The sequence below is a fragment of the Pseudomonas sp. 43mfcvi1.1 genome (assembly GCF_900115935.1).
Classification (GTDB): Bacteria; Pseudomonadota; Gammaproteobacteria; order Pseudomonadales; family Pseudomonadaceae; genus Aquipseudomonas; species Aquipseudomonas bijieensis.
The window spans coordinates 115344-173014 of record NZ_UETT01000001.1 but is presented as its reverse complement, the minus strand read 5'-3'; the positions used below and the strand labels follow the sequence as shown (position 1 = coordinate 173014).

The 57671-nt window shown below is 56.1% G+C and carries 51 protein-coding genes; 10 read left to right on the top strand and 41 right to left on the bottom strand.

Translation table 11 applies throughout. The features are described 5' to 3' along the window. Positions 1-2: 2 nt before the first annotated feature. Positions 3-92 carry a K(+)-transporting ATPase subunit F gene (kdpF, locus tag DTP52_RS00780; protein ID WP_033033323.1) on the bottom strand — a complete coding sequence of 30 codons (90 nt, stop codon included), beginning with the start codon at positions 90-92 and terminating at the stop codon, positions 3-5. 418 nt (positions 93-510) lie between these two features. Here kdpF and eat point away from each other — a divergent pair, with 418 nt between their 5' ends. Both eat and DTP52_RS00770 read left to right on the top strand, forming a co-directional pair. Then, positions 511-1875: an ethanolamine permease gene (eat, locus tag DTP52_RS00775; RefSeq protein WP_109751420.1), complete on the top strand. Its 1365-nt coding sequence runs from the start codon at positions 511-513 to the stop codon at positions 1873-1875. 120 nt (positions 1876-1995) lie between these two features. Continuing rightward, positions 1996-2163 carry a DUF2897 family protein gene (locus DTP52_RS00770; RefSeq protein WP_109751419.1) on the top strand — a complete coding sequence of 56 codons (168 nt, stop codon included), beginning with the start codon at positions 1996-1998 and terminating at the stop codon, positions 2161-2163. 182 nt (positions 2164-2345) lie between these two features. Here the strand turns inward: DTP52_RS00770 and DTP52_RS00760 are convergent, their stop codons facing one another. From DTP52_RS00760 to DTP52_RS00750, 3 genes are all read right to left on the bottom strand, one after another. Beyond that, complete coding sequence (locus DTP52_RS00760) at positions 2346-3197, bottom strand: DUF1989 domain-containing protein (RefSeq protein WP_109751417.1); 852 nt, start codon at positions 3195-3197, stop codon at positions 2346-2348. Positions 3198-3212: 15 nt separating this feature from the next. After that, positions 3213-3866 carry a GntR family transcriptional regulator gene (locus DTP52_RS00755; protein WP_109751416.1) on the bottom strand — a complete coding sequence of 218 codons (654 nt, stop codon included), beginning with the start codon at positions 3864-3866 and terminating at the stop codon, positions 3213-3215. Between the two features lie 151 nt (positions 3867-4017). Further along, a complete protein-coding gene (locus DTP52_RS00750) occupies positions 4018-4353 on the bottom strand; it encodes a helix-hairpin-helix domain-containing protein (RefSeq protein ID WP_109751415.1) in 336 nt (111 codons plus the stop codon). Positions 4354-4620: 267 nt separating this feature from the next. On the opposite strand from DTP52_RS00750, the gene DTP52_RS00745 reads away from it, so the two are divergent. Continuing rightward, positions 4621-5703: an acyltransferase gene (locus tag DTP52_RS00745; protein WP_158285160.1), complete on the top strand. Its 1083-nt coding sequence runs from the start codon at positions 4621-4623 to the stop codon at positions 5701-5703. A 52-nt stretch (positions 5704-5755) separates the two neighbouring features. Here the strand turns inward: DTP52_RS00745 and DTP52_RS00740 are convergent, their stop codons facing one another. The 28 genes from DTP52_RS00740 to mtnA form a co-directional block, all read right to left on the bottom strand. Continuing rightward, entirely contained in the window at positions 5756-7750 is a 1995-nt protein-coding gene (locus DTP52_RS00740; protein ID WP_109751413.1) for a nucleoside-diphosphate sugar epimerase/dehydratase, read from the bottom strand. A gap of 113 nt (positions 7751-7863) precedes the next feature. Then, positions 7864-8880, bottom strand: a complete 1017-nt coding sequence (locus DTP52_RS00735) for a glycosyltransferase family 4 protein (RefSeq protein WP_109751412.1) — start codon at positions 8878-8880, stop codon at positions 7864-7866. A gap of 4 nt (positions 8881-8884) precedes the next feature. Further along, positions 8885-9841: an NAD-dependent epimerase/dehydratase family protein gene (locus DTP52_RS00730; RefSeq protein ID WP_109751411.1), complete on the bottom strand. Its 957-nt coding sequence runs from the start codon at positions 9839-9841 to the stop codon at positions 8885-8887. 14 nt (positions 9842-9855) lie between these two features. Then, positions 9856-11076: a glycosyltransferase family 4 protein gene (locus DTP52_RS00725; protein ID WP_158285159.1), complete on the bottom strand. Its 1221-nt coding sequence runs from the start codon at positions 11074-11076 to the stop codon at positions 9856-9858. 46 nt (positions 11077-11122) lie between these two features. After that, a complete protein-coding gene (gene wecB / locus DTP52_RS00720; protein ID WP_109751409.1) occupies positions 11123-12187 on the bottom strand; it encodes a non-hydrolyzing UDP-N-acetylglucosamine 2-epimerase in 1065 nt (354 codons plus the stop codon). Between the two features lie 4 nt (positions 12188-12191). Beyond that, on the bottom strand, positions 12192-13292 hold the full coding sequence (locus DTP52_RS00715; RefSeq protein WP_371925582.1) for a glycosyltransferase family 4 protein: 1101 nt from the start codon (positions 13290-13292) through the stop codon (positions 12192-12194). Between the two features lie 31 nt (positions 13293-13323). After that, positions 13324-14457: an N-acetyl sugar amidotransferase gene (locus DTP52_RS00710; RefSeq protein ID WP_109751407.1), complete on the bottom strand. Its 1134-nt coding sequence runs from the start codon at positions 14455-14457 to the stop codon at positions 13324-13326. A 101-nt stretch (positions 14458-14558) separates the two neighbouring features. Further along, complete coding sequence (locus DTP52_RS00705) at positions 14559-15320, bottom strand: AglZ/HisF2 family acetamidino modification protein (protein WP_109751406.1); 762 nt, start codon at positions 15318-15320, stop codon at positions 14559-14561. Continuing rightward, the gene (gene hisH / locus DTP52_RS00700; RefSeq protein WP_025569771.1) at positions 15320-15928 is read right to left on the bottom strand and encodes an imidazole glycerol phosphate synthase subunit HisH; all 609 of its coding nucleotides are present in this window, start codon (positions 15926-15928) and stop codon (positions 15320-15322) included. The genes DTP52_RS00705 and hisH overlap by 1 nt, the downstream gene beginning before the upstream one ends. After that, positions 15925-17160: an oligosaccharide flippase family protein gene (locus DTP52_RS00695; protein WP_218278346.1), complete on the bottom strand. Its 1236-nt coding sequence runs from the start codon at positions 17158-17160 to the stop codon at positions 15925-15927. The genes hisH and DTP52_RS00695 overlap by 4 nt, the downstream gene beginning before the upstream one ends. Further along, positions 17157-18473 (bottom strand): polymerase, encoded by a 1317-nt coding sequence (locus DTP52_RS00690; protein ID WP_109751405.1) that lies wholly within the window; start codon positions 18471-18473, stop codon positions 17157-17159. The genes DTP52_RS00695 and DTP52_RS00690 overlap by 4 nt, the downstream gene beginning before the upstream one ends. 3 nt (positions 18474-18476) lie before the next feature. Next, on the bottom strand, positions 18477-19559 hold the full coding sequence (locus DTP52_RS00685; protein WP_109751404.1) for a DegT/DnrJ/EryC1/StrS aminotransferase family protein: 1083 nt from the start codon (positions 19557-19559) through the stop codon (positions 18477-18479). Between the two features lie 2 nt (positions 19560-19561). Continuing rightward, positions 19562-20137 carry a UDP-2-acetamido-3-amino-2,3-dideoxy-D-glucuronate N-acetyltransferase gene (gene wbpD, locus DTP52_RS00680; RefSeq protein ID WP_025569685.1) on the bottom strand — a complete coding sequence of 192 codons (576 nt, stop codon included), beginning with the start codon at positions 20135-20137 and terminating at the stop codon, positions 19562-19564. After that, positions 20134-21981, bottom strand: coding sequence for an acyltransferase family protein (locus DTP52_RS00675; protein WP_109751833.1), 1848 nt, complete (start codon positions 21979-21981; stop codon positions 20134-20136). The genes wbpD and DTP52_RS00675 overlap by 4 nt, the downstream gene beginning before the upstream one ends. Positions 21982-22090: 109 nt before the next feature. Beyond that, a complete protein-coding gene (gene wbpB / locus DTP52_RS00670) occupies positions 22091-23041 on the bottom strand; it encodes a UDP-N-acetyl-2-amino-2-deoxy-D-glucuronate oxidase (protein WP_025569682.1) in 951 nt (316 codons plus the stop codon). Between the two features lie 17 nt (positions 23042-23058). Beyond that, positions 23059-24372 (bottom strand): UDP-N-acetyl-D-glucosamine 6-dehydrogenase, encoded by a 1314-nt coding sequence (gene wbpA / locus DTP52_RS00665; RefSeq protein ID WP_109751403.1) that lies wholly within the window; start codon positions 24370-24372, stop codon positions 23059-23061. Between the two features lie 663 nt (positions 24373-25035). Next, positions 25036-26091 (bottom strand): LPS O-antigen chain length determinant protein WzzB, encoded by a 1056-nt coding sequence (locus DTP52_RS00660; protein ID WP_109751402.1) that lies wholly within the window; start codon positions 26089-26091, stop codon positions 25036-25038. 176 nt (positions 26092-26267) lie between these two features. Further along, positions 26268-26492, bottom strand: a complete 225-nt coding sequence (locus tag DTP52_RS00655; RefSeq protein WP_025569829.1) for a lipopolysaccharide assembly protein LapA domain-containing protein — start codon at positions 26490-26492, stop codon at positions 26268-26270. A 26-nt stretch (positions 26493-26518) separates the two neighbouring features. Then, positions 26519-26815 carry an integration host factor subunit beta gene (gene ihfB / locus DTP52_RS00650; protein WP_003199243.1) on the bottom strand — a complete coding sequence of 99 codons (297 nt, stop codon included), beginning with the start codon at positions 26813-26815 and terminating at the stop codon, positions 26519-26521. A 144-nt stretch (positions 26816-26959) separates the two neighbouring features. Beyond that, entirely contained in the window at positions 26960-27238 is a 279-nt protein-coding gene (locus DTP52_RS00645; protein ID WP_109751401.1) for a hypothetical protein, read from the bottom strand. A gap of 233 nt (positions 27239-27471) precedes the next feature. Beyond that, positions 27472-29163: a 30S ribosomal protein S1 gene (gene rpsA / locus DTP52_RS00640; RefSeq protein WP_053120388.1), complete on the bottom strand. Its 1692-nt coding sequence runs from the start codon at positions 29161-29163 to the stop codon at positions 27472-27474. Between the two features lie 120 nt (positions 29164-29283). Beyond that, a complete protein-coding gene (gene cmk / locus DTP52_RS00635; RefSeq protein ID WP_109751400.1) occupies positions 29284-29973 on the bottom strand; it encodes a (d)CMP kinase in 690 nt (229 codons plus the stop codon). Continuing rightward, a complete protein-coding gene (locus DTP52_RS00630) occupies positions 29970-32177 on the bottom strand; it encodes a bifunctional prephenate dehydrogenase/3-phosphoshikimate 1-carboxyvinyltransferase (protein WP_249411859.1) in 2208 nt (735 codons plus the stop codon). The genes cmk and DTP52_RS00630 overlap by 4 nt, the downstream gene beginning before the upstream one ends. Positions 32178-32205: 28 nt before the next feature. After that, entirely contained in the window at positions 32206-33318 is a 1113-nt protein-coding gene (gene hisC, locus DTP52_RS00625; RefSeq protein WP_109751398.1) for a histidinol-phosphate transaminase, read from the bottom strand. 13 nt (positions 33319-33331) lie between these two features. Continuing rightward, positions 33332-34426, bottom strand: a complete 1095-nt coding sequence (gene pheA, locus DTP52_RS00620) for a prephenate dehydratase (RefSeq protein ID WP_003199233.1) — start codon at positions 34424-34426, stop codon at positions 33332-33334. Next, on the bottom strand, positions 34426-35511 hold the full coding sequence (serC, locus tag DTP52_RS00615; protein ID WP_109751397.1) for a 3-phosphoserine/phosphohydroxythreonine transaminase: 1086 nt from the start codon (positions 35509-35511) through the stop codon (positions 34426-34428). The genes pheA and serC overlap by 1 nt, the downstream gene beginning before the upstream one ends. A gap of 289 nt (positions 35512-35800) precedes the next feature. Further along, the gene (gene gyrA, locus DTP52_RS00610; RefSeq protein ID WP_109751396.1) at positions 35801-38464 is read right to left on the bottom strand and encodes a DNA gyrase subunit A; all 2664 of its coding nucleotides are present in this window, start codon (positions 38462-38464) and stop codon (positions 35801-35803) included. 446 nt (positions 38465-38910) lie between these two features. Next, positions 38911-39987, bottom strand: a complete 1077-nt coding sequence (gene mtnA / locus DTP52_RS00605; RefSeq protein ID WP_109751395.1) for an S-methyl-5-thioribose-1-phosphate isomerase — start codon at positions 39985-39987, stop codon at positions 38911-38913. A gap of 106 nt (positions 39988-40093) precedes the next feature. On the opposite strand from mtnA, the gene DTP52_RS00600 reads away from it, so the two are divergent. The 5 genes from DTP52_RS00600 to DTP52_RS00580 all read left to right on the top strand — a co-directional run bounded on the left by DTP52_RS00600 (position 40094) and on the right by DTP52_RS00580 (position 45083). Continuing rightward, on the top strand, positions 40094-41425 hold the full coding sequence (locus DTP52_RS00600) for a TRZ/ATZ family hydrolase (RefSeq protein ID WP_109751394.1): 1332 nt from the start codon (positions 40094-40096) through the stop codon (positions 41423-41425). Positions 41426-41486: 61 nt separating this feature from the next. Beyond that, positions 41487-42185: a bifunctional 2-polyprenyl-6-hydroxyphenol methylase/3-demethylubiquinol 3-O-methyltransferase UbiG gene (gene ubiG / locus DTP52_RS00595; RefSeq protein WP_109751393.1), complete on the top strand. Its 699-nt coding sequence runs from the start codon at positions 41487-41489 to the stop codon at positions 42183-42185. 4 nt (positions 42186-42189) lie between these two features. Then, positions 42190-42861 (top strand): N-acetylmuramic acid 6-phosphate phosphatase MupP, encoded by a 672-nt coding sequence (gene mupP / locus DTP52_RS00590; RefSeq protein ID WP_109751392.1) that lies wholly within the window; start codon positions 42190-42192, stop codon positions 42859-42861. A gap of 191 nt (positions 42862-43052) precedes the next feature. After that, positions 43053-43793, top strand: a complete 741-nt coding sequence (locus tag DTP52_RS00585) for a YciK family oxidoreductase (RefSeq protein ID WP_109751391.1) — start codon at positions 43053-43055, stop codon at positions 43791-43793. A gap of 363 nt (positions 43794-44156) precedes the next feature. Next, the gene (locus DTP52_RS00580; RefSeq protein ID WP_109751390.1) at positions 44157-45083 is read left to right on the top strand and encodes a GGDEF domain-containing protein; all 927 of its coding nucleotides are present in this window, start codon (positions 44157-44159) and stop codon (positions 45081-45083) included. 124 nt (positions 45084-45207) lie between these two features. On the opposite strand, the gene DTP52_RS00575 is transcribed toward DTP52_RS00580, so the two are convergent. The 7 genes from DTP52_RS00575 to DTP52_RS00545 form a co-directional block, all read right to left on the bottom strand. Then, positions 45208-45978 (bottom strand): iron-containing redox enzyme family protein, encoded by a 771-nt coding sequence (locus DTP52_RS00575; protein ID WP_269154684.1) that lies wholly within the window; start codon positions 45976-45978, stop codon positions 45208-45210. Between the two features lie 77 nt (positions 45979-46055). Beyond that, a complete protein-coding gene (locus tag DTP52_RS00570; protein WP_109751388.1) occupies positions 46056-48515 on the bottom strand; it encodes an EAL domain-containing protein in 2460 nt (819 codons plus the stop codon). 189 nt (positions 48516-48704) lie between these two features. Next, positions 48705-50531, bottom strand: coding sequence for an ABC transporter ATP-binding protein (locus DTP52_RS00565; protein WP_109751387.1), 1827 nt, complete (start codon positions 50529-50531; stop codon positions 48705-48707). After that, positions 50524-51126, bottom strand: coding sequence for a DsbA family protein (locus DTP52_RS00560; RefSeq protein WP_178082452.1), 603 nt, complete (start codon positions 51124-51126; stop codon positions 50524-50526). The genes DTP52_RS00565 and DTP52_RS00560 overlap by 8 nt, the downstream gene beginning before the upstream one ends. A gap of 36 nt (positions 51127-51162) precedes the next feature. Continuing rightward, positions 51163-52104 (bottom strand): rhodanese-related sulfurtransferase, encoded by a 942-nt coding sequence (locus DTP52_RS00555; RefSeq protein WP_109751385.1) that lies wholly within the window; start codon positions 52102-52104, stop codon positions 51163-51165. 260 nt (positions 52105-52364) lie between these two features. After that, positions 52365-52664 carry a BolA family transcriptional regulator gene (locus tag DTP52_RS00550; RefSeq protein WP_014337210.1) on the bottom strand — a complete coding sequence of 100 codons (300 nt, stop codon included), beginning with the start codon at positions 52662-52664 and terminating at the stop codon, positions 52365-52367. 12 nt (positions 52665-52676) lie between these two features. Next, positions 52677-53198, bottom strand: coding sequence for a DUF2059 domain-containing protein (locus tag DTP52_RS00545; protein ID WP_042732949.1), 522 nt, complete (start codon positions 53196-53198; stop codon positions 52677-52679). Between the two features lie 202 nt (positions 53199-53400). Here DTP52_RS00545 and DTP52_RS00540 point away from each other — a divergent pair, with 202 nt between their 5' ends. Then, entirely contained in the window at positions 53401-54795 is a 1395-nt protein-coding gene (locus DTP52_RS00540) for a class II fumarate hydratase (protein ID WP_109751384.1), read from the top strand. Positions 54796-54922: 127 nt separating this feature from the next. Here the strand turns inward: DTP52_RS00540 and DTP52_RS00535 are convergent, their stop codons facing one another. Then, positions 54923-55885: a DMT family transporter gene (locus DTP52_RS00535; protein ID WP_109751832.1), complete on the bottom strand. Its 963-nt coding sequence runs from the start codon at positions 55883-55885 to the stop codon at positions 54923-54925. A 189-nt stretch (positions 55886-56074) separates the two neighbouring features. Between DTP52_RS00535 and DTP52_RS00530 the strand changes: the two genes are divergently transcribed. Then, positions 56075-56272 (top strand): DUF6316 family protein, encoded by a 198-nt coding sequence (locus tag DTP52_RS00530; protein ID WP_109751383.1) that lies wholly within the window; start codon positions 56075-56077, stop codon positions 56270-56272. Between the two features lie 154 nt (positions 56273-56426). Here DTP52_RS00530 and DTP52_RS00525 read toward each other — a convergent pair whose 3' ends face one another. Further along, positions 56427-57611 (bottom strand): thiolase family protein, encoded by a 1185-nt coding sequence (locus tag DTP52_RS00525; protein WP_109751382.1) that lies wholly within the window; start codon positions 57609-57611, stop codon positions 56427-56429. Between the last annotated feature and the right edge of the window lie 60 nt (positions 57612-57671).

The window sequence follows — 57671 nt, the reverse complement described above, 5'->3', positions numbered from 1 at the left end:
TCCTAGTTCCGATCTGCGCGCAACAGCGCAACCAGCAGATAAATGAACAGCGCCACTGCCAGCAGCAGCGACACCCCGTCCAGAACATTCATGGGATTTCTCCGTGGTACAGCGTCGTGCCGTGTGTGGAGTGATTGTCGGCAGGGAGGCTGTAAAGGAACGAGATCGAGAGAGGGGGTGGGGGATAAAGAATCTGTAAAAAATGAACTTATGGCGTTGTTATGGCGGCGATCGGAAGGGCCTCTTCGCGAGCAAGCCCGCTCCCACACTGGACTTGCGGTGAGCAGTCGATTTCATCCACACCACAAATCCAGTGTGGGAGCGGGCTTGCTCGCGAAGGCGGCATCATCAGCGCCAACGCCCTCAACTGGCGCACAACAGGGGCACATCAAGCAAGGAACATCCCCGATACGACACGATTTCACCCATTACGACCGCCCTCGCCACACTGGCACGCCCACTGCACTGCCCTCTTCCAGCGCTTTTGCTATGGATCGAGGGGAGCCACCGATGAACACACAACTCAAACCCACCCTGGGCACCCTGCATTTATGGGGCATTGCCGTCGGCCTGGTGATTTCCGGCGAATATTTCGGCTGGAGCTACGGCTGGGGCGTGGCCGGGACACTGGGGTTCCTGGTGACGTCCTTCATGGTGGCGGCCATGTACACCTGCTTCATCTTCAGCTTCACCGAACTGACCACCGCCATTCCCCATGCTGGGGGACCGTTTGCCTACAGCCGACGGGCCTTTGGTGAAAAAGGCGGGTTGATCGCCGGGCTGGCGACGCTGATCGAATTCGTCTTCGCGCCGCCGGCCATTGCCCTGGCCATCGGCGCCTACCTGAACGTGCAGTTCCCGGCCCTGGACCCGAAACACGCGGCGGTCGGAGCCTATATCGTGTTCATGGGCCTGAACATCCTCGGGGTCAAGCTGGCGGCGACGTTCGAGCTGATTGTCTGCGTACTGGCGGTGGCCGAGCTGCTGGTGTTCATGGGCGTCGTGGCCCCGGCGTTCAGCTTCAGCAGCTTCGCCCTGAACGGCTGGGCCGGTTCCGATACGTTCGGCGCGCCGGCCATCGCCGGAATGTTCGCCGCGATCCCCTTCGCGATCTGGTTCTTCCTGGCCATCGAAGGCGCGGCCATGGCCGCCGAAGAAGCCAAGGACCCGAAACGCACGATTCCCAAGGCCTACATCAGCGGCATCCTGACCCTGGTGGTCCTGGCCATGGGCGTGATGTTCTTCGCTGGCGGCGTTGGCGACTGGCGCACCCTGTCGAACATCAACGATCCGCTGCCCCAAGCCATGAAAACCGTAGTCGGCGAAAGCTCCGGCTGGTTGCACATGCTGGTGTGGATCGGCCTGTTCGGCCTGGTGGCGAGTTTCCACGGCATTATTCTTGGCTACTCGCGGCAATTCTTCGCCCTGGCCCGCGCTGGCTACCTGCCCGCCTCCCTCGCCAAACTGTCCCGTTTCCAGACCCCACACCGAGCCATCATCGCCGGTGGACTGATTGGCATCGCAGCGATCTACAGCGACGGCCTGATCAACCTCGGCGGCATGACCCTGACCGCGGCGATGATCACCATGGCCGTGTTCGGCGCCATCGTCATGTACATCATGAGCATGCTCAGCCTGTTCAAGTTACGTAAAACCGAACCCAACCTGGAACGCACTTTCCGGGCGCCGGGTTATCCGCTTGTACCCGGCGTCGCCCTGGTATTGGCCGTGGTTTGCCTGGTGGCGATGGCCTGGTTCAACGCCTTGATCGGGCTGATCTTCCTCGGCTTCATGGTGGTGGGTTTCGTCTACTTCATCCTCACCGCACAACTGCGTGCAGACGCTCCCGCCGACGCGATGCTGACCGGGCTTTGAGGTGAAGCCGGCCGAACGGGCGTAGTATTGAACCACTGCGAACAACCTTCGCTCATAAGTGGTAGGTGCGATGGATCGGCGAAATGTTCGTCCGTCCATCGCCCCCTCAAGGAGAGCCCTATGCCCTGGTATGCCTGGTTGATTCTGATTGTTGCAATCGGCTCGATCGTTGGTGGTCTGATGATGTTGCGCGACACCGCCACCAAGGTCGAACTGACGGATGAACAGCGCAAGCGTGTTGCCGAGCGCAACGCGGAAATGGATGCGAAGGAGGCCAAGGATCGTTGAGCTATTACCTGTCCCGGCTACATAGTGCTTTTGTGGCGAGGGAGCTTGCTCCCGCTGGGGCGCGAAGCGGCCCTAAACCTGCTGGCGCGGAGTGTCAGGCTAATCGGGTTTTAGCCGTTGGGGCTGCTACGCAGCCCAGCGGGAGCAAGCTCCCTCGCCACAAAAAGCCCGCGCCTTCGGCTTCACTTTTCCCAATCCGCCTTGGCGATATGCAAGCCATGCAACCCCTTGTACGCCGCCCGCTCAGGCTGGCTCCAGCCTTGCAGCAATGATTCCTCCAGCCGATAGATCTCCACTCCCAGCGGACGACAGACGCTGAGTGGATCCTGTGCATCCGGCCCCCACATCGCCAACGACAGGTCACCACCCGGGCAGGTGGACAGGGCACACAACAGATCAATCTCGGCAAAGAATTCCAGGTAATCACCCTTCTGCGCCGGACAGGCCTTCATGAAGTACATGTCGTCATGATTGAGGCCCGTGCACTGGAAAATATTCAGTACGTCATGCACATCGAACTCCGTCAGGCCGTGGGGCAGCACCGCGCGGGTCAGGTTCGAGTGGCAATGATGGTGAAAGTCCTCCCCGGTGAGCATCCGGTTCACATACGGATCACAGCGCGTGCCCAGCAGATCGTGCAATCGTCCGCCATGCTCATCGATGCCGTAGCCGGCCAGACTGTCATCGGTGATGGTCACTAATGGCCGCAGGAATGGCAGGTTCGACCACAACCGATCATGGGTGCTGACATGGGCACCCTGAAGTTGGCGCGTACGCGCCGCCCACAGGCGTTCCCGCGGATCATGAGCGTTCCAGACGTTGAAGTCTCCCACCTGCGGGCCCACCGGTGTGGTGACGCGGAATACATGCCCGGCGGGTACGTGCCAGGCGCGGCCGGTACGGATCGGCACTTCGAACTGCTCAATCAGCGTGCGCTTGTCCTGCTGGGTGCGGATGCGGTCGTAGAAGGGTTTGTCCACCTGCAGGGCTGAGCCTTTGCTGACCTGGTAGGCGGCTGGGTAGTCTTTGTACATGGCGCGGATCCTTGATCAGTGGTGAGGGGTGGGCGTCAGCAACTGCAAAAGCAGTCGCTCGGAATCGTCGAGGTAAAGGCTCATGGCTTCGTGAGCCGCAAGCTTGTCGCCTTCGGCCAGCCAATCATGGATACGTCGATCACGGGCCAGCCACGGTGCCTGGAAACGCGCCTCATCAGGCGCGGAGCTAAATACCAGACGCAGTTGCGCGACCACATTGGTGAAAAACTCATCCAGCAGCGGACTGCGCATCAATCCAACGATGTGCTGATGAAAGGCCAGGCCATGGGTACCGACCGAACGCCAGTCCTCACGCTCGCGAGCCAAATCCGCAGCCTCGAGGGCTTCGAGCATCCGGTCGGATTGATACTCACGCAATGGTTGGCTGCCCAGGATGGCTTGCAGTTCCAGGGTGCGACGGACCTTGAACAGATCTCGCACGTCATCGACACCTAACCTGCGGACCATCACTCCTTTGTTGCGCACGTAACGGGTCAACCCTTCCTGGCCCAGACGGTGTAACGCTTCGCGGATCGTGTTGCGTGAGGCGTTATAGGCCGAGACCAGGTTGTTCTCCACCAATGCCATGCCTGGCAGCAGGCGACCGCTGATGATGTCGGCGCGCAGCTCCAAGGTAATGTGGTCAGCGAGGGAGAGTGTGTTGATCATGAAAGGGAACCTCAGATTGTTGAACAATCGATTGGCTGTAGATAATCATTATTTGTGCCAAAGGGAGACGCTCGCAGAATTCGTCCAGGATTTGCATCCACCAGAAAGCAAAAAGGCCAGTCAATTCGACCGGCCTCCTTCAATCACAAACTCAATTCACTTCCAGCTTGTCACGGTTCCTGTCGAGAATCGCCTTGCCGATTCCCTTGACCTCCAATAATTCTTCTACCGAGGAGAACGGCCCATTACTCTCCCGATACGCAACAATCGCTTCGGCCTTGCCCTTGCCTATCCCTGACAGCTCGCGCTGCAGAGTTGCAGCATCCGCCCCGTTCAAATCCACCTTGGTACTCTGCGTTTTGGCTGGCTGCTCCAACACCTGCGGCGTAGCGACCGACTCGGATTTGGCCGCCGGGGCAGCGATAGCAGCAATCGAGGCGCTGGTCAGAAGGGCAAAAATCAGAGAGTAGAAATAGCCTGTACGCATAAATGACGCTCCATGACATCGTTAAGAGAGAAGCAGCTTTTCCGAAGCTGCCTCTCAAAATTAGGCGATGAAGAGAGCTTGTCAAAAATCAGAATGTTACAGAAAGCGTAAGAAAGAGCGTGATCCACCGAAATGAATGCGTGGTTGGCAGGCACCCTTAGGACTCTGAATATCGGGCTACAGGAAGCAGGTAGGAAGCGGCCTTGGCGGTTGCACGCATCGTGACCATACGGCAAACTTGCCGCGCTTTTATTTTTGGGGAAAATGATGAGTTTAAAGATAAAAGGACTTGACGGTCTGCGTGGCATTTCTGTGCTACTTGTTATTATGTCCCACGCGGTCATTTGGCCTGTAATAGGGGTCACCAATCCCGCCTTGCTGTCAGTTTTGAGCCCTCATGTCGGTGTCAGCACCTTTTTTATTCTATCTGGCTTCCTCATAACTTTTTTGCTCATTAAAGAGAAAGAGGCTACTGGAAAGATCGACATCTTTTCCTTCATAAAACGACGTGCTCTACGTATCTTCCCACTTTATTATCTGGCTATTTTCTTCCTGATAATCATGGATGTAACAGGAAAAGCCGGGATAACTAATTGCATCTACCCCTATGCATTGACATACACCATAAACTTCGCCCCCAAGGCGTGCGCGTTTTCTGCAATGTCACACTTCTGGTCTTTGTCCGTTGAAGAACACTTTTATTTGTTCTGGCCAATCATCTTTGCTTTTGGCAAACGAATCGCCATCACAACGATTTCGCTGCTGGTCCTCGGCTGCCTTTATTTCGGAACCAGTCTTTATGAACCTACAACGCTCTATTATTTGAGCCGGTGGACCTTTCCGGCAATGTTGCCGATTCTGGTCGGCTGCCTGGTTGCCTTTGTTTGCAACATTGAAAAGGTCAAGAGCATCTTCACAAATACTGCTACCTCGGGAATATTACTCATCTCGATATTGGCTGGACTCACTGCACCGGCCTTCATAAAAACGGAAGCTGCCTGGCTTGTCGCGGTAGGTGCCTTAGTCCTATATATTTATCACAATCAGAATTCGCTGCTGGTCAAGTTACTTGAACTAAAACCTTTAGTAGCCATTGGAATCATCAGTTACGGCTTGTACGTATGGCAAGGCATCTTTACAGGTAACGGCCCTTATCGAACAGAACATGTTTTTCCGCCCAGCATAGACGTCGGCTTATGGCTGACTTTTGTAGTAGCCCCATTAAGCTACCTATTCTTTGAAAAGCCGCTATTGAAGCTAAAGAAAAAATATTCTTGGCAAGAGAGGAAATCACAAGACAATCCAGCCTTCAGCATGGAAAAACTAACCGTCGCAAGAAAGCTGGATTAACAGTTTACCTAACGATGTCCAAGGCCTGATATCGGGCCTTGGACACACTTCGTCACGGCTCAAGACGCCGCTGTTGATAGATCCAGTCGACAATTTCACCATCAGGGGCGTACCCACTGACAGTGTCCCGCAGCAACTGACGGACTCTCGCGTAGTCATCATGCTCGATGGCGGCCAGCAATTCAGCCAATCTTGCTTTAAGCACATCCCATGGCAGATGATCTTCGTTGGCACTCATGATCATCGGATGGGGAGTTGCGACAACGTTGTCGCCAATCAGCAACTCCTCGTAAAGCTTCTCGCCAGGACGCAACCCTGTGAACTCGATTGAAATATCGCCTTGAGGGTTCTTCTCCGAACGCACACTCAAGCCCGACAAGTGAATCATTTTTTCCGCCAGTTCGACAATCTTCACTGGCTCGCCCATATCCAGCACAAATACATCCCCGCCCAGCCCCATGGAGCCTGCCTGAATGACCAGTTGAGCGGCCTCGGGGATCGTCATGAAATAACGTGTGATCTTCGGATGGGTGACAGTTAATGGTCCACCTGATTTGATCTGTTTATGAAACAGTGGAATAACTGACCCAGATGACCCCAGTACGTTACCGAAACGGACCATCGTAAAACGGGTTTTATTGACGCGTGATACATTGGCATTGTCGCCAAACAGCACTGGCGCCAACTCACGGCTAAGGGCTTGCAAAGTCAGTTCGGCAAGGCGCTTGGTACTGCCCATCACATTGGTTGGACGTACGGCCTTATCCGTCGAAATCAATACAAAATTCGATACACCTGCCTGAAGCGCGGCTTGCGCAGTGTTCAGCGTACCGATCACATTATTCAAAACGCCTTCGGCAATATTATGCTCCACCATCGGCACATGTTTATAAGCGGCTGCGTGATAGACCGTGTCGACGTTCCATGTCTTCATCACGTCCAGCAACTTGTCCTGATCCCGCACCGACCCTAGGATAGGTAATAATCGAACCGACAGCGACTCACGAGCAATTCGAGGCTCCAGTTCGGACAAAATGCTATAGAGATTGAATTCACTATGTTCGAATAACAGCAGCGTAGTTGGCTTGAGCGCAAGGATTTGCCGACAAAGTTCGGAGCCGATCGATCCCCCTGCTCCTGTCACTAAAACCGATTGTCCCGCGACGCAATGCTCAAGCAAATCAGCCTGCGCAGGTACCGGATCACGCCCAAGAAGATCCGCGATATCGACTTCCTGAATGTCGTCGACTTTCACCCGCCCGCTGGCCAGGTCCATGAAGCCGGGCACGCTACGCACATGCAGCGGAAACCCTTCAAGCAACGTCAATATCTCCCGGCGGCGACCGCGAGACGAAGACGGAACGGCAAGCAAAATCTCTTGCGCCCCAGTGGCATCAATCATTTTTTGAATGTGTTTAGGTTGATAGACCTGCAACCCCGCAATGACTCTATCAGCGATGCTGCTGTCATCGTCGATGAACGCGACCGGCCGCATCACTCGCCCCATACGCAACGCAGCAACGAGTTGGTTACCCGCGGCCCCGGCACCGTAAATAGCGACCTTGGGGAGGCCATCGTCACGACTGGTAAACGGCACATGCTGGGCTGCGGTAAACCAATCCCCCAGAAAATACTGCCGCATCACCAAGCGCAATCCGCCAATCATGATCAGGCTCAGCCACCAGTAATTAAAAATGATAGAGCGTGGCACTACCGTCTTGTGATTACTGTACCAATACACCACAAGAGCCAGCAGCAAGGCCGAAAGGCTGACAGCCTTGCAAATCGTGATCAGCGCATCGTTACCGAAATAACGCATAACGGCGCGATACATGCCAAAGCGGATGAAAATCGGGATGGCAATCAGCGGAGCTGAGGCAAAAAGCCAAAGATGAGTTTCGATCGGGCTGGCCAAAGCCTCGACGCCCAGCCGTACGACGAACGCCAGCCATAAGGCGACCCAGACCAGAACGACATCAGTGGCCACCTGAATAGCGCGCTTGTGACGTCTCGGCAGCCCCAGCAGGACTGTTCTTAATTTGTCCATAAACCCTTCATGCACCTCGGCCAGCTCCTAAATCCAATCCATTTTAGATACACGCAGTTACATCTCGTCCGTTGGACAATTGATAAACAAAAAACGCGAACCCTACAGCGAAATCAGGCCTTCTCAAGCTCGCCGGCATGAAATCTGACTGCCAGCACGAGCAGTGGTACGTATGCCAATATTAAAGCCAATGCTCCATCCATGTTCCACAACACGACACAAGCTGCCAAAGGCAGTAGCCAGAACAGATTGATGGCCATCACCACCAACGTAACCGGCAGGTGACGACCATAGTGACGGGAAGCGAACTGATAGGCATGACTGCGATGAGCCTCGTAGACCTTATCGCCGCGTAGCAGGCGCCGTAACAGTGTCAGGGTTGCATCGACAATGAAGACCCCCAGCAAAATCAGCCAGACCCAAAGCAGCTTGGGTGAACTCCAAGCCGCCTGCAGCGATAGCACCCCGAGGATAATGCCAAGAAACCCACTGCCCGCGTCGCCCATGAAGATACGGGCGGGAGGAAAATTCCAATACAGGAACCCCGCCACAGCCATCGCTAATACCAATGGGGCCAAGATCAGACTTTCAAAACCACCCAACCAATAGAGCAGGCAGGCTCCAAGACAAGCGCAAATCGCCTCGACACTGGCGATCCCGTCAATGCCGTCCATGAAGTTATAAAGATTGAGCATCCAAACCAGATAAATCGCCGCGAGCACATGCCCTAACCAGCCCAAATCCAATACAAAACCAAACAACTCCAATGCAGGCAAGCCACCCAGCCAAAACAGAGCCCAAACAGCACCGAGGAAATGTCCCAGCAATCTCCAGCGTGCCGCGATGTGGCCATGGTCGTCGAGAAAACCCAAAAGCGCTATGCCTGCCCCCGCCCCCAGCAAAGCCCAGGTAAATGTCCAACTGAGCCCCCCAAGAAAAGCCAGGACCGGCAACACCGATAAAAACCCCAATACGATCGCAACCCCACCACCGCGAGGCGTCGGAACCGAATGCGAACTTCGTGCGTTTGGAACATCCATCAGGCTTCGTGCCAAGGCGTAACGTCGCAAACCACCGGTTAAGACCAATGAAACAAAAAAAACAACAAACACTACAAAAAAAATTGCCATGAATTCAAACTCGACCTTTTTTTGATGAAAGGGTCATATAATCCGCACCGGCCTTGAATAACGCTTCAGTTGTTCTTAGCGGGGGGGTCCAGTCAAGCAGTTGATGCGCCTTACGGGAATCAATAACCAAAGAGCCAAACAATTGGGAAAACATATTCTCCCGCCCTAACAACTTCGCTACCGCACGGACGACGCCAACGGGTACATAAATCAAGCGAGGTTTACGTCCCATACCATTGGCGACAGAACGCACAATATCTGCAGTAGAAACATCCGTTCCATCGGAAATCAAAAATAGCTCCCCGGCCGCAGCGGGATGTTTAATACAATGCACGATAAAATCAATAAGATTATCCAACGCGATCATGCTGCGTTGATTATGCGCTGCCAAGAAAGGAAGTGGCATACCGAGTTGAACAATCTTTAGCAAGCGGTGAAAGTTCCCAGGAGCACTCCCGCCATAAACCAAGGGTGGACGGATAATAACCAGCTCCATAGAGGAGTTCTTAACCAACTCCTTTAACGCCTCTTCAGCTTCAAACTTCGAAAGCGCATACGGCGTACTAGGATTGTTACCACTCAATTCCGAAATTTTTGAATTTTTTGTCTCTGTGGCACTAACACCAATTGAACTGACAAAAATAAACCTCTTAACACCCCGACGCATTGCCTCTCTGGCCAAGCGAAGAGTCGCGTTCACATTTGCACGCCTGAAAGCCGAAAGAGGGTTCTTTTCCTTGTCATTCAGGATATGTGCCCTTCCCGCCAGATGTATGATTGTCTCAACACCAAGACATACCTCGTCCAAGGGGTCGTTTTCAAGATCCAGGCAAACATAGTCAAAATCTTGTGGCGAAGTAAGAGAGCTACGACCTATGCCCTTTACATCGTAACCTCGCGCCTTCAAAACCTTACAAAGCAAACCGCCTATATAACCTGATGCCCCGGTAACCAACTGCATGCAATGCACCTTAATTAATTTTCCAGAATCCGCCGAGCCAGAGACGTATACTCAAAATTAGCCTCCAGAAAAACGCGACCTTTCGCGCCCATCTCACGCAAAACAGTCTCATCAAGCAACAACATCTCCTGGAACGCATGTGCAAGCTGCTCAGGTTGACCGGGAAGCACAGACATACCACAACCAGCCTGTTTTATTGGATCATTAAAGGCATTATAAGAAGCAATGACCGGGATCCCGGCAGCCATGTAATCATAAAGCTTGTTCAAACTCACGCCAAACCTGTAAATAGGCAGGTCATGCATAACAAAAAAACCGACATCGACAATGCGAAGAGCCTGCTGGATCTCTGCTTTATCGACCTGTGGATAAAAAACAACGAATTCGTAACCAAGTTTCCGACAGCGAGCATTAAGCTCGGCACTTTGCTCGCCCTTGCCAACGATAATAAATTTTACTGACAAGCCTTCTGGAATCTTAAAAAAAAGCAACGCATCCAAAAACAGGTGCATCGCATTGGGCTCCCCCAAGGCTCCGGCATAAAAAAACAAAAAATCGCCCTGTGATTTATATCTCGTCAAGTCATCTAATAAATTACCCCCTTGAGATTTACTGCTAGCATTTACATCATCAAGCGAAAATCCATTAGGAACGTATCTGAACTTCCCTGGTTTCATTCCTCGTGACACCATGTGCTGCTTGGCACCCGGTAAAAGGGAAATCACAGCATCAGCTGAAAAGTATGCGAACCTCTCAATAAGCGACAACACCACAACAATGGGATGAAATTTATTAAATCCGGCAATTTCCACCAAACTCAATGGCCAGATATCCCTAACCTCAAATAGAATCTTCGATCTGAATAACTTTGCACATAGAAAGGCAGCAGGATACCCAAAGGGATGCGCAGAAGAATACAAAACAAGATCCGGCCGCTTCTTCAGTCCCAAACGCAAAAGAAAAAAGAAGAGAAAAAAGCCGAAACACAACATGGACAAAAATCGGCCCAAGCCGTTCCCTTTGTATTTAAGGGCCGGAACAAAGTTATATGAAACGCCTTCCAGCACCTGGCATCCAGACTTCCCTGAGTCGTCGTCCATCAAATGATGATAGCCAGGCGTGATTATCTCCACATCATGTCCCTGAGCTTGCCATGCGTTCGCCAGATAAAAGGAACGCCAATAGCGCCCAACCCCAGGGCCACCAGCATAAGGGTTGATATACCAAATATTCATTGTGCTTCCCAACACGACCATAAGCGCTTACCAAACTCATGAGCACTCATGAGTGAGAAAGACAGTCAGCTATAAATGACGCAGCCTGCCCGCCACCGTATAAGTTCTCGTTGTCATGCACGATGCGGTTGATGCCATCACGTACTGCAGCAATAATTAAACCAGAATCAGCACCGCACAAAACATTCGCCCCCGACTCAACGAGTTCGACCCATTCGGTTTGGTCGCGCATGGTTACGCAAGGTCTTGAAAAGAAGAAAGCCTCTTTCTGGACACCACCACTATCAGTTAATACCAAACCACAGCGTTGAAGGAGCCAGATCATCTCCAAGTACCCGACTGGATCAATCAGATTGACCTCCAATGCGAGACCTGTTTTTTGAATCATGTTCCGGGTACGAGGATGCAAAGGTAATACAACCGGCGCCACTGTATTATGAATGGTATTCAGCGCATCAACGATAGACTTCAACCTAACAGGGTCATCGGTGTTTTCCGCTCTATGTAATGTGGCCAGGACAAAACCTTCAGAAATATCGAAACCCTCCGGCTGAGACGCACGACGAGCAAAGAACATAGCGCTGTCCTGCATGACATCGCCTGAATTCCATATTTTTACAGGCTTGTCCGAAAAACCTTCCTTAGCCAGATTATTAATCGCCGTTTGCGTAGGACAAAAAAGAAGATCACTCATCTGATCAGTCAAAATACGATTGATCTCCTCGGGCATACGCATATTAAAACTCCGCAGGCCGGCTTCAATATGAGCCACTGGAATATGAAGCTTAGCCGCTGCTAAAGCACCCGCCAGGGTCGAGTTCGTATCCCCGTAAACCAGCACCCGATCCGGTTTCTCCTGAATCATGACCCGCTCAATTTCCATCAGCATTCGGCCAGTCATTTCACCATGTGTACCGCCATGGATATCTAATTGAAAATCCGGCCTGGGAATACCCAGCTGGTCAAAAAAAATCTCCGACATATTGGCATCAAAATGCTGACCAGTATGGATGATTTTTTCGGACAATCCACCTTGCTCAATAATAGCCTTGGACACAACGCTGGCCTTGATAAACTGAGGTCGAGCACCAATAATCGTGAGAAGTTTCATATTTTTATCCTTTGGCCAAATCAGCGTAAAACTTCAGTAATCGACGCCCTTCAACGTCCCAGTTATAGCGCTCAGTGACGGCCTTCTGACCGTTACGCCCCATCTGTTCGGCACGTTCGGGGTTCTCTATTATAAAATCAATCGCGTCGGCAATAGACTGCGGGTTCAGCGGGTCTACACAAATCCCACAGTCATTTCCCTCAATAATTTCACGCCACAGAGGAAAATTAGAAGCGATAACCGGGATTCCCGAAGACATATACTCGAACATCTTATTAGGCTGGGCATCGACATGATTGGGCAGCGGATAAAACGTTACCAAGCCTGCAGCCGACCGCCCCAAAATATCACGTACTTCGGAACGACCCAATTGACCACATTGGTTAACGGAGGACCATCCATTTTTTTTCTTAACATCAGCCTCAACACCAGGCTCAGAAAAATTACCCACTAGGTTCAACCGCGAGGCTGTGTGAACAAGCCCCATCCCCTCAACAACTTCTCGAATACCTCTGATCGAAGTGATCCCGCCCACGTAGCAAACTTCTCGTTGTTTCTCGCCCCACGTGACATCAGCAGCAAGTTCGCCCACCAAGGGAAAGTTATTAATATCCACAACATTCGCATTGATAGACAAGAATTTATCTCGTATATATGGCGTCGCGGTCAAAATTCCGTCCATCTTACGACAGGCGAAACGCTCATAAACAGAAAATAAAAAAGAAATAACTCTGCGTGCTATCGGGCGCAAGTAAGGTTTACTTAGTATTTGCTTAGGAACATCTTCATGGGAATCAAAAATTACAATTTTCCCAAGTTTCTTTAATTTCAGCCCGACTGGAATCAACTCAGGATCGTGCAAATGATAAACATCTGCCTGGAGAGAGGCAGCTTTTTTGTAAACCATCTTGGTAGTCTTGAACATTCGATTCAAGCGTCCACGCAAGAATCCCACGTCGACAATATTGACTCCACCAGCCCTTTCATCACCCTTACCATCAGCAACTACTAACGAAACGTCATAACCATACGCAGCCAATGTTTTGCATTCTTTCTGAAAAATGCGGATATCGAAACGAGAATGAGCTGAAGTTACATGTGCCACTTTCAAAAAAGGCGTCTCCATTATTATATTTTTAAGAATAAACGCTGAGACGCCGTCCCAGAATCTTCTGCAGGAAGACTTGAGACTTTTTAGCAATCCCCTGCAACTTATCCCAACTCTTAAAATCAGAGTAGTCATGGATTGGGGCTTGCATTAACTCATCGAATTGCTGGCGATTAACTCGCATTTTCTTACAGAAATAGTCAATATCATTTTCTAGTTCATCTGCAGCATATAAAGGCTCTGCAAGCTTAACAATCGCTTCCTCACGTGACATCTGACCAGAAAGAATCATGCTGGAATAGTGCAGCTTACGCTTGTCATAACCAAATTTGGTAGGGAGATAATAGTTCTGAAACAGCTTAGTGAAAATAGATTCACCATGCTTGCGTGCATATGATCTATACCCCACTGTTTCCTGAAGGTACTTTTCCGCTTCACGCTTATCATACTCCATGAAATTCAGCGGTCTTACAGTGCGCATTCCTTTAGCAAAAGGATACCAAAAATAGTATTCAAAAAAGCTAATAGTCTTATAATCACGCAAAGGCTTGGAACCGTACGTCCTATGAATATCTTTTAAGTTAATAGCATCCATCGCACTCCCGTGCCAGGAGTCCGGAAATACTGCCTCGGTTGCAAGATTCCCACCGCTCAGAATGTATTTGATATCATTCTTTACCGCGAAGTGATACATACTCGAAAAAAATGCATGATCTTGAGGAACGTCTTGATTAGCTACTGCAGCTTTCATGTAAGAAAGCTGCAAGTCACGCATTTCCTCCCAGTTCATGACGTGGGTATGAAGATCGTATCCACAATATTTAATAATTTTCTCGATATTGCTAACTGCAAGCTCGCTGTTCCAACCTGCATCGACGTGCACTACTAATGGGCGCAACCCGAAATCCTTGATCTTTACAGCCAGGTAAGAACTGTCAACTCCGCCACTCAACCCGATAATGCAATCGTATTCCTTACCAGCTCCTTCCTTTTTTATCTTGTCCACAATGTTTTGCAGCCGGGTCTTTCCATCGACCCCGCCAAATAATTGAAGAGACTGCACCTCATCAAATTTATGACAATGATTGCAAACGCCATGCTCGTCAAACTTGATATTCGCGTCAGTCTCATCCATCACACAGCGTGAACATACTTTATACACAGTCTTCCCTCTTGAATTCATCACAATTACTTTTCGCCTTCAAATCAATCATGACGGTACAAATATGATCTACATACTCGCCAAGATTCAAGAAAAGCAATTTATTTATTTCCGGACATGGACTGATTAAGATCCGGATAACTTATCAAAACCGCTTTATGCTTTCCGTGAAAAACAAAAAAACTTCCTGCTGCGACCGCAGACACGCCTGCTTGTTCAAAAGGTTCGTTAAGATCGGCTATTGAACCCGCCCCACCACATGCGACGACGGGTATATGCACCCCAGCAACAACCGATTTGATGAGCGGTATATCAAACCCTTGCATAGTTCCATCACGGTCTATGGAATTCAGGAATATTTCCCCGGCGCCGGCATCCTCGACCCGTTTTGCCCATTCGACTGGTGAAATCTTGGTATCTTTCGTGCCTGATTGAGAATAGACCGAATAGCGGCCCAACAAACTCTTTTTACAATCGATAGAACAGACGACACTTTGAGAACCGAATTGATCAGCTATTTTTCGAAGAAGCTCGACGTCAGCCAAAGCTGCGGTATTCAAAGCTATCTTTTCAACACCCAAAGCAAAGACGCGTTGTGCGTGCTCAAGCGTACGAATACCACCACCGTAACAAATAGGCATGAAACACTCGCCAGCCACTTCTGCTAACAACTCATAGTCAGGTTCACGACCTGATAGAGACGCCTCTATATCTAGCAAAACCAGCTCATCGACTTCTTTTTCATTGAAAATACGAATGGCATTAACAGGGTCGCCCACATATTTCGGAGACTTAAACTTCACCGTTTTAACCAGGCCTCTGTCTTTTAACAGCAAACATGGAATTACGCGTTTTCTCTGCATCAGATTAACTCGACGAAATTCTTGAAAAGCTGCATGCCGAAGCGATGGCTCTTTTCAGGATGGAACTGAAAACCGAAAATATTATCCTTGGCGACCGCAGCCGTAAATTTTTGCCCATAATCGGCCGTCAAAAGAGTATCGCACTCATTGTCGGGGCACATATAATAGCCGTGGACAAAATAATAGCGACTTTCGTCTGTCAGACCTCGTACCAATGGATGATCATAATTACATGAAACATGGCTCCACCCCATGTGAGGCACTTTTCGCTCAGGACGCTTCTCAAATCGCTTGATATCCATATCAATCCAGCCTAATCCTGGCTCGACACCCTCCTCAGAACGACGTCCTAGCATCTGCGATCCCAAGCATACTCCCATCACAGGTTTACGAGCGCCAAGCACCTGTTGATTAAGTACATCTATGAGACCACTCTCACGCAAGGTCTTCATTCCGGCATCGAACGCGCCAACGCCGGGCAAAATCAGCTTTTCTGCGTTTACAATATCATCGACGAGATTGGAGGCCTTGGCCTTCGCCCCAACTCGCTTCAACATATTCAGTACCGAGGCTATATTCCCCACACCATAATCGACCACTACAATCATGAGGAAACTCCCTTAGCACAACGATATGACATCGCAAAATAAATAACGTACATTATGGCATAGCTCGCCGAGTACCACCACAGGGCTTCTGTCACCTCCTCCGCAAGCAGAAAGCATGCCGTAGTGATGACCAGTAATCCCAGTTGCCAAATCAGATCCAATCCTTGTCGTTGGGCAATATAGATGGTGTAACTTAAGGGGCTCACGACAAAACGCATATAAAACATGGGAATAAGCAAAATTGCATACTTCCCTGACTCAATCCATTCTGTACCAAATACAAACATGAACGCCCACTCCCCCAGCCACCAAAACAATAGAAATGGGGGGAAGGCTAATAGGGCCAAGACAACGAAAGTACGCAAGAAAACGGACCGGCAAGAACCTGTAATCCTGTAATCCCGAGCAGCTTGCTCTTTAAACACATCCAAGACTGAAGTAGCAAGCAGGGTAATGGGCGCTCCCATCATTTTTATTGTTAGTGCAAACCAACCCGCAGCTTCCGCGCCAAACCGGGAGGCTATCAAGATGACAGGTAGTTGACTGGCGATGGTGTTGATCAGATCAGCAGGCAGCGAGAACTTTGGAAAGTCTCTGTACCTATACGCGACACTTCTTACTGAACCAATACTTTCGCCAAAACATGCTTTTAGCCAAGAGCGATCAAACCAAAAAAATACCAATAGCGTAGCCAATAGTACGCCAATCGATTGGCCGTAGATTAGGCCGCTGACTCCCAACGCGAAATAACCAGCCAGAACCTGTGCCACAGCGATAGCACCCGCCAGAGCGATTCTGGCAACGCCAAGCTTGTTAAAGGCTTGTTGAAAAGCTAATAACGAAAGAACTCCTTTGTTAGCGCCCATGCCAAAGACAACAACAGCCAGGGCAAGGGAGTAACTTTTAACTACCGGCGGAATTTCCTCAACAAACGAACTCGTCACCACGATTACAAACGTAGCCAAAATCGACAGCGCGACGGTTATCAGCAAGACCAGTTTAATGATTGATTTTGAATCATCATTTGCATTACCGCTGAATAACGCCAACTCATAACGCCCGGTGACCAAAACAGCCATTATCGTAGCGAATGAAAGCCAAACGTTAAATGAGCCCAATTCTTCGGGAGAGTACAGTCTTACCAGAAGCAGCATCACGCCCAACGATATCAACTGGGCCCCTAAAGTCCCGATGAGCACACTTCTTACTCGAGAAAAAAATTGACTCTTCAAGCTACGCTCCTAGTTCTGACCATGGGCTCTCTAGAGAAAGCCATCAACATAAGAAGCAAGAGCATGAAGAAAATACCTGAACCCAACAAAACCGTTGGTAACGACTGCTCAACAATTTTCGTTACGAAGAGCAATGCAACGGGCATCGCAATGAACATGGAACGCTTCATATAAAGAAGATTCAGCAGCATGACAATCGCGCCGACAATAAAAGCCTCGATTATCACAGCTGTGTATCCAAGCCTCAGATAGGCCACCGCAAAAAAATTCACATTTGCATTAGTTTCCGAATTATTATAAATATACTCTCCAATTCGAAACGTAATCGATTCGCTCTTACTAAAACCTGACAAAAGACCTATAGCTGTATCGCTATAATTATTAATCCCGTACGAGTCGTAAAATAGCTCCGCAGCCCCCAACATTGTGGAGGGCACGGTATAGGCGCGCCGAATCAAGTAGTCATTCAGATAAGAATACCCCATAAGCTCGAACTCAAGAAAACCCGCGACCAACAAGCCTACTGCACCGAACAACAACCAGGAGATATTGACCTTCCCATAATATCTAAAATAGGTCATCAGAACATAAACCAAAAACAAAACAACAAAGGGATATTTCTGTCCAAATGCCCCCCATAAGACCAAAACGTTAATGACTCCTAGCCAAAAGAAGAATTTAGATTTCTTGTAAACCCCCCAAGCAAATAGAACAGGAAAGAACGCCTGTGTTCCTATCGACGAAATATAACCATCCATGCTTCCTGCTGAAAAAACATCACGCGCGATTGAACGCCGAAGGTATTGCCCTGAGAAGTCGAGGGAGAAAAACGACATACTTTTTAGTAAAATAAATACCAAAACCAATATATTAATTACCGAAACAATAAACAGATATCTCTCACCACTACTGGACTGCCCCCCATCACGACGAAACTTAATTTTATTAATAAGTGAAACAAGGACAACGCCCATTAAAACAGACAAGCACAACCCAGAGAATGGACTAGCCTCTGGGTAAAATGCGTTTGCCCCGTTCAAAACAAGCGCATGAGGTACGATTACCAAAAACAACAATGCTACAACAATGTCCCCTGGTTTGCTTATACTTGAACCGCATAAGAGAGAACTGCCCACGGCTAAAAACAGCAAGTACGCTACCTGAAGGCCATCCAAGCTTTTCTGGGCGGCCCCCATATAGTCATACAACAAGTACAGATAATTATTATTCATCCATAGCAACAGGACAAAATATATAAAAAAGTACAATGCATTCAAAAAAGTTGCTTTATCAACTTTTAAAGAAATATACATGGCTTAACCAGCTACCGCAGCACAAATAGCTGCCACACCTTCGTCATCCAGATAAGGATGCATGGGCAAACTCATGACTTGTTCTGCAATGCGATCTCCCGTAGGTAAATGGGCGCTTGCATCGGCCACAGCAGGCTGCTTGTTCAGCGGGATAGGGTAATGAACAGCCGTCGGAATTCCCTGTTTCTTTAACTTCTCTTGTAACTGATCACGCTCGCCAACGAGAATTGTATATTGAGCATAGGCACTAGTGTTCCACTCCTCCACATAAGGGGTTGTCTTTACACCTAAGGCCTTGAGTGTCTCATCATACAATTTTGCAACACGTTGACGTTGCTCAAGCTCCGCTTCAAAAATTTCGAGTTTAGGCAGGAGAATTGCCGCTTGCAGCGTATCCAGGCGACTATTAACTCCTACGCGCACATGATGATAGCGGCGGTCCTGCCCGTGTCGGGCAATCTGACGCAGTACTTTTGCCAGTTCGTCATCATTGGTAAAAATCGCGCCACCGTCCCCATAGCATCCCAGCGGTTTGCTTGGAAAAAAACTAGTACACGCTATTGTGGTGAGGTTGCAGGAGCGTTTCCCTTTGTAGGTAGCGCCGAAGCTTTGTGCTGCGTCTTCGATTACTGGGATTGAATATTTAGCGGCAATCGCATTAATCGCATCGTAGTCTGCACACTGCCCGTATAGAGAAACCGGAATGATAGCTTTCGTGCACGGGGTAATTGCTGCTTCCAGCTTTTGCGGGTCAAGATTATATGTGCGTGGGTCAATATCCACATACACCGGTTTTGCACCGAGTAAGGCAACTGTTTCGGCGGTCGCAATATAGGTGAAACCTGGTGTTATAACTTCGTCACCTGGCCCAATTCCCAGCGCCATTTGAGCGATTTGCAAGGCGTCTGTGCCATTCGCGCAGGTTATGCAGTGTTTGGCGCCAACAAACTGAGCAAGTTTTTCCTCGAGTTCCGCTACCTCTGGGCCAAGAATGTACTGGCCGTGGCTCAAGACACGCTGGATGCCGGCGTCGATCTTGTCCTTGATACGTACTTGCTGGCTTTTCAGGTCAATGAATTCAATCATGCTCAGGCATCCGTCTTGTTCAAAAGTTTTCCGTTCAGCACGTAGCGCGCCCCCGTATGCGAGCAGAAGGCCTCGCCCTGCTCGTTCAACTGCAATTGCTCGCCAAATTCGCTCATCCAGCCAATCTGCCGTGCGGGCACGCCCACCATCAATGCATAGGCCGGTACATCCTTGTTGATGACCGCGCCGGCACCGACGAAGGCATATTCACCAATGGTAACGCCGCAGACAATGGTGCAATTGGCGCCAAGCGTCGCGCCCTTTTTTACCAGCGTATCGAGGTACTGGTCCTTGCGCTCGATCAGCGAACGCGGGTTGTAGACATTGGTGAAGACCATGCTAGGGCCACAGAACACGCCCTCTTCCAGCGTGACATTGTCGTAGACCGACACATTATTCTGGACCTTGCAGCGGTCGCCGATCACGACTTTGTTGCCCACAAACACATTCTGACCGAGCGAAACGCCGACACCGATGCGGGCGCCCCCGCAAACATGAACAAAGTGCCAGACACGGGAGTTCTCACCGATCTGCGCGCCCTCATCGACGATCGCGCTTGGGTGCTGATAGTAATTCATGGCTTCAGACTCACATTAGACTGAGGTTGATCGAAAGCACGCTGCAGTTGCTCGGCAGCATAGTGCCCATAACGACTTGCGCCTACCTCGTTGAGGTGGTGGCTGTCACGGTAGATGAGCAAGCCTTGCTGATAAGGCGCAGCGGCAAAGAAGCTGCTATTGGAAAAGTCCAGGAAACGCACGCCCGGCGTGCGATCGACAATGGCCTGAACTTGCTGGTTGGCAACCTGCCACTCGCGATTGAATGTCAATGGCGCCGGCAGGCCAAGCTCGGTAAAACGCCTTACCCGCTGCACGTCTGTTTCAAACATTGGTACCTGAGCAAGCACCACGATGTGTTTATGGGCCCCAGCAGTATCGGCGAGAAACTCAGCAAACTCCTTGGCGAATGCCTGGCTCTGCATCTGGTACTGCCACATACCTGCGACGATCACCCGCTCCACCTTCGGCAACTCACGAGCCACCGCCTCGATCTGCGCGCGGCAAGGTTTTTGCGCCCAGGCTGGCAGGCGTTCAAAATCGAAGCCGGGGATAGGCACGCAACTGCTGGCAGTGAGCACACGGTAAGCAACGCCCTGCTCTTCGCCCACCTGGTCGAAGAAGTAGTTCAATTGGGCTGCATGGCTATCGCCAATTACCAGGACGGACACTTCGGCATCCGCCTTGCCTCGCTTGCACGCGCCCACTTGGGTGCCATGGCAGATAAGCTCCGGAGCAGCATAACGGGTGAGTTCCACAGGCAACGGAGCGACCAACCAGGCGTTGACACGTTGCCCACCCCACGCCACCAGCACGACCACAGCACCGGTTACAGCCCACTTGGGTGCCTGGCGCATGCCGGAAGTATTTCTGGCGGGTGTTTCGACCAAGCGATAGGAAAGCCATCCCAACAGTACAGAGCTGGCCACGAAAATCGGCAACCATGCAGCCGTCAGCTCATACTGCCCCGTGTAATAGCGAATGAACGCCAGCACCGGCCAATGCCACAGGTACAACGAATAGGAAATGCCGCCGATCCAGACCATCGGTCGAGTGGCCAGCAACGCGCTGACCGGGCCACGTCGGGCGGCGATGAGCAGCCCTGCCGCGACACAAGGCAGGATGCTCCAGAAACCTGGGAAGTGTTGCTTATCGATAGCCAGCACCGCCCAAGCCAGCAGGATTGCGCCCAGCCCACCGAACACGCTTGCAAGTAACATGGGCAGCTCACGCTGGCGCATCAGCAAGGCAACGATGGCACCCACCATGAACTCGGGAATCCGTGCCGACAGGGCAAAGTACATCCCATCTTGCGATTCGCCCAGTCCACGGTAGCCGCTCCAGGCAAACAGACTGGCGGCTAGCAAGGCAAACGCCATGAGACGCCATTGCTTTGGCAAGCAAATAACCAGCACTGGGAAGAACAGATAGAACTGCATCTCGATGGCCAAGGACCAGGTATGCAGAAGCGGCAACTCATCGGCCCGCGGCGCGAAATAACTGCCGAAGCCAGAGAAGTACTGGTTGCTGATAAACAACGCCGAGGACTTCAGGCTATCGAGAAAAAATGCAAAGTCATCAGGCAGAAACAGAAGCGCGGACAGCGCGCAAATCACCACCAGCATGACGAAATACGCCGGCAGAATGCGCTTGATGCGGCTCGCATAGAATGAAACGAGATCGACCTTGTCGCTTCGCTCGGTCAACAATGCCGTTATGATGAAGCCAGAGATGACAAAAAAGATGTCGACGCCAACATAGCCGGCTTTCAGCCAGCCACTATTGGCGTGATAAAGCATGACCGCCAGTACCGCGATTGCACGCAAGCCCTGAACATCGAAACGAATACTGCGCGCGTGGCGCATCGCACCCGCGTCGTTTGGCTTGTTGGAATTATCGTTCGACACGCTGGCTCGCGATCCTGCTTGGGAAACTTGAAAACGGGTGGCAAAGCCACCCGTGCTGTCCCGCCGGTCAGCGAGAAAGGGCTTGGACGAACGGATGCGCTTCGTTGTCCGCAGCCACGACGATGGCCGCACTGCGAATGGTATTGACCGTCTCCACGCAGTGGCGAGCATCCTCGATGCCATAACCACGACCAGCCAGGATTTCCTCGTAGCTGGTGGTGTGCAGGTCAGTGAAGCCTTCGGAGAACTCCATTTCCTCACCGTTGACGGTAATCGAACGGTAAGTCGGCTTCTTACCCTTCACCGATTCCGGCAGGTCGTTGGCGTCGACCGACAGGAACCAGCGTACGCGTGCTTTCTCGTACTCCAGGTAACCCGCCGCCTTGTGTTCGGAAGTGAAGTGCACAACGTTACGCTGCAACTTGCCGAAGATGAAATGCAGCATGTCGTAGAAGTGCACGCCGATGTTGGTGGCTACGCCAAACGACTTGCGTGGGTCACCTTTCCAGCTTTGCAGGTACCACTTGCCGCGGGAAGTGATGTACGTCAGGTCGACTTCGTACTTGTGCGGGTTGTTCTCGCGGGCAACCTTGTCCTTCAAGGCAATGATTGCCTGGTGATGACGCAGTTGCAGGATGTTGAACAGGCGCTTGCCGGTTTCCTGCTCGATCAGGGCCAACTGGTCCAACTGCTGCGGGGTCGGCACCAGCGGTTTTTCGCAGATCACATCACAGCCCAATCGCAGGCCGGCGGCGATTTGCGGGTGGTGCAGGTAGTTGGGCGAGCAAATCGACACGTAATCCAAGGCGGTCGCTGGGTCGCGCTTGAGGCTGTGGGCGTGATCAAGGAAGAACTCGAACTCGGTAAAGAATTCGCTTTGCGGTGAAATGCTGTCGATGATCCCTACCGAATCATTGATGTCATAAGCAGACACCAATGTATTGCCGGTATCCTTGATGGCACGCATATGGCGGGGGGCGATATAACCGGCAGCACCGATTAGAGCAAAACGTTTCATCCAGAACTCTCCTGTCATCAAGCTTTGATAATATTCGATTGAGGGGCGCGATATTTACCACGACTATCGATGATCAGTTGAGCATGTTGACTGATAAGCTCATAGTCGAACTTATCGTGGTCGGTGGCCAGGATGACTGCATCATAAGCTTTTAGGACTTCAGCGGTCAGAGGCTCACTGGAAAGGTCAAAGTGGTGCTCGCGCATCTTCGGAAATTTCAAGACGTGCGGGTCGGAGTAGCCGACGACGCCTCCTTTGGCCTCGATCAGTTCCATGATTTCAACCGAAGGCGACTCACGCATATCATCTACGTTTTTCTTGTAGGCGATACCAAGTACCAGAATTTTGCTGCCTTTCAAAGGCTTACCGCGCTCATTCAAGCCGTCCATCAACTTGTTCAGAACGTACTCCGGCATGGCCTGGTTGACTTCACCTGAAAGTTCGATAAAGCGTGTATGCAAACCATACTCACGGGCTTTCCAAGTCAGGTAGAACGGGTCGATTGGAATGCAGTGACCGCCTAGACCAGGGCCCGGATAGTAGGCAGTAAAGCCGAAGGGCTTGGTCGCAGCGGCGTCGACCACTTCAAAAATATCGATGCCCATGCGGTCAGCGACCACCTTCATCTCATTCACCAAGCCGATATTGACCGCACGGTGGATATTCTCCAGCAGTTTGGTCATTTCAGCTGCTTTGGTAGAGCTGACCTGTACAACCTGGTCAATCGCGTGTTCATAGAGAGCGACACCGACCTCGAGGCATTCAGGCGTATGCCCTCCGATTACCTTTGGAATGGTACGGGTTTCAAAGTTCGGATTGCCCGGATCTTCGCGCTCCGGAGAATAGACCAGGAAGATATTCTCACCAACACGCAAGCCCTTCTCCTGGACACGTGGCAGCAGCTCTTCTTCTGTCGTGCCCGGATAAGTTGTACTTTCAAGAGAAACGACCTGACCTGCCCTTAAATAAGGCTTTATCGCATCAGTCGTATTTATCACAAAACTCATATCGGGTTCGCGATATTTATTTAATGGTGTCGGCACACAGAGAATCAGTGCATCACACTCAGGCACACGAGTAAAATCCGTAGTGGCTTCAAACCCATTTCGGCAAGCGGCTTCGATTTTTTCGCCAGGAATGTGCTCGATGTAACTTTTACCTGAATTCAGCAGTTCAACTTTTGAACTATCGATATCAAGGCCAATGACTTTAAACCCAATCGCATTATAACGCAGCATCAAAGGCAGGCCGACGTATCCAAGACCGACGATACCGATGACGGCCTCTTTTGCTTTAAATTTGGCGACGCTCGCCTGCTTTATGCTCGACATCCAACTCTCCATTTAACTTGTCAAAATCATCTAATTCATCAGAGCTATGAATCAGGGCTGAATCCGCCTGACCCTTACCATTGCACAACTGGTAAACCTCCGCCTCAGCCCGCCGAACGGGTGCTGGACGCTTTCACTTCAACTCTTGCCGAAACTCGTTGCAGAGCAGCACCTCCGGCGCCTACCCCGCCCGGCTCTCCAGATGTACCCACCATGCGCAAACTTCAATACACCATAGGCCTGTTGCTATCGACTTCTGAGCGACACGACCAGCCCGGCCCAAACCGCCATTATGCCTGTTGTGTAGCAAAATGGCTTTCCTAGATTGCACTTTACTGAGTTCTGGCTAGCTTTTTCAGAGCTTGCTTCAGTTGACCGGCTCGAATTTTGCCATCATTATGACATCCAATCATTGAGACTCGCTCCGGTGGTGCACCTCCTGACTACAACACCCGGGGCTTCGGAGCATATTAAAACCCTGCACTTCAATCGTACCGACAGCCCTCTGTCTAATTTAAAACCACCAGTCACTTAGAGTTATTTCTTACACCAATAAAAAACCCGCCTTTACGAAGATGATCCTCATAAAGACGGGCTTAAACAATCACCCGGAGCCCTCTCTAAAAACTGCAAAAGTATTCTAGAATTGAGAAGCAGATCATCTCAATTTTGCAATTGCTGCTCTCTACTCCGGATAACCGCAAATCGAATTAACGCCATGAAGCTACCCAGCATTCCACCAGCAATAATACCCAACAACAAAATCAAAGCCTTTCTTGGTTTAATCGGGCTTTGCGGCACCTCAACGCTACCATCTTGCCGATAAACCGAAATGCTTTCTGGATCAATATCCAACTTGCGGTAAAAACTGTATCGCATTTGGAGCGAACGCAAATCCGATATGAAGGCATCGTCAGAAGCTCTCGACTCCAGCGCTTTCACTTCCGCAGCCAAGGCTTTGCTGCCTCGCTGGTAATCCATTTTATTACCCGTTTCTACTGTGATATCAACAGCTGCCGTGGAGTTTATACTTGGACTGGTGAGACCAATTGCTTCGGCGATCTTCAATGCTTCGCGCAACTGCTGAATCCTATCCTCACGTACTCGCTGCGCGGTCTCGCGCAAACCGACAATACGCTGCTCCAGATTGCGAGCCCTTACCGCAGCCTCAGCAGTGACGTTCTTGATCAGCTCTGCCTCAGCCGCTTCACTGGCGCGTGCCACATAAGCCTTTGCCCACTCTGTAGCTCGAACGGGATCTCCACTCTGAACCGTTACCGAATAGCGGTCCGGCGTATCTTTACCAGCCCCCTTTATCACTAGCTCTCGAGAGAAACGCTCGTATAAGCGGTCGAGCGCCCCCGTTCGCTGGGACTCATCGAGTGAAGGAAGATAAACCTCATTGAAAAATGTCTGACGAAGAGATTCACCCTGTAGATTTCGGGCAAATACGTCATAGACATGCTTGATGGAATAAGGGTCCAGCTCAGTGCTTTTCCCTCGACCATAGTTCAGTTCAGCGATGCCGTTCTGAGTAGGAGGCATGATAAAAAGCTGGGCTTGATAAACCGGTTTACTGAGATACGCGTAAGCAGCTGCACCCGCGGTAACCAATAAGGTGACTGCGAGGATCAACCATTTTTGCCCCCATAGTCCGCGCGCAAGTGCGATCAGATCGACCTCATTGGCACTCTGGGTTTCAATACGATTATTTGGCATGGGCGACCCCGCCTCCTTTTTTTGGCATTGCGTCTGCAGACACATCCAACTCTCTAAAAGGCAAGACGGGCACAGCGATAAACTGAATCAAGTTAAATTTGAACAAAACGCACCCAAAGTCAGAAAAAATTATTGGCCGTGATCCTTACACCAAGACTACTGGGCCCACACATCCATTATTTCGGTCGTCTTCGCATTCTCACGAACCACGCAAGCGACGGCCCGATCATCATACCAGCGAGAAGCGCCAGGATCACGAAAACCGAGACAGGAAGCTGCGGAGCTGACCAACCCAGAAACAGGAGTGCGACAGGCTGGTTGTTTTCAAGCACGAACAGGACGATAGCCGAGGCCACGAGCAGCGCAAGTACGACAAGGGCTAGACGTTTAAAGTTCCGCATGAGAATTCCTTTGTTTTAGCGCTCCGTCAGAGCTCATCCCCCTCCTCCTCATTCACACGATCCCTAAGCTCCTTACCAGGTTTGAAATGAGGAACAAACTTTCCGTCAAGACTGACAGACTGGCCGGTCTTCGGATTACGACCTACCCGCGGGGCTCGGTAATGCAGGGAAAAGCTGCCAAAACCACGGATTTCAATACGATCCCCCGTCGCCAGGCACTGGGACATTTGTTCAAGCATGGTCTTGATGGCCAGCTCCACATCCTTGGATGAGAGTAGCCCTTGATGGGTGACAATTCGTTCGATCAACTCCGACTTCGTCATATTTTTCCCTTCTTTTTCAAGCAGCTAGGAAAATCGCTTGAAAAGGTTTTAGCATGACCGGAGGGATTTGAACAGCCCAAGTATTGACATTCTTCTTTGCTCCCTTATCGCCTCTTTCCATGCAGACAGGGAGATTTTCTCAAGCTATCGACAGATGACCAGCATCGTGCGAGTCAGATAGCCAGCGGGATTGAAACCAAAAGGGTACTGATCATCATCCCTGGCATCGTCTGATCGGGTAATGACCTTGTAGCCAGCACCCTTGCACTCCCTTGCAGCCCTCTTATGGCACTTCTCCCAGCCAGAGCCCAATCCTGAACAGTCGACCTCGATACCGCTGACTCCACGCACTGCATGAGTCTTGGCGCTCGTAGAGCAACCCGCCAATACCAAGACACCCAACACCAAAAAGAGCCTGTTCATTCAGTTCCTTTAGACAGAGACCCGGATCGATCATTTATACAAATCAGAGCCTGGCCCTGATTGGATTAGTGATCTGCTTCATAAAAGAGACACCTTGGTTGCAAGGTTGGTTTCGCAACGCCCCGAATGAACTCCACCATCGACAACGGCTTATAGGGAGCAGAGCGCTTGTAGATATTGCGCCCACAAAAAAGGGCGACCGAAGTCGCCCTTTTTCTATGGTCTGACAGAACTCAGTTCTGTTTTTCCATTTGTGCACGCAACAGGTCGCCCAGAGTGGTAGGACCAGCAGCAATGTCAGCAGCTGGCTTGTCGCGCAGGCTCTGGATTGCTTCTTTCTCTTCAGCATCATCTTTCGACTTGATGGAGAGCTGGATTACGCGGCTCTTGCGGTCAACGCTGATGATCTTGGCTTCTACTTCTTCGCCTTCTTTCAGCACGTTGCGCGCGTCTTCAACGCGGTCACGGCTGATTTCGGAGGCTTTCAGAGTCGCTTCGATATCGTCGGCCAGGGTGATGATGGCGCCTTTGGCGTCAACTTCCTTCACGATGCCCTTAACGATTGCGCCTTTGTCGTTCTCTTGAACGTACTCGGAGAACGGATCGCTTTCCAGTTGCTTGATACCCAGGGAGATGCGCTCGCGCTCTGGGTCAACCGACAGGATAACGGTGTCCAGCTCGTCGCCCTTCTTGAAACGACGTACGGCTTCTTCGCCCACTTCGTTCCAGGAGATGTCGGACAGGTGAACCAGGCCGTCGATGCCGCCGTCCAGACCAATGAAGATACCGAAATCGGTGATCGACTTGATGGTGCCGGAGATTTTATCGCCCTTGTTGAACTGGCCAGAGAAGTCTTCCCATGGGTTGGACTTGCACTGCTTGATGCCGAGGGAGATACGACGACGCTCTTCGTCGATGTCCAGAACCATGACTTCCACTTCGTCGCCGACTTGTACGACTTTCGAAGGGTGGATGTTCTTGTTGGTCCAGTCCATTTCGGAAACGTGTACCAGGCCTTCAACGCCTTCTTCCAGCTCAGCGAAGCAGCCGTAGTCGGTCAGGTTGGTAACACGAGCGGTGACGCGGGTGCCTTCTGGGTAACGGGCTTTGATAGCAACCCATGGGTCTTCGCCCAGTTGCTTCAGGCCCAGGGAAACACGATTGCGCTCGCGATCGTACTTCAGAACCTTGACATCGATCTCGTCGCCAACGTTGACGATTTCCGAAGGATGCTTGATACGCTTCCAGGCCATGTCGGTGATGTGCAGCAGGCCATCGACGCCACCCAGATCGACGAATGCGCCGTAATCGGTGAGGTTCTTGACGATACCCTTGACCTGCTGGCCTTCCTGCAGCGATTCCAGCAGAGCTTCACGCTCGGCGGAGTTCTCGGCTTCCAGGACACTGCGACGGGAAACGACAACGTTGTTGCGCTTCTGGTCCAGCTTGATGACCTTGAATTCCAGCTCTTTGCCTTCCAGGTGCGTGGTGTCGCGCACTGGACGGACGTCAACCAGGGAACCTGGCAGGAACGCACGGATGCCGTTAACGTCGACAGTGAAGCCGCCTTTAACCTTACCGTTGATAACGCCCTTGACCACTTCCTCAGCTGCGAAGGCCGCTTCCAGAACGATCCAGCATTCAGCGCGCTTGGCTTTTTCACGGGACAGCTTGGTTTCACCGAAACCATCTTCAACCGAGTCCAGCGCAACGTGAACTTCATCACCAACATTGATGTTCAGTTCGCCAGCGTCGTTGTAGAACTGCTCAAGCGGGATGAGTGCTTCAGACTTCAGACCAGCGTGAACGGTTACCCAGCGAGCTTGGTAATCGATATCAACGATAACGCCGGTGATGATGGAGCCTGCCTGAAGGTTCAGGGTTTTCAAGCTTTCTTCAAAGAGTTCCGCAAAGCTTTCGCTCATTTTAATTCCTGTTGATTAGGGCGAAGAATACGCCCGCCTCCACACCCCAGACGGTGTGGGTTAGTTTCATATAAAAGAAGCACCGCAGGACTATGACTGGTCCCCTGCGGAGCTTCCTGGTCACCCGGCGATATCGCGAATGGCGATCTCGCTCATGATGCGTTGCAACACCTGATCGATGGACAACTCCGTGGAATCCAGCTGTATCGCATCGGCCGCCGGTTTGAGCGGGGCCACTGCGCGCTGGGTGTCACGCTCATCGCGTGCACGGATCTCATCTAGCAGACTCGACAGACTAACATCCTCGCCTTTGCCCTTCAACTGCAAATATCGGCGACGCGCCCGCTCCTCCGCACTGGCGGTGAGGAAAATCTTCAGCGACGCGTCGGGAAATACCACAGTGCCCATGTCGCGACCATCGGCCACCAGCCCCGGAGGCTCCTGGAAGGCGCGCTGGCGTTGCAGCAGGGCTTCGCGCACCGCCGGCAGCGCGGCGACCTGGGAGGCCCCGGCGCCCACGCTTTCGGTACGGATGACGTCGCTGACTTCGTCACCCTCCAGAATGATGCGCTGGAGCTGACCGTCGGTCGCCGCGATGAATTGCACGTCCAGATGAGCCGCCAATGCCTTGAGCAACTCTTCATTGGTCAAGTCGACGCCATGGTTGGCGGCGGCGAATGCCAGCAGACGGTACAAGGCACCCGAATCGAGCAGGTTCCAGCCCAACTGCCTGGCCAGGATTCCGGCGACGGTGCCCTTGCCCGAACCGCTTGGGCCATCGATGGTGATGACCGGTGCCTTGATGTTCACGACTGTGCCTCTTGCGCTACTCGGATACCGACCTGTGCGCACAGCGCCAGGAAGTTCGGGAACGACGTCGCGACGTTGGCGCAATCATGGATGCGAATCGGCGCACTGGCGCGCAAAGACGCAACACTGAAGGCCATGGCGATACGGTGATCGCCGTGGCCATGGACTTCGCCGCCGCCGATCTGGCCGCCGTCGATGATGATGCCGTCCGGCGTTGGCTGGCACTTGACGCCCAGGGCGAGCAAGCCATCAGCCATCACCTGGATACGATCCGATTCCTTGACCCGCAGCTCTTCGGCGCCAGTCAACACAGTGCGCCCTTCTGCACAGGCGGCCGCCACGAACAGCACCGGGAATTCGTCGATAGCCAGTGGGACCAACGCCTCGGGAATCTTGATACCCTTGAGTTTAGCTGCTCGTACGTGCAAGTCCGCTACTGGCTCGCCGCCGACTTCACGCTGATTTTCCAGCGTGATGTCGGCACCCATCAGGCGCAGGATGTCGATCACGCCAGTACGGGTCGGATTGATGCCGACGTGTTCGAGCACCAGGTCGGAGCCTTCGGCAATCGAAGCGGCCACCAGGAAGAAGGCGGACGAGGAGATATCGCCCGGCACTTCGATGTGGGTCGCGGACAGCTTGCTGCCAGACTCGACGGACGCCGTGGCGCCATCGACAGTGACTGGATAGCCGAAGCCGCGCAGCATGCGCTCGGTGTGGTCGCGGGTCGGAGCCGGTTCGGTGACGGTGGTCTTGCCTTCGGCATAGAGGCCGGCCAGCAGCAGACAGGATTTCACCTGGGCACTGGCCATCGGCATGGTGTAGGTCAGGCCCTTGAGCTTGTGGCCACCGCGAATGGTCATCGGCGGACGACCGTCGGCGGCCGTCTCGATGACCGCGCCCATTTCCCGCAACGGGTTGGCGACGCGATTCATCGGGCGCTTGGACAGCGAGGCGTCGCCGGTCAGGGTGCTGTCGAAGTCCTGGGCGGCCAGCAGGCCGGACAACAGGCGCATCGAGGTCCCGGAGTTACCCAGGTAGATCGGCCCCGGGGCAGGCTTGAGGCCGTGCAGGCCGACACCATGGATGGTCACGCGGCCGTGGTGCGGGCCTTCGATGACCACGCCCATATCGCGAAACGCTTGCAACGTCGCCAGGGCATCTTCGCCCTCGAGGAAGCCTTCCACCTCGGTCACGCCTTCGGCCAGGGAGCCGAGCATGATCGAACGGTGGGAAATCGATTTATCGCCCGGTACACGAATACGCCCACTCAGGGAGCCACCAGGTTGTGCCAGGAAAATCAGATCATTGGAGTTCATAGCGTCCACATAGGCCCGACGGGCCAGGATTTTACTGAAATGCTCGCGGGCCACCCTGGCGCGCGTGAAAACGCCCAGCAATTGGTGCCCGTCCCCTGCATCGACCGCGTCGCGCAAGGCGTCGAGATCGCTGCGAAATGTATCGAGTGTGCGCAAGACAGCTTCGCGGTTGGCGAGGAAGATGTCGTGCCACATGACCGGGTCGCTTCCAGCGATTCTCGTGAAATCGCGGAAACCGCCGGCAGCGTAACGGAAGATCTCAAGATTTTCATTGCGTTTGGCCAACGAATCCACCAGGCCGAACGCCAACAGGTGCGGCAAATGGCTGGTAGCGGCCAACACTTCATCATGACGCTCGACCTGCATGTGCTCGACATCGGCGCCCAGTTCGCGCCACAAACGGTCAACCACCGCCAGCGCGGCTGGATCCGTCTGGTCCAGCGGCGTGAGGATCACTTTGTGACGACGAAACAGTTCGGCGTTGGAGGCTTCCACCCCGCTCTGCTCGGAACCGGCAATCGGATGACCGGGCACGAAACGCGCCGGCATTCCGCCGAAAGCCTCGGTAGCCGCGCGCACGACATTACCCTTGGCGCTGCCAACGTCGGTCAGAATCGCTTGCCCCAGGTTCATGGTCGCCAGGCGCGCCAGCAGCTTTTCCATGGCCAGGATCGGCACCGCCAGCTGGATCACGTCCGCGCCCTGGCAGGCGATCGCCAGGTCATCCTCGCAGCGATCGACCACACCCAGCTCCACGGCCAGCTTGCGCGACTGCGGATCCAGGTCGACACCGACCACTTCGCGGCACAGGCCGCTTTCACGCAAGCCCTTGGCGAACGAACCACCGATCAACCCCAGGCCAACCACCACCAGGCGACCGATCATAGGGGCAGCAGGTTGCAGCGAGGTGACATCAACCACGAACCAGGGCCTTGCTCAACGCCTCAAGGAAACGGCTGTTTTCCGCTGGCAGGCCAATGGTGATGCGCAAGTGGTTCGGCATGCCGTAATTGGCCACCGGACGCACGATCACGCCTTCGCGCAACAACCCCTGGTACACCGGTGCGGCGACACGCCCCAGGTCGACGCAGATGAAATTGCCTTTGGATGGAATCCAGCCCAAGCCCAGCTCAAGCAACCCCGCTTCCAACTGCTGCATACCGGCCGCGTTCAGGCGACGACTTTCCGCCAGGTAATCCTCATCCTGCAATGCCGCACAAGCAGCGGCCAAGGCAAAACTGTTGACGTTGAATGGCTGGCGCACGCGGTTCAGCACATCGGCCACCACAGCAGTGGACAAGCCGTAGCCAACCCGTAGTGAAGCCAGGCCGTAGGCTTTGGAGAACGTGCGCGAAACCAGCAGGTTCGGGTAGGCCGCGAGGAAATCCAGGCCATCGGGCAAATCACTGCCTTCGGCGTATTCGATGTAGGCCTCGTCCAGCACCACCAGCACGTGCGCGGGCACGTCTTGCAGGAAGTCGTCCAGGGCCTGGGCATCGAACCAGGTGCCGGTCGGATTGTTCGGGTTGGCAATGAAAACCACCCGGGTGTTGACGTCGATGGCGGCCAGCATGGCCGGCAGATCGTGCCCCCAATCCTTGGCCGGAACCACATGGGCATCGGCGCCGACGGCCTGGGTGGCAATCGGATAGACCGCAAACGCATGTTCGCTGAACACAGCGTTGAGACCTGGCGCCAGGTATGCACGGGCGACCAGCTCAAGAATGTCGTTGGAGCCATTGCCCAGTGTCACCTGGTTCAGCTCGACGCCACAGCGCTCGGCCAGCAGGCTTTTCAATGCAAACCCATTGCCATCGGGGTAGCGGGTCAGCTCGGCCAATTCGTCGCGGATCGCCGCCAGCGCCTTGGGGCTCGCACCCAGCGGATTTTCGTTGCTCGCCAACTTGACGATGCTGGCCGGATCCAGGTCCAGCTCGCGGGCCAGTTCGTCCACGGGTTTGCCCGGAACGTAAGGCGAGAGTTGTTGCACGCCTGGCTGAGCCAGAGCGAGGAAGTTGCCACTCATTTGCTATCCGCCCTTAAAGAACTGCCTTGGGGTAGGAACCCAGCACCTTGAGTGCCACTGCTTCCTGACTGATTTTTTCCAGCACACCTTTTACCAGTGGATCACGGTGGTGGCCGACAAAATCGATGAAGAACACGTAGGTCCATTTACCGCTGCGCGACGGACGGGTCTCGATCCGCGTCAGGTCGATACCGTTGTCATGGAACGGCACCAGCAGTTCATGGAGCGCGCCGGGCTTGTTGCTCATGGACACGATGATCGAGGTCTTGTCGTCGCCGGTCGGCGGCACTTCCTGGCTGCCGATCATCAGGAACCGCGTGGAGTTGTCCGGGCGGTCCTCGATTTTCTCGGCCAGGCGAGTCAGCCCATAGAGGCCGGCCGCCATGTCGCCAGCGATCGCCGCCGAGTTCCACTCGCCCTTGACCCGCTTGGCCGCTTCGGCGTTGCTCGATACAGCCACGCGCTCGACGTTCGGGTAATGGGCGTCCAGCCACTTGCGGCACTGGGCCAACGACTGGGCGTGGGAATAGATCCGGCTGATGCTGTCAGTCTTGGTGTTCTCACCGACCAACAGGTGGTGGTGGATACGCAGCTCGACTTCGCCGCAGATCACCATGTCATGCTCGAGGAAGCTGTCCAGCGTGTGGTTGACCGCGCCTTCGGTGGAGTTCTCCACCGGCACCACGCCGAAATTCACGGCCCCGGCCGCCACTTCACGGAAGACTTCGTCGATGGCCGCCATCGGCTTGCTGATCACGGCGTGGCCGAAGTGTTTCATGGCGGCAGCCTGGGTGAAGGTGCCTTCCGGGCCCAGGTAGGCGACCTTCAGTGGCTGCTCGAGGGCCAGGCACGAAGACATGATTTCGCGGAACAGACGCGCCATCTCTTCGTTGCCCAGCGGCCCCTTGTTGCGCTCCATGACACGCTTGAGCACCTGCGCTTCACGCTCGGGGCGATAGAACACTGGTACTTCGCCTTCGGCCAGGGAAGCCATCTTCACCCGGGCGACTTCCTGGGCGCAGCGCGCGCGCTCGCTGATCAGCTCCAGGACCTTTTCGTCCAGGGCATCGATGCGCAGGCGCAGCGCCTTGAGTTCTTGCTCAGACATCAGCCATGTTCCTTCTCGAACTCTGCCATGTAGGCGATCAGCGCATTGACGGCGTTGATGTCGACGGCGTTATAGATGGAAGCGCGCATGCCACCGACCGAACGATGGCCCTTGAGGTTCAGCAGGCCACGTTCGTCGGCACCGACCAGGAACGGCTTGTCCAGACGGTCATCGGCCAGGCGGAACGGCACGTTCATCCACGAACGATCGGTCTTGTTGATCGGGTTGCTGTAGAGGCCGCTGGCATCGATGAAGTCATATAGCGTGCGCTGCTTCACTTCGTTGAGCTTGCCGATGGCTTCGACACCGCCCTGCTCTTTCAGCCATTCGAACACCAGGCCGGACAGATACCAGGCCAGGGTCGGCGGCGTGTTGTACATCGAGCCGTTGTCGGCCGCGACCTTGTAGTTGAGCATGGTCGGGCACAGGGAACGGGCGCGACCCAGCAGGTCTTCGCGAATGATGCTGACCAGGATGCCGCTCGGGCCGATGTTCTTCTGCGCTCCGGCGTAGATCATGCCGAAACGGGAGATATCCACAGGACGCGAGAGAATGTCCGAGGACATATCGGCCACCAGGGGCACGTCGCCGGTTTCCGGGATCCAGTTGAATTCCAGGCCACCGATGGTTTCGTTCGGCGCGTAGTGAACATAGGCCGCGTCCTTGGACAGCTTCCACTCGTTCTGGCCGGGAATCGCGAAGTAGTCGTAGGGCTTGGCGGTAGCCGCCACATTGACGTGACCGTAGCGCGAAGCTTCTTCGATGGCTTTCTGCGACCAGATACCGGTGTCGATGTAGTCGGCGCTGCCGCTTTCCGGCAGCAGGTTCAGCGGAACCTGGGCGAACTGCTGGCTGGCGCCGCCCTGCAGGAACAACACCTTGTAATTGGACGGGATGTTCAGCAGATCACGCAGGTCCTGCTCGGCCTTGGTGGCAATGGACACGAACTCATCGCTGCGATGGCTCATTTCCATGACGGACAGGCCCTTGCCATGCCAGTCGAGAAGTTCACCCTGGGCACGTTTCAGGACCGCTTCAGGCAACGCCGCCGGGCCGGCACAGAAGTTATAGGCTCTCTTGCTCACATCCAATCTCGCTCTGATCTGGTGGTTCACGCAATTAATACGGTATCAGGTGGTGCGCATTGTGGACCTAGGGCGGGAGAGCAAAGGTGTGGGAGCAAGGCTTGCCCGCGATAGCAGACTGTCATCCAACATTGATGTTGACTGGTCTACCGCCATCGCGGGCAAGCCTTGCTCCCACAAGCTTTGCTCCCACACAAGCCTTGCTCTCACAAAGCTGCAATTTGATACGAAATTTCAAACAGAACAAACAACAAGGGGGCGAATCTTCATCCGCCCCCTGCGTGTCCGCTTAGTCCTGCGGTTCTTCTTCGTCTGCGGCAGCGTCGAGCGATTGGTCGCCGGTCACATCGTCGACATCGGCGCCCAGGGCACCGTCGAACACCGCGCCATCCTCGCCTTCCAGCTCCTCGCCCTCGACTTCCGACGGTTCCTGGACCCGCTCAAGCCCTACCAGCGTTTCGTCGCTGGCCAGCTTGATCAGCGTCACACCCTGGGTGTTACGGCCCAGGCTCGACACTTCAGCGACTCGCGTACGCACCAAGGTGCCCTGGTCGGAGATCAACATGATCTCCTCGCCATCGAGCACCTGGACGGCGCCGACCAGGCGGCCGTTACGCTCGTTGCTGACCATGGCGATCACGCCCTGGCCGCCACGCTTGTACTCAGGGAATTCGCTGATGGCCGTGCGCTTGCCATAACCACGCGCCGAAGCGGTGAGGATCTGGCTGCCTTCTTCAGGGATCAGCATGGAAATCAGTTTCTGGCCTTCCGGCAGGCGCATGCCGCGTACACCGCGGGCGGTACGGCCCATGGCACGAACATCGGACTCCTTGAAGCGAGTCACCTTGCCACCGTCGGAGAACAGCATCACTTCACGCTCGCCATCGGTGATGGCAGCGGAAATCAGCACGTCGCCTTCGTCCAGCTCCAGTGCGATCAGGCCGACACTGCGCTGGCGGCTGAAGGATTCCAGCGGGGTCTTCTTCACGGTGCCGTTGGCGGTAGCCATGAAGATGTAGTGACCCTCGGTGTACTCCTCCACCGGCAACATGGTGGTGATGTATTCACCATCGTCCAGCGGCAGCAGGTTGACCAGCGGACGGCCGCGGGCGGCACGGGACGCTTCCGGGATTTCGTAGGTCTTGAGCCAGTACACCTTGCCCTTGCTGGAGAACAGCAGCAGCGTGGTGTGACTGTTGGCGACCAGCAGGTGAGCGATGTAGTCCTCGTCCTTGACGCCTGTCGCCGACTTGCCTTTGCCACCGCGACGCTGAGCCTGGTAGGCAGCCAGCGGCTGGGTCTTGGCGTAGCCGCCATGGGAAATGGTCACCACGCGCTCTTCTTCCGGGATCATGTCACCCAGGGTCAGGTCCAGGCGCGCATCGAGGATCTCGGTGCGGCGCACGTCGCCGTATTCGGCGCGGATCACTTCCAGCTCTTCGCGGATCACTTCCATCAGGCGCGTGGCGCTATTGAGGATGCGGATCAGCTCGCCGATCTGGTTGAGGATTTCCTGGTATTCGGCCAGCAGCTTCTCATGCTCCAGGCCGGTCAGGCGGTGCAGGCGCAGTTCAAGGATGGCTTGCGCCTGTTCCGGGGACAGGAAGTACTTGCCATCGCGCAGGCCGTATTGCGGATCGAGGTTCTCCGGGCGGCACGAATCGGCGCCGGCGCGCTCGACCATTGCCACCACCGCGGAGGACTCCCAAGGAGTGCTGACCAGCGCTTCCTTGGCTTCCGACGGCGTTGGCGAAGCCTTGATCAAGGCGATCACCGGGTCGATGTTCGACAGGGCAACGGCCTGGCCTTCGAGAATGTGACCACGCTCGCGAGCCTTGCGCAGTTCGAACACCGTGCGACGGGTGACCACTTCGCGGCGGTGACGCACGAAGGCTTCCAGCAGGTCCTTGAGGTTCAGGATCCGCGGACGGCCGTCGATCAGCGCGACGATGTTGATACCGAACACGCTTTGCAGCTGGGTCTGGGCGTAGAGGTTGTTGAGGATCACCTCAGGCACTTCGCCACGACGCAACTCGATCACGACGCGCATGCCGTCCTTGTCGGATTCGTCACGCAGCTCGGTGATGCCTTCGAGCTTCTTCTCTTTCACCAGCTCGGCGATCTTCTCGATCAGGCGGGCCTTGTTCAACTGGTACGGCAGCTCGGTGATGACGATCTGCTGGCGACCGCCAACCTTGTCGATGTCTTCGACGGTCGAACGGGCACGCATGTAAATGCGGCCACGACCGGTGCGGTAGGCCTCGATGATGCCGGCACGACCATTGATGATCGCGGCGGTCGGGAAGTCCGGGCCCGGGATGTACTGCATCAGCTCATCGACGGTCAGCTCGGGATTGTCGATGAGGGCCAGGCAACCGTCGATGACTTCACCGAGGTTGTGCGGCGGGATGTTGGTCGCCATGCCCACGGCGATACCGCTGGAGCCGTTGACCAGCAGGTTCGGGATACGGGTCGGCATGACCGCCGGGATCATTTCGGTGCCGTCGTAGTTCGGCACCCAGTCCACGGTTTCCTTGTGCAGGTCGGCCAGCAGTTCGTGGGCCAGCTTGGTCATGCGCACTTCGGTGTATCGCATGGCCGCGGCGTTGTCGCCGTCCACGGAACCGAAGTTGCCCTGGCCGTCTACCAGCAGGTAGCGCAAGGAGAATGGCTGCGCCATACGAACGATGGTGTCGTACACGGCAGTGTCGCCGTGGGGGTGATACTTACCGATCACGTCGCCGACGACACGGGCGGATTTCTTGTACGGCTTGTTGAAGTCGTTGCCCAGTTCGCTCATCGCGAACAGCACGCGCCGGTGCACGGGCTTCAAGCCATCGCGCGCATCCGGCAGCGCCCGCCCGACGATTACGCTCATTGCGTAGTCGAGGTAGGACTGTTTCAGCTCGTCTTCGATATTGACCGGGAGGATTTCTTTGGCCAGTTCGCCCATGAGAAGCCTGATTCCTTTTTCTGGTGAAACCTCGTCACATCCAGATGGGACGAACGAAGCTCGCCGCTGCAGAACAAGTGCCGTGCAGCGGCTTACGACAAATCAACGAGTTATGCCATGGATCTGCGCAGTAAAGGCCACCTCGCGAGGCAGCCCTGGAAACCGCCGGATGTTATCACAAGAGCCGCCACGCACCTATCCCCCAGATGCGCATGGTGCGTAGTTAGTTGACCGGTGACAGGCTGATATGGGACCAGAGGGGCTCAGAAGCGCTGTGGATGAAGAATTGAAGGGCAAATGCAAGGCATTTGTTGACTTTCTGGACTCTATCGCGAGCAGGCTCGCCCCCACAGGGAGTTTTGGAGCACCCAGGATTCAGGACACAACACCGATCCAATGTGGGAGCGAGCCTGCTCGCGATAGCGCTATGCCCGACGACAAGCGGCTCAGTGCAACCGCTTGCGGCACATCAGCTGCGCCAGCTTCGCGGAATCCGGGCGCTCGATGATGCCCTTTTCCGTGACGATGACATCAATCAGGTCCGCCGGGGTGACATCGAATACCGGATTGAAGGCATCCACATCCGCGCCGAGCCACTTGCCACCGATTTCCAACAGTTCGCGCCCGTCACACTCCTCGATCGGGATGTCATCCCCGCTGGCCAGGCTCATGTCGATGGTCGAGCTCGGCGCCACCACCATGAAGCGTACGCCATGGTGCATGGCGCAGACCGCCAGTTGATAAGTGCCGATCTTGTTCGCTACGTCACCATTGGCGGCGATGCAATCGGCACCGACGATCACCCAGGTCACACCCTTGGTCTTCATGATGTGGGCAGCAGCGGAATCGGCGTTGAGGGTCACCGGGATGCCCTCACGAGCCATCTCCCATGCCGTCAGGCGCGAGCCCTGCAGCCATGGACGGGTTTCGTCGGCATAGACCCGCTCGACCATGCCTTCGATATACGCACCACGGATGACCCCCAAGGCCGTGCCGAAGCCGCCGGTCGCCAGGGCGCCGGTGTTGGAATGGGTCAGGATGGCCTGGGCATTGCCCTGGTGCTTGCGGATCAGGTCGACACCGAGCTGGGCCATGGTCAGGTTGGCTTCACGGTCACTCTCGTGGATCGCGATGGCTTCGGCCTCAAGCACAGCCAGCGGCTCGGCGTGTTCTTTCAAGCGCCCCAGCCGATCGCGCATCCGGTCCAGCGCCCAGAAGAGGTTCGCCGCCGTCGGCCGGGCCTCGGCCAGCAAGACAAAATCAGCCTCCAGAGCCGCTTGCCAGTCATCCCCCTCAGCCATCCTGGTCCGCGCTGCCAGCACGACGCCATAGGCCGCACTGATGCCGATGACCGGCGCGCCGCGCACCACCCTCGAGCCAATGGCCTCGGCCACATCGGCGGCACGGGTGCAAGCGATCCAGTTTTCCTCGAACGGCAAGCTACGCTGATCCAGCAGGTACAGGACGCCATCGCGCCAATCGATGGCTTTCACCTTCTCCGCAGCCAATAGTCGATCGCGCATCCTTCACCCCGCACTCATGAACAAAAGCCGCCGATTATAGCGATCCCTCCGCGAAGACGCTCGGGTATACTTCGCCATCCTTTATACCCCATGGAACCGTTCCACGATGCCCAAGCCTGCCGTTGCGCTCGACTTATTATTGCTGCCGACCTGGTTGGTGCCTGTCGAACCCGCCGGTGTGGTGCTCAAGGACCATGGCCTGGGCATTCGCGACGGTTGCATCGTGTTCATCGGCCCCCGAGCCGAAGCCCTGAAGTGCGACGCCGCACAGGTCCGCGAGCTGCCCGGCATGCTGCTCAGCCCCGGCCTGATCAATGCCCACGGCCACGCGGCCATGACCCTGTTTCGCGGCCTGGCCGATGACTTGCCCTTGATGACCTGGCTCGAACAGCACATCTGGCCGGCTGAAGCCAAATGGGTCGATGAAGATTTCGTCCGCGATGGCACCGACCTGGCAATCGCCGAGCAGATCAAGGGCGGCATCACTTGCTTCTCCGACATGTATTTCTACCCCAAGGTCGCCAGCGAGTGCGTCCACGACAGTGGCATTCGTGCGCAAATCGCCATTCCGATCCTCGACTTTCCGATCCCCGGTGCCGCCAGTGCCGACGAAGCCATTCGTCAGGGCATCGAATTGTTTGGCGACCTCAAGCACCATCCGCGAATCAAAGTCGCATTCGGCCCGCACGCGCCCTACACGGTGGGCGACGAGAACCTGGAGAAAATCCGCGTGATCGCCGAGGAGCTGGACGCGGCCATTCATATGCATGTCCACGAAACCGCCTTCGAAGTACAGCAGGCTGTGGATAACACCGCTGAGCGGCCGATGGCGCGCCTGGGACGACTGGGTCTGCTGGGGCCACGCTTCCAGGCCGTGCACATGACTCAGATCAGCGACGAAGACCAGGCCTTGCTGGTAGAAAGCAATTGCAGCGTGATTCATTGCCCCGAATCGAACCTGAAGCTGGCCAGCGGCTTCTGCCCGGTGGAGCGCCTGTGGCAGGCCGGCGTCAATGTCGCCCTCGGTACCGACGGCGCGGCGAGCAACAACGACCTGGATCTGCTCGGCGAAACCCGCACCGCCGCCCTACTGGCCAAGGCCGTCGCCGGCTCGGCCACCGCCCTGGATGCCCATCGGGCACTGCGCATGGCCACGCTCAATGGCGCCCGGGCGCTGGGCATCGAGGCGACAGTCGGCTCGCTGGAAGTGGGCAAGGCCGCCGACCTGGTGGCCTTCGATCTGTCGGGACTGGCCCAGCAGCCGATCTACGACCCGGTGTCGCAGTTGATCTATGCCACCGGTCGCGATTGCGTCAAACACCTGTGGGTGGGCGGCAAGCCGTTACTGGAGGATGGCCGGCTGACTCGCATGGACGAATCCAGCCTGATCGCCACGGCCCAGGCCTGGGGTCGCCGCATCAGCGGTCACAACGAATAACCACGCCCCTTGAGCCGCGGCTCGGGGCACCTGATTTTCCAAGCTTTTCGAGGATCTGCACATGAGCAACGTCGACCACGCCGAAATCGCCAAATTCGAAGCCCTGGCCCATCGCTGGTGGGACCGTGAAAGCGAATTCAAACCGCTGCATGACATCAACCCGCTGCGGGTCAACTGGATTGACGAACGGGTCAACCTGGCCGGCAAGAAGGTCCTCGACGTCGGTTGCGGCGGCGGCATCCTCAGCGAGGCCATGGCCCAGCGCGGGGCGACGGTAATGGGCATCGACATGGGCGAAGCGCCGCTGGCGGTTGCGCAACTGCACCAGCTGGAATCCGGCGTCAACGTGGAATACCGGCAGATCACCGCCGAAGCCCTGGCCGAAGAAATGCCCGGTCAATTCGACGTGGTCACCTGCCTGGAAATGCTCGAACACGTGCCAGACCCGTCCTCGGTCATCCGCGCTTGCTTTAGCATGGTCAAGCCCGGCGGCCAGGTGTTCTTCTCCACGATCAACCGCAACCCGAAAGCCTACTTGTTCGCCATCATCGGCGCCGAATACATCATGAAGCTGCTGCCACGCGGCACCCACGACTTCAAGAAATTCATCCGCCCTTCCGAGCTGGGCGCCTGGAGCCGCATGGCCGGGCTGACCGTCAAGGACATCATTGGCCTGACCTACAACCCGCTGACCAAGCACTACAAGCTGGCCGCCGATGTTGACGTCAACTACATGGTCCAGACCCTGCGCGAGGAGTAAGTCGATGCGTCTCAAAGCGGTTCTTTTCGACATGGACGGCACGCTGCTCGACACCGCGCCGGATTTCATCGCCATCTGCCAGGCCATGCGCGCCGACCGTGGCTTGCCACCGATGAACACGCAGCACATTCGCGACGAGATTTCCGGCGGCGCCCGGGCGATGGTCGCGGTGACCTTTTCCATGGACCCGGAATCACCGGGGTTCGAGGACCTGCGCCAGGAATTCCTCGACCGCTACCTCAAGGGTTGCGCGGTCCACAGCCACCTGTTCGACGGCATGGCCCAGGTGCTGGCCGATATCGAAGCGGCCAACCTGATCTGGGGCGTGGTCACCAACAAACCGGTGCGTTTCGCCGAACCGATCATGCAGCAACTGGGCCTGGCCGAGCGTTCGAAAGTGCTGATCTGCCCTGACCACGTGAAAAACAGCAAGCCGGACCCGGAACCGCTGACCCTGGCGTGCAAGCTGCTCGACCTGGACCCGGCCAGCGTGTTGTTCGTGGGCGATGACCTGCGGGACATCGAGTCCGGCCGCAGCGCCGGCACCAAGACCTGCGCGGTGACCTACGGCTACATCCACCCGGACGACAACCCCCGGCACTGGGGCGCGGATGTGGTGATCGATCACCCGTTGGCGCTGCGCGAGGTGCTGGATAACGCGTTGTGCAGTTGCTGATCTGACTGTTCTTGTGGTGACGGGATTTTTGTGGGAGCAAGGCTTGCCCGCGATGAAGGCGATGCGGTCTTTCAGAAATCGCGACGCCTGTTCGCGAGCAAGCCCTGCTCCCACAGCCTACTCCCACATAGCGGGGAAAATCCCCTCGCCACACAGCGTCTGCCAACAGATTGACTTGTTGAGGTTTTTTTATGTTTGATTATTCCGCCCGCCCCGACCTGCTCAATGGCCGGGTGATTCTGGTCACCGGCGCCGGTCGCGGGATCGGTGCCGCTGCGGCGAAAGCCTACGCCGCCCACGGTGCCACTGTGCTGTTGCTGGGCAAGACCGAAGCCAACCTGACCCAGGTCTACGATGAGATCGAGGCGGCCGGTCATCCGCAGCCAGCGGTGATCCCGTTCAACCTCGAAACGGCGTTGCCTCATCAGTACGATGAACTGGCGGCGATGATCGAAACCGAGTTCGGTCATCTGGACGGCCTGCTGCACAACGCCTCGATCATCGGCCCGCGCACACCGCTGGAACAGTTGTCCGGCGAGAACTTCATGCGCGTGATGCATGTGAACGTCAACGCCATGTTCATGCTCACCAGCACCTTGCTGCCCCTGCTCAAGCTGTCCAAGGACGCCTCCGTGGTATTCACTTCCAGCAGCGTCGGGCGCAAGGGCCGGGCGTACTGGGGCGCCTATGGCGTGTCCAAGTTCGCCACCGAAGGGCTGATGCAGACCCTGGCCGACGAAGTCGATACCGTCGCCGCAGTGCGCGCCAACAGCATCAACCCCGGCGCTACCCGCACCAGCATGCGTGCCCAGGCCTATCCAGGGGAAAACCCACTCAACAATCCGACGCCTGAAGAGATCATGCCGGTCTATCTGTACCTCATGGGCCCGGACAGTACCGGTATCAACGGCCAAGCCTTCAACGCGCAATAACTGCCTTTCTCCGCGTCGCGACGATTTACCGTCGCGACGCGGGCTCCTTCAATAGCCTGCCAGGCGAAACGCCAAGTCCACGCCGCCCAAATGCTGGCGCGGCGCTCGCTCATAAGCATCAATTCATTGATTTCTCTAGATTTTTATTCTAATGAACTGAATGGCACGACTTTCGCTCTAAATATCCTCAAACACGCCATGTTCGGCGGGGAACGGACGTTGAGACGAGTCTTACGCCTGACAGGGAAAGCGGTCTAAACTCAAATCAGATGTCCTACGGGACTGAAGGATCAGTACGACACGCTACCTTAAGCGGCATCACCCAGCCCGGCAGGACAGATTTAGCTTAGGGGCTAACGCCAAATGAAAACGCCCACCCAGATCAACGCGATAGACTTCGACAGCGCCAAGTTGCAGCGCCTGGGCTTCGGCCAGCCGTCGCCACTCGTGCCACGCTCGGTCAGCCTTTCGCAATTGCGCAAGCAACTGGGCCAACAATTGCAGACCAGCCTGGAACCACAACGCATCCTGGGCCTGTTTTTCCGGGAAGTTCAGCGATTGGTGCCCCTGGATGCATTGGCCTATCAACACAAGCCCAGCGATCTGCGTCTCGAACTCGGGCAGCGGGGCCATCACACCCTCAGCTACAACCTCAGCCATGAAGGCGAACACTTGGGCGAGTTGGTATTCCGGCGCAACCAACGCTTCTCTGAGGCGGAACAGGCCGACTTGGAATCGGTGCTCTCGACATTGCTGTATCCATTGCGCAACGCGCTGCTTTATCGAGCCGCCACTCAAAGCGCGCTGCGCGATCCGCTGACCGGCACCGGTAACCGCATCGCCATGGACCAGACCCTGGTTCGTGAAATCGACATGGCCAGGCGGCATCTACAACCCTTGTCGCTGCTGATGCTCGACATCGATCATTTCAAGCGTATCAACGACAGCCATGGGCATGGCGTCGGCGACGAAGTGCTCAAGGCCGTGGCCGAGTCGATCAAGAGCCAACTGCGCAATGTGGACATGGTGTTCAGGTTCGGCGGTGAAGAATTTCTGATTCTGCTGGCCAATACCAGCCGCGACGCTGCGGCCATGGTCGGTGAACGGCTGCGTTATGCCGCCCAGGCCCAGGATTATTTCGCCGCTGGCACACGGATCGAACTGACGGTGAGCCTGGGTTGCGCGACGTTGCTACCGGGGGAGTCTTCGGAAAGCCTGCTACGCAGGGCCGACAGCGCGCTGTACGTCGCCAAGCGCGAAGGCCGCAATCGGCTGGCGATGGCAGGCTGAAAATAACTGTGGGAGCGAGCTTGCTCGCGATAGTGGTCTAGCCGTCAACCTCCCCGTCGACTGCCAGGCCTCTTCGCGAGCAGGCTCGCTCCCACATGGGTGCAGCTACCTGTAGCGGTAGAAATCAGCTCCCGGCCAGCGCCAGGCGCTCACGGGTGGAAGAAGATTTGCCCACGGACTCCGACTGCTCCAGTTGCATGCAACGCTCCAGGAACAGGTACATGTAGTCGTAGCTCTTGCACACGGCCTGTCGCAGCTCCGTTTGCAGGGCCTTGCTCGGATTCATCCCCGCCAGCGTACAGATGATTTCCAGGGCCTCCCAAGGATGGGCGTCATCGTACTGGGCATGCATCTTCAGCCATTTCATGGCCCGCTTGCGATCTTCCTCGGCGAAAGCCGCCGCATAGACGCCGGTGGAACACACCAGCGCCGACCACTCTCCCGTCGCTCCCTCAATGGCATAGTTGGTCGCGGCGATGGCCACGATCAGCGAATCCGAGGAGCTGGTGTGCCAGCACCAGTGGCTCAAGGCATGAAGCTCGGGTGGCACATGCTGGGCTTGCAGGTCTTCCAGGCTCACGCCATGGGCGGCGCTCCAGTTCACCCAGTAGTCGGCATGGTTGAGTTCGACACGAATGTTACGCATCAGCCAGCGACGCGCCATGTCCTCGCCGGGATGGCGGGCGAAGCGGGTCTTGGTGAGGTTCTGTGCCATGTATAAGGCGAACTGTTCGACGACCGGCCAACCACCAATGAGGTAGTGGCGCATGGTCTTGGCGCTGAGCTTGTTGTCGCGCATGCGCTGATACAGTTCGTGTTCGACAACCCGGCGCTTGCTCTCGCTGCAATCGGTAATGAGCTGCTGTGCCCATTTCGGATAGCTCGTGGGGTCCATGAGCGGGCCTGTTCGGTTGAATGTGTCGATCACTGTCGGGCTCCTTTTGATTGTGATTTTCCGGATCAACAAGAGGTTCAGCGGAACGTGCCGGGGGCCTTGAATAACAACGGCTGGGGCCGGGCCGGCCGACATTGCAACGTGTCGCAGGTAAACAATTGCGGGCGTTCGATCACATACCCCTGAGCGTAGTCCACCCCAATCTCCAGCAATGCCTGCTCGATCTGGGCGGTTTCAACAAACTCGGCAATCGTGCGCTTACCCATGACGTGACCGATGTGATTGATCACCTCGACCATTGCACGGTTAATCGGGTCGTCCAGCATATCCTTTACGAAACTCCCATCGATCTTCAGGAAGTCTACAGGTAAATGTTTCAGGTAAGCGAATGAAGACATTCCGGCGCAAAAGTCATCCAGCGAGAAGTAACAGCCCAAGCTCTTGAGTTCATTGATAAAGCGGATCGCACTGCCCAAATTCGAAATAGCGCTGGTTTCTGTAATTTCAAAACAAATCATTTCTGGCGGAATCGAGTAGGCCGCAAACTGTTTACGCAGGAAATCGAGAAACGCCTGATCTCCGATAGTAGTGCCTGACAGATTGATCGCACACATCGCCATGGGTCCCTGTCGCGAATCATTCAGGCATTGGCGAATGATCTTGAAGACATTTTCCACCACCCAACGGTCCAGGGACGTCATCAGGCCATAGCGTTCCGCTGCGGGAATGAAGCTGTCCGGCAGGATCATCCGCCCGGCTTCATCGTGCAGGCGCAGCAGGATTTCAATGTGCCCGCCACCATGATCGCCCGGCCCCAGCGCGGCGATTTCCTGGGCATAGAGGCAGAAGCGATTTTCCTCCAGGGCCATATGCAAGCGCTGGACCCAGGCCATCTCGCCAAAACGCAGGGACAGCTCCGAGTCGTCGGCGTGATAGACCTGGACCCGGTTACGCCCCTTTTCCTTGGCCATGTAGCAGGCCATGTCGGCAGCCCGCAGGGACGCCTCCAGGGTGGTCGGCGTCTGGGCGATATGCACCAGGCCGATGCTCACAGTGGTCACGAACGGCCGCCCCTTCCAGACAAAGTGCAGGTTCTGCACGGTCTGGCGCAGCCCTTCGGCGATCTTTTCCGCCGCTTCCGGCGAACAGTTCTCCAGCAAGATCCCGAACTCATCCCCGCCCAACCGGGCCAGGGTGTCGTTTTCCCGCAGCCCTGATTGCAGCAAGGCGCAGATATGACGCAACAATTCGTCGCCCGCGGCATGGCCGCAGGTGTCGTTGACCAGCTTGAACTGGTCCAGGTCGAGAAACATCAAGGCATGGCGCCCGACCTGGCGGGTAAGGTTGTGCAAGGCCTGCTCGAGGCGATACTCGAACTCCCGGCGGTTCGCCAGGCCAGTCAGGGCGTCATGGGTGGCCTGCCACGACAGGTTGGCGATGTATTGACGCTCCTGGGTCATGTCATGCAGCACCAGCACGGCGCCGCTGACCTTGCCCGCATGACGGATCGGCGCGCCCACCAAGGTGACCGACACGGTGCTGCCGTCCAGGCGCTGGATCAGTTTCGAATGCTCGCTGGCGCCGCTGAGCCGGCCGCTGAGGATGTGCTCGATCAGGGTCAGCCCCTCGGTCTGGGCATTGTCATCGAGCAAATTGAACAGCGCGGCCAGGGGCAGGCCCGTCGCGTGTTCGGTTTTCCAATGGGTCATCGCCTCGGCAGCGGGGTTCATATAGGCGATGGCACCCTCGACGTCGGTGGTGATGACCCCGTCGCCAATGGATTGCAGGGTGATCTGCGCCCGTTCTTTCTCCATCTGCAGCGCATTGGCGAACACTTGTCGCTGGGCCAGCAGTTTATGGGTACGCAACAACGCCAGGACGATCAACCCCAGGGCGGTGGCGAAATTGGTCACCAGCAAGAGCCGCAGGATGAAACGCGAACCCTCGCCCAATGCATCGCTGAAGGCCTTGGCGGCCGGGGTGACGGAGTCATTGATCGCAAAAATCTGGGCCTTCCAGCCCCGGATATCCAGCTCCGACGCCAGGCCTGCGCTAATGCTGCCGTGCATCTGCCGGGCGACGTTGTCCAGCTCGATCAGGTAGCCGTCGCCCACCGTCCAGAGATCGATGGCTTCTTCCAGGTAGCTGAAGTGACGAAAATTCAGATAAAGCCAGATCAGGCTGGACACATCGTCCGGATGATTGCCGCCCTTGAGGATGCCCGCCCTTGCCGCTTTCAGGTCCGGTGGTTCGCGGTCCAGCGCCACTCGCAACTCATGGCCGCCCTCAGGGACGGCGATGGCTTGCTGGTATTTGCGAAAAATTGTCTCGTCACGGCTGTCGGCGTAGAGATTGAGGTAATAGATGGCGTCTTTCTGGCCCTTGGACCAGAGGCTCTCCCCCGCCACGTAGCCGCGAACGGCGGACAGCACGTAAAGACTGACGCCGCCAAGCAATGCCTGAAATAGCACAACGGCGATAAAGGGCCAGACGATGCCCAGCAGCCGAGGTGTTCCGAGAGTCTGCTTTTGCTTCATGAGGTCCCTTGCACAGGTATTGCCGGACGAACACCCGCCAGAATTCCGCTCCTGACTCAATAGCCTAGGCTAGTTTTCAACCCTTCGAATGAATGGATGAACAGATCGACAGGCTTTGCGTGGAATTGGGAAAAATCGGCGTGTTTGCCTGCTTTTTTCCGATACTAAGCGCAGAAAAGTTGCGCAAACTCAAGGCTGCTGTATCTGTTGCAAGTGACCGTAGAGTCGGGCGTAGAGACCGCCCTCGGCAATCAACTGCAAATGGTCGCCGTCTTCGGCGATTTGCCCACCGTCGAACACCAATACCCGATCGGCCTGCTTCACCGCCGAGAGCCGGTGGGCGATGATCAGTGTGGTGCGTGCACTCAAAAAGCGCGCCAGTGCCTGGTGGAGGTTGTACTCGGTGGCAGCGTCCAGTGCCGAGGTGGCTTCGTCGAGAATCACCACCCGAGGGTTGGCCAGTACCATGCGGGCGATGGCCAGCCGTTGACGCTGCCCGCCCGACAACCGCACCCCGGAACGCCCTACTACACTCTCCAGGCCCAGGGGCAGCGCCCGTACAGTGACATCGAGCTGGGCGATTTCCAGTGCCCGCCAGCAGTCGTCGTCACTGCACTCACGCCCCATGGAGAGGTTCGCACGCACCGTGTCGTTGAACAGCGCCGGATGTTGCAACACCACTGCAACATTCTCCCGAATAGTCTCCAGGCCGATCTCCTGCTGCGTGGCGCCACCAAAACGAATGCTGCCCGATTGCGGCGTGTACAACCCCAGCAACAACTGCACCAGGGTGCTCTTGCCGCCGCCGCTGGCACCGACGATAGCGACTTTCTCGCCAGGCGAGATGGACAGGTTCAACTGGTCGAGCACCAGTTCTTCACCGTAACCGAAACTCAACCCCTGGATATCGATGCCTACGGTGTCACGCCCCTTGAACGGATCGACGACACCCGTGTACTGAGGCTCGTCGGCCCGGGCCAGCAGTTCATTGATCCGGTTCAAGGCACCGCCAGCGGCATAAAAGGCGTATTGCAGATTGAGCAACTGCTCGACCGGACCGATCATGAACCAGAGATAGCTGAATACCGCCAGCATCTGGCCGATGGACAGGTCGGAAAAAACTACGGTGAGCATGGCCGCCGCGCGAAAAATATCGATGCCGAACTGGAACAGCAAACCACTGGCGCGGTTCGAGGCGTCGGTTTTCCACTGCGAACTCACGGCGTAATCACGGACCTCCTTGGCACGCATCCCCAAGCGGCCAAGGAAATAACCCTGGCGGTTACCGGCGCGCACTTCCTGGATGGCATCCAGGGTTTCGGTCAAGGCCTGGGTGAAGCGCGAGGTGCTGTCGTTCTCCAGTTTCTTGAGATGCTTGACCCGCTTGCCCAACTGCACCGTGGCGTAGATCACCAGCGGGTTGAACAGCAGGATCAACAGCGCCAGTTCCCAGTGCATCCATACCAGGATCCCGGCCGTGCCCACCAGGGTCAGCATCGCCACCAGGAAACGGCTGAGGGTTTCACCGATGAATTTGTCGAGGGTGTCCAGGTCGGTGACCAGATGGGCTGCCACGGTACCGCTGCCCAGGCTTTCGTACTCGCCCAGGGAGATTCGCTTGAGACGCTCGATCAGCCGGATGCGAATGCGATAGACGATGTCCTTGGCCAACCTGGCGAACAGGCGCGCCTGCACCACGTTGAACAGCAATGCGCCACAGCGCAGGGCCAGGGTCACCAGCAACATCAGCCCGATATAACCGGCAGCACGCTGCCAACCCATGGGCAATGCATGGTTCATGACTTTCAAGGCGGCATCGCCATGACCCAGCAGCACTTCGTCGACCAGCAATGGCAACAGCAACGGGATCGGCACGCTGCACAGCGTCGCCAGCACAGCCACGCCGTTGGCGATCCACAGGGCTTTTTTATGCTTGAGGGCCAGGCGACGGATTTCCGTCCAGCTCAACCGGTCGATACGCGGCGAAGCCGATGTAGCTTGCGGCCGCTCAGGCACAGGCCGCGCGCTCGAGCCAGCGACCAAGCAAAGGCGACAGTTGGCTCAGGGGCTGGTAACCGTTGGTCAGCAAGGCCAACTGGCCGTCACGCTCGGCCAACAACGTGGGGAACCCGGCAATGCCCAAGTCCTGCACCCAGGTGAAATCCGCAGCGGTGGCCACATGTTGGTCGGCGCGGTCGAAAGCCGCGGCGAATTCGATGCGTGGCAGCCCGGCCTGTTCGGCCAGCTCCACCAGGACGCTGGCGTGGGTGACGTCACGGCCTTGCACATAAAAGGCCTCCTGGATCAGCCTCAACAGCTTCCAGGCCAGGTCCGGGGCCAGGCTGCGGGCCGTCACCAGTGCCCGACAGGCAGGCTCTGTGTCGTAGACGAAACCGTCCGGCAACGCACCTTCAAGCTTGAAGGGTTGGCCGGTGGCCTGGGTGACGGCCTGCCAGTGTTCAAGAATGTAGCGGCGGGTGGTCGGCTCCAGCGCCGAACCGCTGCCGGTGCGCAAGCCGCCCACCACCAGGTGCAACTCCACCCCCGCGGCATGCGCCTGCCCCACCAATGCCTCGGCCACCGGCGCAAAGCCCCAGCACCAGGAACACATCGGGTCCATCACATAGAGCAAGCGTGACGCCATGGTTCAGGCCTCGGAAGATGTCTGCTTATAGTTGTAGCCGATCGGGTGCGGCATGTTGCGAGCCTTGGCCAATTCGATCTGCTTCTGCCGGTCGATGGCGCTGCGCCGGGTTTTCTCGCTCAGCTTATCCCAGCAATGTGGGCAACTGATGCCAGGTACATAGTGCTCCGAGGCGCGGTCTTCGACGCTGACCGGAGTACGACAAGCGTGACATTGATCGTAGTCGCCTTCGCTGAGGTCGTGGCGAACGGTGACGCGGTTGTCGAACACGAAGCAGTCGCCGCGCCACTTGGTTTCTTCCTGAGGCACCTCTTCGAGGTATTTCAGGATGCCGCCCTTGAGGTGATAGACCTCGTCGAACCCCTGGCCAAGCATGTAGCTGGAGGCTTTTTCACAACGAATGCCGCCGGTGCAGAACATCGCGACTTTCTTGTGCCGGGCCGGGTCGAAGTTGGCTTTGATGTACTCGGGGAATTCGCGGAAGCTGGTGGTCTTGGGATCGACGGCGCCTTCGAAGGTGCCGATGGCCACTTCGTAATCGTTGCGGGTATCGATCAGCAGCACTTCCGGATCGCTGATCAGTGCGTTCCAGTCCTGCGGTTCGACATAGGTGCCGACCTGCTTGTTCGGATCCACGCCTTCAACGCCCAGGGTGACGATTTCTTTCTTTAGCTTGACCTTGGTGCGGTAGAACGGCTGCTCGTCGCAGTACGACTCTTTATGGTCGATGTCGATCATGCGCGGATCGTTCTTGAGCCATGCCAGCAGGCCATCGATGCCTTCACGAGTACCGGAAACCGTGCCGTTGATGCCTTCTTCGGCGATCAGCAACGTGCCTTTGATGCCGTTGTCGAGCATGGCCTTGAGCAGGGGCTCACGCAGCTCGACGTAATCTTCCAGGGTGACGAACTTATACAGTGCCGCCACGACAATGGGTTGTGCCATGGGTGTTTCTCCAGGTGGCTACCCTCGTAAAGGGTGAACCGGATGCGAAAAAAAACGCGCCGGGTGAGCGGCGCGTTGCGGATTCTAACAAAAACAATGTGGCTTTAGGAGCGAAGTGCCCTGAAGCGAAGCGCTTATCGTGGCGAGGGAGCTTGCTCCCGCTCGACGGCAAAGCCGTCGCTCAGGGGGCCGCTTCGCAGCCCAGCGGGAGCAAGCTCCCTCGCCACAAAAACTTGTTCACCCAAAAGCAGGTTGCCCGCTCAGTGCTTGCTACCACCGGCACAGGTCGGCGAAGCCGGGGCGGCGTCGATCTGCGCCCATTCTTCAGGGGTGTAGGTGTGCAGCGCCAACGCATGGAATTCGCCCATCAGTTCGCCCAGCGTGCCGTAGACCTTCTGGTGACGCTTGACGCGATTGAGCCCTTCGAACTGCTGGCTGACCACCACGGCCTTGAAGTGGGTCTGCAGGCCACGGCTGTGCATGTGGCTTTCATCCAGCACTTGCAAGTGCTCAGGCTGCAAGAGCCCGAGTGTCGATTCGATGCGTTGTTGCATGCTCATACCGGGCTCCGCTTACGGCTTTTTCTTGGCAGGGGCAGCGGCTTTTGGCTCGAGCTCGGCCGTCATGTCGGCCAGCAGCTTGTTCACCACCGGCACCGCGCTTTCCAGCTTGGCTTGGGTCAGTTGGGCCGATTGCTGGGTCAACTGCGGCATTTTTTCCAGGACTTTCTTGCCCAATGGCGATTGGTAGAAGGCTACCAGGTCCTTGAGCTCCGACTCGCTGAAGTTGCTGGTGTAGAGCTTGACCATGTCCGGCTTGAGCTTGTTCCAGCCGATGGCCTGGTCCAGCGCGGCATTGGCCTTGGCCTGGTAGGTTTCCAGGGTGGCTTTTTTCGACTCAGGGGCCTTGGTCTGTTCAAAGCGCTGGGCAAACATCTGCTGCACTTGCATGTACACCGGAGTGCCCAGTTTGTCAGCGTGCGCCAGGGTCAGGAACGCTTCGGCGCTGGCGTTGTGGCTGGCGGTATCGGCGAAAACAGGGCCGCTGGCACACACCAGAGCAACTGCGGTACAGATGGCACGAAGACGGGTCATCGAGTTTCCTTTCATTACAGGCGAGGTAAAACCCCAAGGGCGACCATTCTGCGCCTAAAAAACGCCGGGCCTCAACCCCGATGCTTGTCGGGTCCGATTGACGGGCCGAATCCGCCACGCCTAGATTGAGGGAAGATTGAGGGAACCGGTACCGCCCATCTGGGCCTAAACTGCGCATTCAGCCTTTAAGGAGTTTGACCCGATGAGCCGTATCGAAACCGACAGCCTGGGCCAGGTTGAAGTCCCGGACGACGCCTACTGGGGCGCCCAGACACAGCGTTCCATGATTAATTTCGCCATTGGCAACGAACGCATGCCGCTGTCGGTGCTGCACGCCTTGGCACTGATCAAGAAAGCCGCCGCGCGGGTCAATGACCGCAACGGCGACCTGCCCGCCGACATAGCCCGCCTGATCGAACAGGCCGCCGACGAAGTGCTGGCCGGCCAGCATGACGACCAGTTCCCGCTGGTGGTCTGGCAGACCGGCAGCGGCACCCAGAGCAACATGAACGTCAACGAGGTAATCGCCGGGCGTGCCAACGAACTGGCCGGCAACCCCCGCGGCGGCAAGAGCCCGGTGCACCCCAACGACCACGTCAACCGCTCCCAGAGTTCCAACGACTGCTTCCCCACCGCGATGCACATTGCCGCCGCACAGGCCGTCCACCAGCAATTGCTCCCGGCCATCAGCGAGCTGTCCGGTGGTCTGGCGGAACTGGCGGCGCGCCATATGAAGCTGGTCAAGACCGGCCGTACCCACATGATGGATGCCACGCCGATCACCTTTGGCCAGGAACTGTCGGCGTTCATTGCCCAACTCGATTACGCCGAACGGGCGATCCGCGCGGCGTTGCCGGCGGTCTGCGAATTGGCCCAGGGCGGCACGGCGGTCGGCACCGGGCTCAACTCACCCCATGGTTTCGGTGAAGCGATCGCCGCTGAACTGGCGGCGCTGTCAGGCCTGCCATTTGTCACCGCACCGAACAAGTTTGCCGCGCTGGCCGGCCATGAACCCCTGACGTCCCTGTCCGGCGCACTGAAAACCCTCGCCGTGACCCTGATGAAAATCGCCAACGACCTGCGCCTGCTGGGCTCAGGACCACGGGCCGGGTTCGCCGAAGTGAAGTTGCCGGCCAACGAACCGGGCAGTTCGATCATGCCCGGCAAGGTCAACCCGACCCAGTGCGAAGCCTTGTCGATGCTGGCCTGCCAGGTCATGGGCAACGACGTGACTATCGGCTTTGCCGCCAGCCAGGGTCATTTACAGTTGAACGTGTTCAAACCGGTGATCATCCACAACCTGCTGCAATCGATTCGCCTGCTGGCCGATGGTTGCAGCAACTTCCAGCAGCATTGCATCGCCGGACTGGAGCCGGACGCCGAGCAGATGGCCGCGCACCTGGAGCGTGGTTTGATGCTGGTGACCGCGCTGAACCCGCACATCGGCTACGACAAGTCAGCGGAAATCGCCAAGAAAGCCTACGGCGAAGGGCTGACCCTGCGTGAGGCCGCGTTGCAGCTCGGGTACCTGACCGATGAAGAGTTCGATGCCTGGGTGAGGCCGGAGAATATGCTGGAGGCGGGTAGCCAGGGCTAACGCCGGACCCCATGTGGGAGCGAGCCTGCTCGCGATAGCGACGTATGAGTCGACTCTTCATCGACTGTCAGGCCGCATCGCGAGCAGGCTCGCTCCCACAGTGGATTCATGTCGGACATGCGACCGTCTATCGCTCTACAGCAAGCCGCTCGCGTCGGGCCCTGAGCCCGGCCATCAGCGACGGCCCCAGCGCCACTAGCGCCGACCCCAGCACCACCAGCACCGCCCCGCCATAGCCCAATAGATTGATCTGCTCGGCATGGACATAGTCGGGCCACCACCAGGCCGCCATCGCCACTGCGGCAAAGGTCACCAACGGCGTGATCGCCAGGGTCGCACTGACCCGTGACGCTTCCCAATGAGCCAGGGCTTCGGCAAACGCGCCATAGGCAATCAGGGTGTTGAGGCAGCAGGCGAGCAACAACCAGCCTTGCAACGGGCTCAATTGCAGCGCCTCCAACGGATGTACCCAGGGGGTGAGCAGCAACGCGCAGAACAGGTAGATCACCATCATCACCTGCAACGAGTTCCACACCGTCAACAGTTGCTTCTGGCCCAAGGCATAGAACGTCCAGACCGTCGACGCCAGCAACACCATCAGGACCCCGGCGGTGTAGTCGCTCAGGGACGTCAGCAACTCGCCCAGGCGCTGGTTGAAAAACAACGTGAAGCCAATCAACAGCACCAGCAGGCCGATGCCCTGCCCCACGCTGAAACGCTCCTTGAACACGAACAGACTGGCGACCAGCAACATGATCGGCCCCATCTGCACCACCAGTTGTGCGGTGCCAGGGCTCAAGCGGTTCAGGCCCATCAGGTACAACACGTAGTTGCCCACCAGCCCGAGCACCGCCATCGCCACCAGCCAGCCACCGCGAGGGCCCAGGACCTTGCGACTGGGCAGACGCCGGGTGGCCGCCAAATAGATGAACAACAACCCGCCGGACACCAGCAAGCGAAACCAGGTCACGGTGACCGGGTCCATCACTTGCAACACTTGCTTGAGCTTGATCGGCAGGATGCCCCACAGCAAGGCGGTCAACAGGGCGAGGAACAGACCATAGACCCAGCGACCGGACGATATGTGCATGCAACCCTCGAAGCTCAAGACATGAACGGCCATTCTAGGCGTCTATCGCTGCACGACACAGGGACAGTTAGGCGTCGGGCGCTCATGGGATTGTATGGGTCGCAGCCGTCGATCGGCTGGACAGGCGAGAATCAGGGACTGCACATATGCTCATTTGAAACTGACCTCGCTGCACCCTGGAGACCCGACATGCTTGGCAAACGCGCCCTGGATCCCGCCCCTACGACCATTTTTCGCAGCGACCGGATCTGCCGGGTCAATGGCGAGTTCTATTTCAATACCCGCGAAGGCACCCAGGAAGGGCCATTCGCCAGTCGCGAGGATGCCTTGCGGGAAGTGGAGGCGTATGTGCAGCGCATGCTGCAACTGACCCAGGTTGCCAGCTAAACACTCCCACGGCTGGCGCAACATTTTTGTGGCGAGGGAGCTTGCTCCCGCTGGGTCGCGAAGCGGCCCCCCTGCCGATTAATAAACCGCACCGATCGGCGCCTGCTTCGCAGTCGAGCGGGAGCAAGCTCCCTCGCCACAAAAGCGCTTGCGGTTAGCTCACCACCTCGAACAACCCAGTAGCCCCCATCCCGCCGCCCACGCACATGGTCACGATGCCGTAGCGCAGGTTGCGTCGTTGCAGCTCACGCACCAGGTGCCCCACTTGCCGCGAGCCGGTCATGCCGAACGGATGGCCGATGGAGATCGAGCCGCCATTGACGTTGTACTTTTCCGGATCGATTTCCAGCCGGTTGCGGCTGTACAGGCACTGGGAGGCAAACGCCTCGTTGAGTTCCCACAGGTCGATATCGGCAATCTGCAAGCCCTTGGCCTTGAGCAGCTTGGGCACTGAAAACACCGGGCCGATGCCCATCTCGTCCGGCTCGCAACCAGCCACGGTGAAACCACGGAAAAACGCCTTGGGCTTGAGCCCCAGCGCCAGAGCTTTTTCCAGGCTCATCACCAAGGTCATCGAGGCCCCGTCGGACAACTGCGACGAGTTGCCCGCCGTCACCGATCCGTCTTCGGCAAACACCGGTTTCAGGCCGGCCAGGCTCTCGTAGGTGGTGTCCGGGCGGTTGCAATCATCGCGATCGACCACGCCATCGAGAATCTGCACCGCGCCGGTCTGCTTGTCCTCGACCCGGTATTTGACCGCCATCGGGATAATTTCGTCATCGAACAACCCGGCCGCCTGGGCCTTGGCGGTGCGCATCTGGCTCTGCAAGGCGTAGCGGTCCTGCTCTTCGCGGCTGACCTGGTAACGGCGGGCGACGATCTCGGCCGTCTGGCCCATGGGGAAATAGATCCCGGGCACCTGCTCCTTGAGCAGCGGGTTGATCAGGTTGTCGGTGTTGACGCTTTTCATCGTCAGGCTGATGGACTCCACGCCGCCGGCCACGATGATGTCGCTGCAACCGGAAGCGATCTGGTTGGCCGCGATGGCGATGGCTTGCAGGCCCGAGGAACAGAAACGGTTGAGGGTCATGCCGGCGGTGCCGATGCCCAATTGCGAGAGCACCGCCACGTTGCGCCCAATGTTGTAACCCTGGGCGCCTTCATTGGACCCGGCCCCGACGATGCAGTCCTCGACACTGGCCGGGTTGATGTCATTGCGCGCCAGCAGGGCGTTGACGCAGTGAGCCGCCATGTCGTCCGGACGGGTCATGTTGAACTTGCCGCGAAAGGACTTGGCCAGGCCGGTCCGTACGCTGTCGACGATCACCACTTCACGCATGGCTGTACCTCATTGTTGTAGTCGGTTGAGAGTGAATCGAGCATAGATCCACTGCATAAC

Bases quoted from the DNA above. Each gene is read 5' to 3' on its own strand.
- wbpA (WP_109751403.1), bottom strand. From the start codon at position 24,372: ATGTCGAGCATAAAGCAGGCGAGCGTCGCCAAATTTAAAGCAAAAGAG.
- DTP52_RS00675 (WP_109751833.1), bottom strand. From the start codon at position 21,981: ATGCGCCACGCGCGCAGTATTCGTTTCGATGTTCAGGGCTTGCGTGCA.
- DTP52_RS00560 (WP_178082452.1), bottom strand. From the start codon at position 51,126: ATGTGTTCCTGGTGCTGGGGCTTTGCGCCGGTGGCCGAGGCATTGGTG.
- DTP52_RS00725 (WP_158285159.1), bottom strand. From the start codon at position 11,076: ATGAATATTTGGTATATCAACCCTTATGCTGGTGGCCCTGGGGTTGGG.
- wbpB (WP_025569682.1), bottom strand. From the start codon at position 23,041: ATGAAACGTTTTGCTCTAATCGGTGCTGCCGGTTATATCGCCCCCCGC.
- DTP52_RS00525 (WP_109751382.1), bottom strand. From the start codon at position 57,611: ATGCGTGAAGTGGTGATCGTCGACAGCGTACGGACCGGCCTGGCCAAG.
- DTP52_RS00690 (WP_109751405.1), bottom strand. From the start codon at position 18,473: ATGTATATTTCTTTAAAAGTTGATAAAGCAACTTTTTTGAATGCATTG.
- DTP52_RS00760 (WP_109751417.1), bottom strand. From the start codon at position 3,197: ATGTACAAAGACTACCCAGCCGCCTACCAGGTCAGCAAAGGCTCAGCC.
- DTP52_RS00655 (WP_025569829.1), bottom strand. From the start codon at position 26,492: ATGCGGAACTTTAAACGTCTAGCCCTTGTCGTACTTGCGCTGCTCGTG.
- DTP52_RS00750 (WP_109751415.1), bottom strand. From the start codon at position 4,353: ATGCGTACAGGCTATTTCTACTCTCTGATTTTTGCCCTTCTGACCAGC.
- DTP52_RS00685 (WP_109751404.1), bottom strand. From the start codon at position 19,559: ATGATTGAATTCATTGACCTGAAAAGCCAGCAAGTACGTATCAAGGAC.
- gyrA (WP_109751396.1), bottom strand. From the start codon at position 38,464: ATGGGCGAACTGGCCAAAGAAATCCTCCCGGTCAATATCGAAGACGAG.
- mupP (WP_109751392.1), top strand. From the start codon at position 42,190: ATGCGTCTCAAAGCGGTTCTTTTCGACATGGACGGCACGCTGCTCGAC.
- hisH (WP_025569771.1), bottom strand. From the start codon at position 15,928: ATGATTGTAGTGGTCGATTATGGTGTGGGGAATATAGCCTCGGTACTG.
- DTP52_RS00545 (WP_042732949.1), bottom strand. From the start codon at position 53,198: ATGACCCGTCTTCGTGCCATCTGTACCGCAGTTGCTCTGGTGTGTGCC.
- DTP52_RS00735 (WP_109751412.1), bottom strand. From the start codon at position 8,880: ATGGCAATTTTTTTTGTAGTGTTTGTTGTTTTTTTTGTTTCATTGGTC.
- DTP52_RS00705 (WP_109751406.1), bottom strand. From the start codon at position 15,320: ATGCAGAGAAAACGCGTAATTCCATGTTTGCTGTTAAAAGACAGAGGC.
- DTP52_RS00550 (WP_014337210.1), bottom strand. From the start codon at position 52,664: ATGAGCATGCAACAACGCATCGAATCGACACTCGGGCTCTTGCAGCCT.
- DTP52_RS00540 (WP_109751384.1), top strand. From the start codon at position 53,401: ATGAGCCGTATCGAAACCGACAGCCTGGGCCAGGTTGAAGTCCCGGAC.
- DTP52_RS00570 (WP_109751388.1), bottom strand. From the start codon at position 48,515: ATGAAGCAAAAGCAGACTCTCGGAACACCTCGGCTGCTGGGCATCGTC.
- ubiG (WP_109751393.1), top strand. From the start codon at position 41,487: ATGAGCAACGTCGACCACGCCGAAATCGCCAAATTCGAAGCCCTGGCC.
- DTP52_RS00530 (WP_109751383.1), top strand. From the start codon at position 56,075: ATGCTTGGCAAACGCGCCCTGGATCCCGCCCCTACGACCATTTTTCGC.
- DTP52_RS00580 (WP_109751390.1), top strand. From the start codon at position 44,157: ATGAAAACGCCCACCCAGATCAACGCGATAGACTTCGACAGCGCCAAG.
- DTP52_RS00645 (WP_109751401.1), bottom strand. From the start codon at position 27,238: ATGAACAGGCTCTTTTTGGTGTTGGGTGTCTTGGTATTGGCGGGTTGC.
- wbpD (WP_025569685.1), bottom strand. From the start codon at position 20,137: ATGAATTACTATCAGCACCCAAGCGCGATCGTCGATGAGGGCGCGCAG.
- DTP52_RS00600 (WP_109751394.1), top strand. From the start codon at position 40,094: ATGCCCAAGCCTGCCGTTGCGCTCGACTTATTATTGCTGCCGACCTGG.
- kdpF (WP_033033323.1), bottom strand. From the start codon at position 92: ATGAATGTTCTGGACGGGGTGTCGCTGCTGCTGGCAGTGGCGCTGTTC.
- hisC (WP_109751398.1), bottom strand. From the start codon at position 33,318: ATGAGTGGCAACTTCCTCGCTCTGGCTCAGCCAGGCGTGCAACAACTC.
- DTP52_RS00740 (WP_109751413.1), bottom strand. From the start codon at position 7,750: ATGGACAAATTAAGAACAGTCCTGCTGGGGCTGCCGAGACGTCACAAG.
- DTP52_RS00555 (WP_109751385.1), bottom strand. From the start codon at position 52,104: ATGGCACAACCCATTGTCGTGGCGGCACTGTATAAGTTCGTCACCCTG.
- eat (WP_109751420.1), top strand. From the start codon at position 511: ATGAACACACAACTCAAACCCACCCTGGGCACCCTGCATTTATGGGGC.
- mtnA (WP_109751395.1), bottom strand. From the start codon at position 39,987: ATGCGCGATCGACTATTGGCTGCGGAGAAGGTGAAAGCCATCGATTGG.
- DTP52_RS00660 (WP_109751402.1), bottom strand. From the start codon at position 26,091: ATGCCAAATAATCGTATTGAAACCCAGAGTGCCAATGAGGTCGATCTG.
- DTP52_RS00745 (WP_158285160.1), top strand. From the start codon at position 4,621: ATGAGTTTAAAGATAAAAGGACTTGACGGTCTGCGTGGCATTTCTGTG.
- DTP52_RS00755 (WP_109751416.1), bottom strand. From the start codon at position 3,866: ATGATCAACACACTCTCCCTCGCTGACCACATTACCTTGGAGCTGCGC.
- DTP52_RS00575 (WP_269154684.1), bottom strand. From the start codon at position 45,978: ATGGACCCCACGAGCTATCCGAAATGGGCACAGCAGCTCATTACCGAT.
- wecB (WP_109751409.1), bottom strand. From the start codon at position 12,187: ATGAAACTTCTCACGATTATTGGTGCTCGACCTCAGTTTATCAAGGCC.
- ihfB (WP_003199243.1), bottom strand. From the start codon at position 26,815: ATGACGAAGTCGGAGTTGATCGAACGAATTGTCACCCATCAAGGGCTA.
- DTP52_RS00630 (WP_249411859.1), bottom strand. From the start codon at position 32,177: ATGATCGGTCGCCTGGTGGTGGTTGGCCTGGGGTTGATCGGTGGTTCG.
- DTP52_RS00535 (WP_109751832.1), bottom strand. From the start codon at position 55,885: ATGCACATATCGTCCGGTCGCTGGGTCTATGGTCTGTTCCTCGCCCTG.
- pheA (WP_003199233.1), bottom strand. From the start codon at position 34,426: ATGTCTGAGCAAGAACTCAAGGCGCTGCGCCTGCGCATCGATGCCCTG.
- DTP52_RS00770 (WP_109751419.1), top strand. From the start codon at position 1,996: ATGCCCTGGTATGCCTGGTTGATTCTGATTGTTGCAATCGGCTCGATC.
- DTP52_RS00730 (WP_109751411.1), bottom strand. From the start codon at position 9,841: ATGCAGTTGGTTACCGGGGCATCAGGTTATATAGGCGGTTTGCTTTGT.
- rpsA (WP_053120388.1), bottom strand. From the start codon at position 29,163: ATGAGCGAAAGCTTTGCGGAACTCTTTGAAGAAAGCTTGAAAACCCTG.
- DTP52_RS00585 (WP_109751391.1), top strand. From the start codon at position 43,053: ATGTTTGATTATTCCGCCCGCCCCGACCTGCTCAATGGCCGGGTGATT.